General features: G+C 37.7%; 52 protein-coding genes, 1 tRNA gene and 1 pseudogene (1 of these 54 running past the window's edge). 46 read left to right on the forward strand and 8 right to left on the reverse strand.

From position 1 onward, the window contains the following. Positions 1-48: 48 nt before the first annotated feature. The 4 genes from LI954_RS13520 (at position 49) to LI954_RS13535 (ending at position 3,019) form a co-directional block, all read left to right on the forward strand. Positions 49-122 (forward strand) — tRNA-Asn (locus LI954_RS13520). Positions 123-487: 365 nt separating this feature from the next. After that, positions 488-1,717 (forward strand): glycosyltransferase family 4 protein, encoded by a 1,230-nt coding sequence (locus tag LI954_RS13525; RefSeq protein ID WP_229441894.1) that lies wholly within the window; start codon positions 488-490, stop codon positions 1,715-1,717. Between the two features lie 73 nt (positions 1,718-1,790). Continuing rightward, positions 1,791-2,654 carry an NAD(P)-dependent oxidoreductase gene (locus tag LI954_RS13530; RefSeq protein ID WP_229441895.1) on the forward strand — a complete coding sequence of 288 codons (864 nt, stop codon included), beginning with the start codon at positions 1,791-1,793 and terminating at the stop codon, positions 2,652-2,654. A 134-nt stretch (positions 2,655-2,788) separates the two neighbouring features. Further along, on the forward strand, positions 2,789-3,019 hold the full coding sequence (locus tag LI954_RS13535) for a YkuJ family protein (protein WP_202069095.1): 231 nt from the start codon (positions 2,789-2,791) through the stop codon (positions 3,017-3,019). A 195-nt stretch (positions 3,020-3,214) separates the two neighbouring features. On the opposite strand, the gene LI954_RS13540 is transcribed toward LI954_RS13535, so the two are convergent. Continuing rightward, entirely contained in the window at positions 3,215-4,279 is a 1,065-nt protein-coding gene (locus LI954_RS13540) for an NAD(P)H-dependent flavin oxidoreductase (RefSeq protein ID WP_229441896.1), read from the reverse strand. A gap of 267 nt (positions 4,280-4,546) precedes the next feature. Here LI954_RS13540 and LI954_RS13545 point away from each other — a divergent pair, with 267 nt between their 5' ends. The 25 genes from LI954_RS13545 to LI954_RS13665 all read left to right on the forward strand — a co-directional run bounded on the left by LI954_RS13545 (position 4,547) and on the right by LI954_RS13665 (position 29,030). Further along, positions 4,547-4,987: a MarR family winged helix-turn-helix transcriptional regulator gene (locus tag LI954_RS13545; protein ID WP_202069091.1), complete on the forward strand. Its 441-nt coding sequence runs from the start codon at positions 4,547-4,549 to the stop codon at positions 4,985-4,987. Positions 4,988-4,999: 12 nt separating this feature from the next. Further along, complete coding sequence (locus LI954_RS13550; protein ID WP_229444733.1) at positions 5,000-5,980, forward strand: beta-ketoacyl-ACP synthase III; 981 nt, start codon at positions 5,000-5,002, stop codon at positions 5,978-5,980. Between the two features lie 49 nt (positions 5,981-6,029). Beyond that, entirely contained in the window at positions 6,030-6,257 is a 228-nt protein-coding gene (locus tag LI954_RS13555; protein WP_202069087.1) for an acyl carrier protein, read from the forward strand. 219 nt (positions 6,258-6,476) lie between these two features. Then, positions 6,477-7,433: an enoyl-[acyl-carrier-protein] reductase FabK gene (fabK, locus tag LI954_RS13560; protein ID WP_202069085.1), complete on the forward strand. Its 957-nt coding sequence runs from the start codon at positions 6,477-6,479 to the stop codon at positions 7,431-7,433. Positions 7,434-7,571: 138 nt separating this feature from the next. Continuing rightward, entirely contained in the window at positions 7,572-8,501 is a 930-nt protein-coding gene (gene fabD, locus LI954_RS13565; protein WP_229444734.1) for an ACP S-malonyltransferase, read from the forward strand. Positions 8,502-8,505: 4 nt separating this feature from the next. Then, on the forward strand, positions 8,506-9,243 hold the full coding sequence (fabG, locus tag LI954_RS13570) for a 3-oxoacyl-[acyl-carrier-protein] reductase (RefSeq protein ID WP_229444735.1): 738 nt from the start codon (positions 8,506-8,508) through the stop codon (positions 9,241-9,243). 22 nt (positions 9,244-9,265) lie between these two features. Further along, the gene (fabF, locus tag LI954_RS13575) at positions 9,266-10,507 is read left to right on the forward strand and encodes a beta-ketoacyl-ACP synthase II (protein ID WP_202069080.1); all 1,242 of its coding nucleotides are present in this window, start codon (positions 9,266-9,268) and stop codon (positions 10,505-10,507) included. Then, on the forward strand, positions 10,507-11,001 hold the full coding sequence (gene accB / locus LI954_RS13580; RefSeq protein ID WP_202069079.1) for an acetyl-CoA carboxylase biotin carboxyl carrier protein: 495 nt from the start codon (positions 10,507-10,509) through the stop codon (positions 10,999-11,001). The genes fabF and accB overlap by 1 nt, the downstream gene beginning before the upstream one ends. Positions 11,002-11,036: 35 nt before the next feature. Beyond that, on the forward strand, positions 11,037-11,456 hold the full coding sequence (gene fabZ, locus LI954_RS13585) for a 3-hydroxyacyl-ACP dehydratase FabZ (RefSeq protein WP_202069078.1): 420 nt from the start codon (positions 11,037-11,039) through the stop codon (positions 11,454-11,456). Between the two features lie 6 nt (positions 11,457-11,462). Further along, positions 11,463-12,833, forward strand: coding sequence for an acetyl-CoA carboxylase biotin carboxylase subunit (locus LI954_RS13590; RefSeq protein WP_202069077.1), 1,371 nt, complete (start codon positions 11,463-11,465; stop codon positions 12,831-12,833). A gap of 14 nt (positions 12,834-12,847) precedes the next feature. Continuing rightward, positions 12,848-13,714 (forward strand): acetyl-CoA carboxylase, carboxyltransferase subunit beta, encoded by an 867-nt coding sequence (accD, locus tag LI954_RS13595; RefSeq protein ID WP_202069076.1) that lies wholly within the window; start codon positions 12,848-12,850, stop codon positions 13,712-13,714. Beyond that, positions 13,714-14,499, forward strand: coding sequence for an acetyl-CoA carboxylase carboxyl transferase subunit alpha (locus LI954_RS13600; RefSeq protein ID WP_229441901.1), 786 nt, complete (start codon positions 13,714-13,716; stop codon positions 14,497-14,499). The genes accD and LI954_RS13600 overlap by 1 nt, the downstream gene beginning before the upstream one ends. A gap of 229 nt (positions 14,500-14,728) precedes the next feature. After that, the gene (locus LI954_RS13605) at positions 14,729-15,571 is read left to right on the forward strand and encodes a transporter substrate-binding domain-containing protein (protein WP_202069072.1); all 843 of its coding nucleotides are present in this window, start codon (positions 14,729-14,731) and stop codon (positions 15,569-15,571) included. Positions 15,572-15,586: 15 nt separating this feature from the next. After that, complete coding sequence (locus LI954_RS13610; RefSeq protein WP_202069070.1) at positions 15,587-16,276, forward strand: amino acid ABC transporter permease; 690 nt, start codon at positions 15,587-15,589, stop codon at positions 16,274-16,276. An 11-nt stretch (positions 16,277-16,287) separates the two neighbouring features. Further along, positions 16,288-17,022 carry an amino acid ABC transporter ATP-binding protein gene (locus LI954_RS13615; RefSeq protein ID WP_202069069.1) on the forward strand — a complete coding sequence of 245 codons (735 nt, stop codon included), beginning with the start codon at positions 16,288-16,290 and terminating at the stop codon, positions 17,020-17,022. 711 nt (positions 17,023-17,733) lie between these two features. After that, on the forward strand, positions 17,734-18,261 hold the full coding sequence (locus tag LI954_RS13620) for a YqeG family HAD IIIA-type phosphatase (RefSeq protein WP_202069068.1): 528 nt from the start codon (positions 17,734-17,736) through the stop codon (positions 18,259-18,261). After that, on the forward strand, positions 18,258-19,367 hold the full coding sequence (yqeH, locus tag LI954_RS13625) for a ribosome biogenesis GTPase YqeH (RefSeq protein WP_202069067.1): 1,110 nt from the start codon (positions 18,258-18,260) through the stop codon (positions 19,365-19,367). Before LI954_RS13620 ends, yqeH begins: the two co-directional genes overlap by 4 nt. A 28-nt stretch (positions 19,368-19,395) precedes the next feature. Then, positions 19,396-19,707: a ribosome assembly RNA-binding protein YhbY gene (gene yhbY, locus LI954_RS13630; RefSeq protein ID WP_202069066.1), complete on the forward strand. Its 312-nt coding sequence runs from the start codon at positions 19,396-19,398 to the stop codon at positions 19,705-19,707. An 80-nt stretch (positions 19,708-19,787) separates the two neighbouring features. Continuing rightward, positions 19,788-20,435: a nicotinate-nucleotide adenylyltransferase gene (locus tag LI954_RS13635; protein ID WP_202069064.1), complete on the forward strand. Its 648-nt coding sequence runs from the start codon at positions 19,788-19,790 to the stop codon at positions 20,433-20,435. Beyond that, positions 20,425-21,015: a bis(5'-nucleosyl)-tetraphosphatase (symmetrical) YqeK gene (gene yqeK / locus LI954_RS13640; RefSeq protein ID WP_202069103.1), complete on the forward strand. Its 591-nt coding sequence runs from the start codon at positions 20,425-20,427 to the stop codon at positions 21,013-21,015. The genes LI954_RS13635 and yqeK overlap by 11 nt, the downstream gene beginning before the upstream one ends. Positions 21,016-21,042: 27 nt before the next feature. After that, entirely contained in the window at positions 21,043-21,381 is a 339-nt protein-coding gene (gene rsfS, locus LI954_RS13645; RefSeq protein WP_202069102.1) for a ribosome silencing factor, read from the forward strand. A gap of 1 nt (position 21,382) precedes the next feature. Next, positions 21,383-22,120, forward strand: a complete 738-nt coding sequence (locus LI954_RS13650; RefSeq protein WP_202069062.1) for a class I SAM-dependent DNA methyltransferase — start codon at positions 21,383-21,385, stop codon at positions 22,118-22,120. 79 nt (positions 22,121-22,199) lie between these two features. Beyond that, positions 22,200-23,375 (forward strand): nucleotidyltransferase, encoded by a 1,176-nt coding sequence (locus LI954_RS13655; protein ID WP_229444736.1) that lies wholly within the window; start codon positions 22,200-22,202, stop codon positions 23,373-23,375. A 77-nt stretch (positions 23,376-23,452) separates the two neighbouring features. After that, positions 23,453-24,172, forward strand: a complete 720-nt coding sequence (locus LI954_RS13660) for a YebC/PmpR family DNA-binding transcriptional regulator (protein ID WP_202069058.1) — start codon at positions 23,453-23,455, stop codon at positions 24,170-24,172. Positions 24,173-24,770: 598 nt separating this feature from the next. Beyond that, positions 24,771-29,030, forward strand: a complete 4,260-nt coding sequence (locus tag LI954_RS13665) for an LPXTG cell wall anchor domain-containing protein (protein ID WP_229444737.1) — start codon at positions 24,771-24,773, stop codon at positions 29,028-29,030. 117 nt (positions 29,031-29,147) lie between these two features. On the opposite strand, the gene LI954_RS13670 is transcribed toward LI954_RS13665, so the two are convergent. After that, on the reverse strand, positions 29,148-29,729 hold the full coding sequence (locus LI954_RS13670) for a YdcF family protein (RefSeq protein ID WP_202068791.1): 582 nt from the start codon (positions 29,727-29,729) through the stop codon (positions 29,148-29,150). 478 nt (positions 29,730-30,207) lie between these two features. On the opposite strand from LI954_RS13670, the gene LI954_RS13675 reads away from it, so the two are divergent. The 4 genes from LI954_RS13675 (at position 30,208) to rpmG (ending at position 37,067) form a co-directional block, all read left to right on the forward strand. Next, positions 30,208-31,722 carry a L,D-transpeptidase family protein gene (locus LI954_RS13675; protein ID WP_202068790.1) on the forward strand — a complete coding sequence of 505 codons (1,515 nt, stop codon included), beginning with the start codon at positions 30,208-30,210 and terminating at the stop codon, positions 31,720-31,722. Positions 31,723-32,305: 583 nt separating this feature from the next. Next, positions 32,306-34,243, forward strand: coding sequence for a threonine--tRNA ligase (gene thrS, locus LI954_RS13680; RefSeq protein ID WP_229444738.1), 1,938 nt, complete (start codon positions 32,306-32,308; stop codon positions 34,241-34,243). A gap of 403 nt (positions 34,244-34,646) precedes the next feature. Beyond that, on the forward strand, positions 34,647-36,791 hold the full coding sequence (locus tag LI954_RS13685) for a penicillin-binding transpeptidase domain-containing protein (protein ID WP_202068788.1): 2,145 nt from the start codon (positions 34,647-34,649) through the stop codon (positions 36,789-36,791). Between the two features lie 126 nt (positions 36,792-36,917). Continuing rightward, on the forward strand, positions 36,918-37,067 hold the full coding sequence (gene rpmG, locus LI954_RS13690; protein ID WP_202068787.1) for a 50S ribosomal protein L33: 150 nt from the start codon (positions 36,918-36,920) through the stop codon (positions 37,065-37,067). A gap of 94 nt (positions 37,068-37,161) precedes the next feature. On the opposite strand, the pseudogene LI954_RS16380 reads toward rpmG, so the two are convergent. The 5 genes and pseudogenes from LI954_RS16380 to LI954_RS13705 all read right to left on the reverse strand — a co-directional run. After that, positions 37,162-37,326 (reverse strand): annotated as a pseudogene (locus tag LI954_RS16380) (tyrosine-type recombinase/integrase); the annotation flags it as partial. A 485-nt stretch (positions 37,327-37,811) separates the two neighbouring features. Beyond that, positions 37,812-38,207, reverse strand: coding sequence for a hypothetical protein (locus LI954_RS13695; protein ID WP_229444739.1), 396 nt, complete (start codon positions 38,205-38,207; stop codon positions 37,812-37,814). Positions 38,208-38,500: 293 nt separating this feature from the next. Next, positions 38,501-38,629 (reverse strand): hypothetical protein, encoded by a 129-nt coding sequence (locus LI954_RS16150; RefSeq protein WP_267491503.1) that lies wholly within the window; start codon positions 38,627-38,629, stop codon positions 38,501-38,503. 553 nt (positions 38,630-39,182) lie between these two features. Next, the gene (locus tag LI954_RS13700; RefSeq protein ID WP_229444740.1) at positions 39,183-39,359 is read right to left on the reverse strand and encodes a plasmid recombination protein; all 177 of its coding nucleotides are present in this window, start codon (positions 39,357-39,359) and stop codon (positions 39,183-39,185) included. 267 nt (positions 39,360-39,626) lie between these two features. After that, on the reverse strand, positions 39,627-39,995 hold the full coding sequence (locus LI954_RS13705) for a hypothetical protein (protein WP_229444741.1): 369 nt from the start codon (positions 39,993-39,995) through the stop codon (positions 39,627-39,629). A 134-nt stretch (positions 39,996-40,129) separates the two neighbouring features. Here LI954_RS13705 and LI954_RS13710 point away from each other — a divergent pair, with 134 nt between their 5' ends. Then, positions 40,130-40,825 (forward strand): ABC transporter ATP-binding protein, encoded by a 696-nt coding sequence (locus LI954_RS13710; protein WP_229444742.1) that lies wholly within the window; start codon positions 40,130-40,132, stop codon positions 40,823-40,825. Then, a complete protein-coding gene (locus LI954_RS13715; protein ID WP_229444743.1) occupies positions 40,826-41,962 on the forward strand; it encodes a hypothetical protein in 1,137 nt (378 codons plus the stop codon). A 1,141-nt stretch (positions 41,963-43,103) separates the two neighbouring features. On the opposite strand, the gene LI954_RS13720 is transcribed toward LI954_RS13715, so the two are convergent. Next, complete coding sequence (locus tag LI954_RS13720; RefSeq protein WP_202068777.1) at positions 43,104-43,502, reverse strand: VOC family protein; 399 nt, start codon at positions 43,500-43,502, stop codon at positions 43,104-43,106. Between the two features lie 487 nt (positions 43,503-43,989). On the opposite strand from LI954_RS13720, the gene LI954_RS13725 reads away from it, so the two are divergent. The 11 genes from LI954_RS13725 to LI954_RS13775 all read left to right on the forward strand — a co-directional run. Continuing rightward, positions 43,990-45,651, forward strand: a complete 1,662-nt coding sequence (locus LI954_RS13725; RefSeq protein WP_229444744.1) for a MutS-related protein — start codon at positions 43,990-43,992, stop codon at positions 45,649-45,651. Between the two features lie 517 nt (positions 45,652-46,168). Then, positions 46,169-46,783 (forward strand): MarR family winged helix-turn-helix transcriptional regulator, encoded by a 615-nt coding sequence (locus LI954_RS13730; RefSeq protein ID WP_229441913.1) that lies wholly within the window; start codon positions 46,169-46,171, stop codon positions 46,781-46,783. A gap of 1,079 nt (positions 46,784-47,862) precedes the next feature. Next, positions 47,863-49,200 (forward strand): FAD-dependent oxidoreductase, encoded by a 1,338-nt coding sequence (locus LI954_RS13735; protein ID WP_229444745.1) that lies wholly within the window; start codon positions 47,863-47,865, stop codon positions 49,198-49,200. Then, entirely contained in the window at positions 49,190-50,668 is a 1,479-nt protein-coding gene (locus tag LI954_RS13740; protein ID WP_229444746.1) for a helix-turn-helix domain-containing protein, read from the forward strand. Before LI954_RS13735 ends, LI954_RS13740 begins: the two co-directional genes overlap by 11 nt. A gap of 476 nt (positions 50,669-51,144) precedes the next feature. Then, entirely contained in the window at positions 51,145-52,653 is a 1,509-nt protein-coding gene (gene glpK, locus LI954_RS13745) for a glycerol kinase GlpK (RefSeq protein WP_229444747.1), read from the forward strand. 15 nt (positions 52,654-52,668) lie between these two features. Then, positions 52,669-54,540 (forward strand): type 1 glycerol-3-phosphate oxidase, encoded by a 1,872-nt coding sequence (gene glpO / locus LI954_RS13750; protein ID WP_229444748.1) that lies wholly within the window; start codon positions 52,669-52,671, stop codon positions 54,538-54,540. Next, a complete protein-coding gene (locus LI954_RS13755) occupies positions 54,506-55,225 on the forward strand; it encodes an MIP/aquaporin family protein (RefSeq protein WP_229444749.1) in 720 nt (239 codons plus the stop codon). Before glpO ends, LI954_RS13755 begins: the two co-directional genes overlap by 35 nt. Positions 55,226-55,426: 201 nt before the next feature. After that, positions 55,427-56,206 (forward strand): DeoR/GlpR family DNA-binding transcription regulator, encoded by a 780-nt coding sequence (locus tag LI954_RS13760; protein ID WP_229444750.1) that lies wholly within the window; start codon positions 55,427-55,429, stop codon positions 56,204-56,206. 180 nt (positions 56,207-56,386) lie between these two features. Next, positions 56,387-57,082 (forward strand): deoxyribose-phosphate aldolase, encoded by a 696-nt coding sequence (deoC, locus tag LI954_RS13765; protein ID WP_229444751.1) that lies wholly within the window; start codon positions 56,387-56,389, stop codon positions 57,080-57,082. Further along, positions 57,079-57,525, forward strand: a complete 447-nt coding sequence (locus LI954_RS13770; protein ID WP_229444752.1) for a PTS sugar transporter subunit IIA — start codon at positions 57,079-57,081, stop codon at positions 57,523-57,525. Before deoC ends, LI954_RS13770 begins: the two co-directional genes overlap by 4 nt. A 130-nt stretch (positions 57,526-57,655) precedes the next feature. After that, positions 57,656-57,671 carry the 5' end (the start) of a PTS fructose transporter subunit IIC gene (locus LI954_RS13775; RefSeq protein ID WP_229444753.1) on the forward strand. Its footprint extends 1,364 nt past the window's final position, so the window shows 16 of its 1,380 coding nt (coding positions 1-16); it begins with the start codon at positions 57,656-57,658; the stop codon falls past the right edge of the window.

Raw genomic sequence — 57,671 nt, forward strand, 5'->3', positions numbered from 1 at the left:
TAGTGAAGGGTTTCCCTTTGTGAGAGTAGGACGCCGCCGCGCGATGATTCCGGCATAGCTCAGTTGGTAGTAGCGCATGACTGTTAATCATGATGTCGTAGGTTCGAGTCCTACTGCCGGAGTATAGCGAAAACCAATTAATTGGTTTTCGCTTTTTTTGTATTAGCAGACATGAGATGATAAAATCGTAGTAGTTAGTAGGGGTATCTTTTTGTTGGCAGCATTTAAACTTCTTTCTAACACTTATGTAAGTTTGTTGTTGTTATTTATTTGCAAGGGTGTATATTTCAACGTTTTTCCATATTTCAATAATGATATATACAATTTAAGACTTAAGTTTGACTAAACTCTTTTTGACTTGTGATATAATGTTTTTATTGTGATATGGAAAGACGATCCTGTCTGTAAGACTAACTCATCTTTTCCTGAAAAAAGATAGAGTTGTAAATAATTTGAAATAGATATGGAATTAATGGAGGGAAAAAAAGTGAAAGTTGGATTTTTCACCGATACCTATTTTCCCCAGATAAGCGGGGTAGCAACTTCAATAAGTACGTTGAAACTTGAATTGGAAAAAATGGGACATGAGGTTTATATTTTTACAACAACTGACCCGAATGCAGATGCATTTGAAGAAGATGTTATCAGGATGCCAAGTGTTCCCCTGGTCTCTTTTAAAGAACGTAGAATTGTTGTTAGAGGTATGTGGTATGCCTATTTAATTGCTAAAGAATTAGAGTTGGATTTAATTCATACCCATACAGAGTTTGGTGCCGGCTTATTGGGAAAAATGGTAGGTAAGAAATTGAAAGTACCCGTTATTCATACGTATCATACAATGTATGAAGAGTATCTTCATTATATTGCGAAGGGTAAAGTGCTGAAGCCGACACACGTCAAATATTTTTCAAGAGCATTCACGAATCATACGACTGGAGTAGTTTGCCCGAGTAAGAGGGTAATAAATAAACTGCAGGAATATGGTGTAAAATCACCGATGCGGATTATACCAACAGGAATAGATATAGAGAAATTTAAACGTCCTGATATAACAGCTGAGATGGTCGAAAATCTTAGAAAAGAGATTGGTCTAACAGAAGATCAGCTGATTCTGCTTTCTCTGAGCCGTATTTCTTATGAGAAGAATATTCAGACCATTTTAAAGGGAATGGATCAGATAATTGAAGAATTTCCTGAAGCAAGACTAGTAATCGTTGGAGATGGACCTTATGTTGAAGCGTTAAAAGAGCAGGCTCAAAGGTTGGGGATTAAAGACTATGTTATGTTCATTGGAGAGGTTCCCAATGATCGTGTAGCAATCTATTATAAAGCTGCTGATTATTTTGTCAGCGCCTCAACATCTGAAACACAGGGACTGACTTATACTGAGGCTATCGCTGCGGGTGTACCTTGTGTAGTGGAAGGCAATGATTATTTAAATGATTTGCTGGATCATCGTTCTTTGGGCATTACTTTTGAAAAGGATGAGGATTTTGCGTCGGCTTTTATTGATTATGTACATGAAAATGTACCTCATGAACAGGAAGTAGTTGAAAATAAGCTTTATGAGATTTCAGCTGATTATTTTGGTAAACGAATGATTGGGTTCTATAATGATACACTTAACTATTATGAGGAGCATTATGGTAATAAGAAAGAAAGTCTGGTCTCCATGGAAAAAATAAAAGGGAAATTTATTTCTCTAAGAAGGCAATAAAAATGTAAAAAACTCTGTTTGTAGGATATACTACAAATAGGGTTTTTATATTTTTATTGAGAGGGATGCAAGTATGAAAAAAATTGGATTTATCGGAATTGGTGTAATGGGCCATTCAATCGTAATGAATATGATGAAAAATAATTTAACAGTTTCTGTTTATAATCGTACAAAGAGTAAAACAGACGACCTGGTAAAAGAAGGAGCTGTTTGGAGAGATACCCCAAAAGACATAGTTGAAAACAGTGAGATTATTTTTACAATGGTTGGCTTTCCTTCGGATGTTGAGGATATCTATTTTAAAAAGGATGGGATATTTGATGCAGATGTGACAAATAAGATTCTTGTTGATTTAACTACCAGCACGCCGTCTTTAGCTGAGAAAATTGGAGCTGAAGCAGCTGAAAGGGGGGGATCTGCTTTGGATGCACCAGTTTCTGGAGGAGATCTTGGTGCTAAAAATGGAACATTAACAATTATGGTTGGCGGGTCGGAAGATGCATATAACGAAGTTGTTCCTGTTTTCAAAACGTTTGGAAAAACAGTTAATCTTCAAGGTTCATCTGGGAAAGGACAACATACCAAAATGGCGAATCAAATCATGATTGCCGGAACAATGACTGGAATGTCTGAGATGCTGGTTTATGCTGAAAAGTCTGGACTTAATCTGGATAAGGTAATTGAAACACTTGGCGGTGGGAGTGCATCGAACTGGTCAATGAACAATTATGCTCCCAGAATTTTAAAAGCAGATTATTCTCCTGGATTTTTTGTTAAGCATTTTATTAAAGATTTACGAATAGCCCTGGATGAGGCTGAAAAAATGAATTTGAAGCTTCCGGCAACAAAGCTTGCTGAAGAGCTGTACACTTGTTTGGCTGATAAAGGATTTGAAGATGACGGGACTCAGGCGCTTATAAAGCTTTGGTGGGATTAAAATGAACATTTAAAGAAAATTATTAAAGAACATCAAAAAAGTTAAAAAAAATGGCGAAAATCCATGCACAATAGCCAATGTTTTGTTACAATGATACAGGAATGAAACTTAGTTCGCCGAGGGAGGTCAAGTTTATGAAGCAGTCACAATTAGTAGCGATTATCAAAAGACTTGAAGCAATGACAGAAGCAGATGATAATGAAATACAAGTTCGCCGTTTTGAGCGTGAAGGCGTTGAAAAATGCTTAGTTAGTTTTGATAAAACGACGGATACTTTTGAACTGACAGAAACAGACAGTCAGCAAGTTTATCAATTTGACAATATTGATATTGTAGCTATGGAGATTTACGACTTAATCCAGTAATGAATAGCTGAAAATCTTTTAGTTGTATACAAAACTCATTGTTTAATAGGACAATTAAAATGAAATGCTTTCATCTGTCTTATCATTTATAGAGTAAAAAACAGCCATGAATGGAATGAACTGCTAAATGTTAGCTAAAAAATAACATTTAACAGTCTGTCCAACTGGCTGTTTTTGTTTGTTAGTAAGGAAGCTTTAACTGTTAAGTGTCAATTCTTTGAATATTTCATGAACTGTTGTCTGCTTTTGAATTTTGAAGGCATTTGTACCTGCAAAAACCAAAGCATTCTCTGGATTATTTGTCACAGCATTCAGCAGCGTTTCAGAGATACAGTAAGGAATTGTTTTACGATCACAGTGTTTAAAAGACAGGCAGTTTCGACATTTTTCTATAGGAATCTGTTTATTTTTGATTCGTTCAGTAAAAAGATTCTTAATAGCTCTTCCTGGCATACCCACCGGACTTTTAATAAGAGTGATATCTTCTTCTTTTGCATTGATGTATGCTTGTTTAAATGATTCGGGGGCATCACATTCTTCTGTAGCCACAAAACGGGTGGCCATTTGAACACCGGAGCAGCCTAAAGCGATATAATGGTCAATATCTGAACGGTCAAAAACCCCTCCTGCGAATATAACGGGAATCTGTTTTCCAAATTCATCGGCAAAAGAGTTGACAGTTGCAATGATTTTCTTTAATTCGTCATCCATGCCCTCAATATCCTCTTCAATAGTTTCTGCCTTGAATCCTAAATGACCACCTGCTTTTGGTCCCTCAACCACGATGAAATCTGCTGTTTTATTATATCTTTTTTTCCATAACCCCAACAATACTTTAGCTGCTTTGTTTGAAGAGACAATTGGTGCAATTTTTGTCTGACTGCCTGCCACCAGTTCGGGAAGATTAATTGGGAGTCCGGCGCCGGAAATGATAACATCTGCGCCAACTTCAACGCAGCGCTTAACATAACGATCATAGTGAAGGGTTGCTGCCATAATGTTAAATCCGATGATTCCTCCTTCAGCAATTTTTTTTGCTCTATCAAATTGAATTTTTATTGCTTCCATATTTGCCCGCATAGGCGATTTCTCAAATAATTCTTCTTGATAACCGATTTGTGCGGTAGACAGAATACCGATCCCGCCTTCTTTGGCAACAGTACCTGCTAGATTTGCCAGACTGATACCAATACCCATCCCGCCTTGAATGATGGGGACCTTTGCAATTAATTTATCCATTATTAATGGTTCTAAAATCATAGGTAAGCTCCTTTTTCTAAATGTAAATATAATTAATTTGATGATCAAACTAAAGTCACTATAGACAGTTCTTGATGAATTGTCAAATCTTTTCTGAAAATGAAAGATGAAATAGAGAGGATTGATTCAATTCGAACACTGATACCACAACTGTTTTTTCGAATAATGTAAAAAAAACATGAAAATACTTGCAATTAGTTTATGAATACGATATAGTTTGAACATCAAAACATTTGATAATCAAATTAATTACGGATGGTGTGCATGATGGAACCAGATTTAGAAACAATCAATGATTATCTTGTCAATGTTTTCAATGATATTTTGACTATCGAGGAATCAGAATTAAAAAAATCAAAATTCAAGGATTTATCAATCACTGAAATGCATACAATTGAAGCGATTGGCATGTATAAAAGGAAGACTTCATCAGAAGTAGCGAAAGAGCTTTCGATTACTGTAGGAACTTTAACTGTGGCTATCAATAATTTGGTGAAAAAAAATTATGTGGAGCGCATTCGCAGTGAAGATGATCGGCGAGTAGTGAAGTTAGGTTTGACCCAAAAGGGAAAACTGCTTTACCGAGTTCATCAGCATTTCCATCGTGAAATGGTCAAAAATATTTTAAGCGGAATGGATCAGAAGGAAGAACAAGCATTATTAAAAGCTTTGAAGAACCTTCATGATTTTTTACAAGAATATAAGTAGAGCGGGGAAAGAATGAATCAATACGGAAAAATAACCTATACAGGCAGCTATCTTCCAGAAAGAAACGTGACAAATGAGGAACTAAGTCAGTTTATGGATACTTCGGATGAATGGATTAGCAGTCGAACAGGGATTCGTTCCCGTCATGTCGTTACAAGCGAAAATACTTCAGATTTATGTATTAAAGCAGCGCAGGTTCTTTTGGATAAATCTCAAATTGATCCTGAAACAATCGATTTTATTATTGTCGCTACGATCACACCGGATTACCAGATGCCTTCTGTAGCCTGTCAGGTACAAGCGGGGATTAAGGCGGTTAACGCATTTGCTTTTGATATCAGTGCCGCCTGTTCAGGATTTATTTATTCACTGAGTATTGGAGAAAAAATGATTCGCGGCGGTTATAAGCGAGGAATCATTCTTGGAGGAGAGACATTGTCCAAGGCTTTGAACTGGGAAGATCGAACCAGTGCTGTTCTCTTTGGAGATGGTGCTGCCGGAGTTATTCTGGAGGCTGTGGAAAAACCGCATCTATTGGCTGAAAAACTTCAGTCAGATGGGCAACGAGGCAGCGCATTGACTTCTGGTTTTCAGTTTAATGAGAGTCCGTTTTACCAGTCAGAGGGAAATAAAAGAGAGCAAAGTAGCAGTTTCTTAAAAATGAACGGTCGTGAAATTTTTGATTTTACAATGAATGATGTGAGTAAGAACATTCAAAGCCTTGTAGATGAACATGACTTTGAAGCAGATTATTTTTTGCTTCATCAAGCAAATATTCGAATCATTGATAAACTAGCCAAGAAACTGAAGATTCCAAGAGAGAAATTTCTATCTAATATGGATAAATATGGGAATACTTCAGCAGCAAGCATTCCGATTTTATTGGATGAAGCAGTGAATAAGGGGATTATTAAACTAGATTCAACACAACAAGTGGTGTTAACAGGATTTGGCGGTGGGTTAACATGGGGCACAATGCTTCTGACACTGTAAAATCTGTTCACATATAAAATTAAACTTAAATTTTTGGAGGAATATACACATGGTATTTGAGAAAATTCAAGCAATTATTGTAGAAGAACTGGGAAAAGAACTGGAAGATGTTAAATTGGAAACAAATATCCAGGAGGAACTGGATGCTGACAGCTTGGACTTATTCCAAATTATTAATGAAATTGAAGATGCTTTTGATGTGAAGATTGAAACAGAAGATGGCATCGTGACAGTACAGGATTTAGTAACCTATGTAGAGAAACAAAAAAACAGTTAATTTAGAATAAAAGATTTTGTAACGAGATTAAGGCGAAAGTGTTGAATTTCCAAGAGTGGGCATTTATACAAAAAAGAAACAGATTTTTGTATAATATCACCTGCCTGTCGAAATTCGGCTTTCGTCTTGTGGTTTATTAAGGCCTAAACGTCAAGACTATTGATTGAAAACAGTTATTGTAGTTGAATCGTTTTAAAATGATGAAGGATGTATTAACAGATGAACACAAGAATATGTGAGTTGCTTGGCATAAAATATCCTGTTTTTCAGGGAGGAATGGCCTGGATCGCTAATGCATCACTGGCAGGTGCTGTTTCTGAATCTGGCGGATTGGGAATCATTGCTGGTGGAAATGCCCCTAAAGAAGTGGTAAAAAAAGAAATTAGAAAAATCAAGGCTATGACAAACAAGCCTTTTGCTGTAAATATAATGCTGTTGTCGCCGTTTGCTGAAGAGATTGTAGATTTAGTCTGTGAGGAAAAAGTTCCGATAGTAACGACAGGAGCAGGGAATCCAAGTAAATATATGAAGCGTTTTAAAGAGAATAGCATCAAAGTAATTCCGGTTGTTCCATCGGTTGCGTTGGGGCTCCGTATGGAGAAAATAGGTGCGGATGCCGTTATCGTAGAAGGAATGGAAGCTGGCGGACACATAGGAAAATTGACCACGATCAGTTTGGTTCCTCAAGTAGCGGATGCTTTATCCATTCCGGTTATTGCAGCTGGAGGTATTGGAGACGGCAGAGGGATGGCCGCTGTCTTCATGCTTGGAGCAGATGGGGTACAAATAGGGACTCGTTTCCTTGTGGCAAAGGAATGTACAGTTCACGAAAACTATAAACAAAAAATTATTCAAGCAAGAGATATCGATACAGTAGTCACTTGTCAGCACTTCGGTCATCCAGTTCGGGCGTTAAAGAATAAATTAACCAGAGAATATGATCAATTGGAGAAGCTGGAACTAAAACAAGAAAATCCAGATCTGAAAAAATTTGAAGAGTTGGGTCAGGGTGCTCTTTATAAAGCAGTGGTAGAAGGAGACATGGATTCTGGTTCAGTTATGGCTGGTCAGATAGCCGGCTTAGTAAAAAAAGAGGAAACAGCAGAGGAAATTATCTATTCTCTGATTGAAGAAACAACCGAGGTAATTAAGGGACAATATCAAAAATATTTGTAATCAGAATTTGGAAACAGCGGATAGGATTATTTTGGTTTTGTGTCGGAAACTGTTCGCATTAGTAATAGTTAGCAGAGGTAATTGCACACGAACTATTAATAAAAAGAGTTTATTTAGAATTATCAAAGGAGACAACACATGAAAACAGCTTTTGTATTCAGTGGTCAGGGTGCTCAATACACAGGAATGGGTAAGGAGCTCTACGATCAGGAAAAGGTTGTTCGAGATACTTTTTCTGAAGTTAGTGAAATTTTAAATTATGATATGGCTGAGCTTTGTTTTTCGCCAACGGATAGACTAAATGAAACAGAGTATACTCAACCGGCAATTTTAACGGTCAGCACGGCATTTTATCGTATTCTTTCAGAGTATGGTATTAAACCGGATGTTGTAGCAGGCTTAAGTTTGGGAGAATATAGTGCGCTGGTAGCCAGTGAGGCTGTTTCATTTAAAGAGGCAGTGGCGCTGGTAGCAAAAAGAGGTGCATTTATGACTAAAGCTGCTCCGCCCGGAACAGGGAAAATGGTAGCCGTAATGAATGCTGATAGAGCGTTAATTGAAGAGTGCTGTCGAAATGCAGAGAGTAAGGGAGTCGTTTCACCGGCAAATTACAATACACCACAGCAAATCGTTATTGGAGGAGAAACAGCTGCAGTCGATTATGCGGTTAATTTACTGCAAGAGCAGGGTGTAAAAAGAATGGTGCCGCTGAATGTAAGCGGACCGTTTCATACAGCACTGCTGAAACCAGCGTCTGAAAAGCTAGCAGAAGAATTGGCAAAGATAACGTTTCAGGAACCGAAGATCCCTGTCATCAGCAATACAACGGCTGATGTGATGGAGGGAAATCAAATTTGTGATCTTTTAACACTCCAGGTCATGAAAGCTGTTCGATTTGCAGACAGCATTGAAACAATGAAGCGCTTAGGTGTCACCAGAATTATTGAGGTTGGACCGGGAAAAACATTGACCGGGTTTGTGAAGAAAATTGATCGGAAGATCATTACTGGACGAGTGGAAAACAGTGTTACATTGGCAGAAACTTTAGAACTTTTAAAAGAGGGATAACTAAATGAATATACAAGGAAAGAATGTCTTTGTTACAGGAAGTACCAGAGGTTTGGGAAAAGCGATTGCACTTGCGTTTGCTGAAGCAGGTGCAAATATCGTTCTCAATGGGCGTAAGGAAATTTCTGAAGAGTTAATAAACGAAATAAAAGCTTATGGCGTGAATTGCATCGGAATTTCAGGAGATATTATTGATTTTGATACTGCCGGAAAGATGTTGGAAGAAGCAGAAAACAGTTTAGGTTCTGTGGATATTCTAGTTAATAATGCAGGCGTTACAAAGGATAAGCTGCTGTTGCGAATGTCCCCAGAAGATTTTGAACAGTGTATTCAGATTAATTTGAATGGGACATTTAATATGACGCAGCATGCTATTAAGCGAATGATGAAACGACGAAGCGGACGGATTATCAATATATCCAGTGTGGTTGGTCTGATTGGGAATGTTGGTCAGGCTAATTATGCTGCGAGTAAAGCCGGGATTATCGGCTTCAGCAAATCTGTTGCCCGTGAAGCCGCTGCAAGAGGGATTACCTGTAATGTGATTGCTCCTGGCTTCATTGAAACAGAGATGACGGATGTTCTTTCCGATAAAATCAAAGAACAGACAAAAAGTCAGATTCCGTTACAATGCTATGGTCAGGCAGAGGATGTAGCAAAAGCTGCTGTATTTTTAGCTGAAAGTCCCTACATTACCGGGCAGGTGCTAAATGTAGACGGCGGTTTAGTGATGCATGGATAAATCGGTTGGGAGGAATAGTTGAATGAACCGAGTAGTAATTACGGGTTATGGAGTAACTTCTCCAATAGGAAATAATCCTGAAACTTTTTTAAACAGTTTAAAAGAAGGAAAAAATGGAATTGGTCCGATAACAAAATTTAATGCGGAAGAAACGGGGATTTCTTTGGCGGCTGAGGTGAAGGATTTTCCGTTTGAAAAATATTTTGTCAAAAAAGATGGGAAACGGATGGATATGTTTTCTATTTATGGTATTTATGCTGCACTAGAGGCCATGGACATGAGCGGTCTGAATGCAGAGGAGATTGATGCTGATCGTTTTGGCGTGATGGTGGGATCTGGGATAGGCGGATTACAAACGATTCAGGATCAGGTGATTCGTATGCATGATAAAGGGTCGCAAAGAGTGAGCCCCCTATTTATCCCCATGTCAATTGCCAATATGGCAGCAGGAAATATTGCTTTGCGTATAGGAGCTAGAGGAATTTGTACAGCAGTTGTAACTGCATGTGCCAGCGCTACACATTCCATTGGAGAGGCATTTCGAAACATTAAGCATGGCTATTCAGATGTGATTCTAGCCGGCGGAACGGAAGCTTCTGTTACGGAAATCGGAATTTCCGGGTTTGCTTCGTTAACTGCATTATCTGAAGCAACGGATAAAGATCGGGCTTCTATTCCTTTTGATAAAGACCGTGATGGTTTTGTGATGGGAGAAGGAGCTGGAGTATTTATTGTTGAGTCTTTGGAACACGCGCAAAAACGGGGAGCAGCAATATTGGGTGAAATAGTCGGATATGGTGCCAACTGTGATGCTTATCATATGACTTCTCCTACACCTGATGGGAGCGGTGCAGCCAAGGCAATGATTCTGGCAATGACCGAAGCAGGGATTACTCCTGAACAGATTGGTTATATTAATGCTCATGGTACAAGTACGCCATCTAATGACGGTGCCGAGGCAAAAGCGATTAGGCTGGCGATGGGAGCAGCAGCTGATGACATACGGGTCAGCAGTACAAAGAGTATGACGGGACATTTATTGGGAGCCGCCGGTGGAATTGAAGGGATTGCAACGCTTAATGCACTGCAGCATCAGTTCATTCCTCCAACAATTGGATTGAAGGAACAGGATGAGGAAGTGACAATCAATGTAGTTGCTAATGAAGCTCAGCCGCATGCATTTGATTATGCACTAAGCAATTCACTTGGTTTTGGGGGACATAACGCAGTCATTTGTCTGAAACGTTGGGAGGAACAGTACTGATGGATATTAGTGAAGTAAAAGAGCTTTTAGCAAAATTTGATCAGTCCAGTTTGACTGAATTTGATTTAAGAGAAGGTTCATTTGAATTATATATGAATAAAAATACAATCTCACAAAAAAGAATTCAGCCGCAGGAAGAGCATTCCAATGCTGCAATAGAAATGAACAGCGAACTTTTAACTGTTAAAAACGAAGAAACAAAAGCTGCTGCTGTAGAAAATAAAGCGGTACTGTCTAAATCAGAAAATGCTGCAGAGGAAGAAATTACCTCTCCTCTTGTAGGGATTGTTTATTTACAGCCTGCTCCTGACAAGGAAGCTTTTAAGAAGGTTGGTGACGCAGTCAAAAAGGGTGATGTAGTCTGCATTATTGAAGCAATGAAATTGATGAATGAAATCACTTCTACTGTAGATGGAACGATTGCTGAGATTTTAGTTGGAAATGAAGAGGTTGTAGAGTTTGGACAGCCATTATTCAAAGTAACCGAAGTTTAATTTTAGTTTGATTGAAAAGAAGGAGCTTGTATAAGATGAATGTTCAGGAAATCATGGAGATCATTCCGCATCGATATCCTTTTCTATTGTTGGATCGAGTGGAAGAGATAACAGTTGGAGAGAAAATAGTTGCAAAAAAAAATGTCACAATCAATGAGCCCTTCTTTCAGGGTCATTTCCCATCAGAACCTGTGATGCCGGGCGTTCTGATTGTTGAAGCTCTGGCACAGGCTGGTGCAGTGGCGTTATTGTCAAAACCGGAATTTAAAGGAAAGACTGCTTATTTTGGTGCAATGGACAAAGTTCGTTTTAGAAAAAAAGTGGTACCCGGCGATACGTTATCTCTTGAAGTGGAAATTTTGAAAATAAGATCTGCAGCAGGAACTGGTCTGGGGATAGCTAAAGTAAATGGAAAAAAAGTAGCAGAAGCAGAACTAACTTTTATGATTGGATAGATGATGATGTTTTCAAAAATATTAATAGCTAATCGCGGTGAAATTGCGGTCCGGATTATTCGTGCATGCAGAGAACTAGGTATTCATACTGTAGCGGTTTATTCTGAAGCAGATCGGGAAGCTTTGCATACCCAATTGGCAGATGAAGCGATTTGTATTGGACCTGCAAAAGCGGGAGACTCATATTTAAAGGTTCAGCATGTACTGAGTGCAGCGATTGTGACAAACGCAGAAGCCATTCATCCAGGTTTTGGATTCCTCTCAGAAAACAGCCAGTTTGCTGCAATGTGTGAAGAATGCAATCTTACATTTATTGGACCAAAAGCAGAAACAATAGATGCAATGGGAAATAAAATCAATGCACGGAAATTAATGATCGAAGCAGAGGTACCTGTCATTCCTGGAAGTCCTGGTGTGATTGATACGGTTGAAGAGGCATTGTCTGTTGCTGAGAAGATCGGCTATCCGGTGATGCTTAAAGCAGCAGCTGGAGGTGGGGGGAAAGGAATCCGTAAGGTCCTTTCTCAGGATGAATTGCCGAGTCACTTTACCTCCGCTCAGCAGGAAGCGAAAGCAGCTTTTAACAATGGGGATATGTATATCGAAAAGATTATTTATCCGGCTCGACATATTGAAGTTCAGATTCTGGGCGATCAGTATGGAAATATTATTCATCTTGGCGAACGAGATTGTTCGCTACAGAGAAATAATCAAAAGGTATTGGAAGAGTCACCCTCCGTTGCTATTTCAGATGAAAAAAGGGCTTATTTAGGCGAAATTGCGGTAAGGGCTGCAAAAGCAGTTAATTATCAAAATGCCGGAACCATTGAATTTCTGATGGATGAAACCGGAAACTTTTATTTTATGGAAATGAATACTCGTATTCAGGTAGAACATCCGGTTACTGAAATGGTTACAGGATTTGACCTGGTTAAAGCACAGATTAAAATTGCTGCCGGCGAGGAGTTATCTATTACTCAAAATGATGTAAGGATAACCGGACATGCAATTGAATGCCGAATAAATGCTGAAAATCCTGCGTTCGATTTTGCACCGTCCCCTGGGACAATAAGTAATTTGCTGCTGCCTAGCGGAGGAATGGGCCTGCGTGTTGACAGCGCTATGTATACAGGTTATAAGATTCCCCCTTATTATGATTCTATGATTGCGAAAGTGATTGTTCATGGAGAAAACCGCATGGATGCTTTTATGAAAATGCAGCGTGCGTTAAGTGAAATAGTAACAGAAGGTCTGACAACCAATGCAGAGTTCCAGCTGGATCTGATTACTCATGAGAAAGTATTGGCTGGGGAGTATGATACAAGCTTTTTACAGGAAATCTTTTTACCTTCATGGGAACCTGAAACTGAACAATAAGAAGGGATAAAATCATGGCTTTATTTAAAAAGAAAGAGTACATTCGGATTAACCCGAACCGTGAATCACATTCTGATAATAAAAAGCCGGCTGTTCCAGATAATATGTGGGCTAAGTGTCCGTGCTGCAAACAAACACTTTATACAAAAGATATGGGGCCTGAAAAGGTCTGTCTACACTGCGGCTACAGTTTTAGAATTGGTGCGTGGGAGAGAATGGCGGTTACCGTAGATAAAAAAAGTTTTCATGAATGGGATAATGATATTAAGACAAAAGATCCCTTGAGTTTTCCTAACTATCATGAAAAGATTAAGTCTATGCAGGAGAAAACCAATTTAAACGAGGCAGTTTTAACGGGTAGGGCACAAATTCAGGGAAATGAGACAGCAATTGCCGTGATGGATGCGAATTTCATTATGGGTAGTATGGGGACAGTTGTTGGTGAGAAAATCACTCGTCTGTTTGAACGGGCAGCAAAAGAAAAGCTTCCAGTTGTGATCTTCACAGCATCCGGAGGTGCTCGTATGCAGGAAGGGATTATGTCGTTGATGCAGATGGCAAAAATATCTGCAGCAGTTAAGCGCCACAGCAAACAAGGTCTTCTTTATATTACGGTTTTGACTGATCCAACGACTGGAGGAGTAACCGCCAGTTTTGCCATGGAGGGCGACGTTATTTTGGCTGAGCCTCAAAGCCTGATTGGTTTTGCCGGACGCAGAGTGATTGAACAGACGATTCGTCAGGAACTGCCGGAAGATTTTCAAAAGGCAGAATTTTTATTAAAGCACGGTTTTGCTGATAAGATTATTCCCAGAAATCAAATGAGAGAAGTACTGGGAAGCATACTGAAGATGCACACGATGGAGGGATGGATATCATAATGAAAAGAACAGCAAATGATATCGTTACTTTAGCCCGATCTCAGGATCGTTTTACTTCATTGGAATATATCGATGCAATTTTTGATCAGTTTATCGAATTTCACGGCGACCGCTACTTTGGAGATGACCAGGCAGTTGTCGGCGGTGTTGCATTGCTTGCCGGAAAGCCGGTTACTGTTGTTGGTATTCAAAAAGGCAGAAACCTGCCGGAAAATATTGATAGAAATTTTGGTGCTCCTCACCCTGAGGGATATCGAAAGGCATTACGCCTAATGAAGCAGGCAGAAAAATTCAATCGTCCGGTAATTACTTTTATTAATACCGCCGGGGCTTACTGCGGCATTGAGGCAGAAGAACGCGGTGAAGGAGAAGCAATTGCCCGGAATCTTTTGGAAATGTCTGATCTGACAGTTCCAATCATTTCAATTATCATCGGGGAAGGCGGCAGCGGAGGCGCTTTGGCATTGGCTGTGGCCGATGAGGTTTGGATGCTGGAGCATACAATTTATGCGATACTCTCTCCAGAAGGCTTTGCATCAATTCTTTGGAAAGATGGGAGCCGTGCCAAAGAGGCTGCTGAGTTGATGAAGATAACAGCAGCAGAACTGAAAGAATTGACAGTCATTGACAAAATAATTCCTGAAGAAATGAATGGAGAACTGCTGGGACAATCCAAAATTAATCGAATGCTGCAGAAAGCCCTGATAAGTAAGTTAACAGAGCTTTGTAAGCTGACGAAAGAAGAGCTGACAGAGAATCGTTACCAGCGTTTTCGGAACTTTTGATTTCAAAAAGCAGGAATTAAAGTATATGTCAGAAGTGAATAGCTATGAAAGGGAACCGGGAGACTTAGATGACCGGTTCTCTTTTTTTGTATAAAATTGTGCATATAGTATCGTTATAGCTATTAAAATGAATAATTTTTCAAAAAAAGTGTTAAAATGGATGAAATTTCATTTTTGTTGTGGTATGATAAACCCACTTAATCATTTAACTTTAGGAGGAGTATTCAGTATGAAAAAATTGAAAGCAGTCATTATTGCCGCTTTGTCAGTGTTTGTATTAGCAGGTTGTGGAGGGAATGGGGAGACTAAAGATACCGGAAGCAGCAGTGCCAACTCAGAAAGTGCACTGGAGAAAATTAAAGAGAAGGGGACATTAGTGGTCGGAACATCGGCAGACTTTGCCCCTTTTGAATTTAAAACACTGGTCGACGGTAAAGATACGATCGTCGGCTCAGATATTGATATGGTTAAAGCGATTGGAGAAAAACTTGGCGTGGAAGTTGAATTTATGGATATGCAGTTTGATGCAGTTCTCGTTGCTTTGCAGCAGAATAAAGTTGATATTGCAGTTTCAGGTATTTCAGCAACAGAGGAACGGAAAAAAACATTTGATTTCTCCACTCCATATTACAATCCGCCTCAAAAAATTGTGATCAATAAGAACAATAAAGATATATTTACAAGCATTGACTCACTGAATGGGAAAAAAGTAGGTGCACAGAAAGGCTCAATTCAAGAAGGCGTTGTGGAAGCTCAGCTTCCTGATACACAGAAAGTTTCTATTCCGCGCGTACCAAATCTAATTGTCGAGTTAAACCAAGGTTCAATAGATGCTTTGGTACTGGAAGAAACAATTGCTGAATCTTATATTAATCAGAATCCTGATTTAATGATGGCGGATATCGAACTGACTTCCAATGAAGATGAAGCATTTGCCATTGCATTTTCTAAAGGTCAGGATGATCTGAAAAAAGAAATTGATGTGATTTTAGAAAAAATGATTGCGGATGGTTCTATTGATCAATATGTTAAGGCTGCGATGGAACTATCTGATAAAAGCAGTGAAGAATAAATTGGAGGAAGAGAAATGAATTTTTCATTTTTAGAAACCTATGTTCAATATTTTATATCCGGGGCAGCGGTAACGATTATAATCTCGCTGGTAACTGTCTTTTTTGGGACAATGCTGGGGGTATTAATTGCTTTGTTGAAACTATCCAAAGCAGCACCGCTACGTTGGCTGGCGAATATTTACATTGAAATTTTTCGCGGTACTCCGATGCTGATTCAAGTATTGATTGGTTTCGGTCTGCTGCAGAATCTGTTTCCTTCTTTTAATATGCCGATTGGGATTCTGACAATTGACTTTGGTCGTCTGGTTCCAGGAATGATTGTTCTGTCTCTAAATTCCGGTGCGTATGTAGCTGAAATTGTCCGTGGAGGAATTAATGCAGTGAACTATGGACAGACAGAAGCAGCACATTCTTTGGGGCTGCGCCCAATTCAGACGATGAGGTATGTTATTTTACCACAGGCTTTACGGAATATTCTTCCTGCTTTGGGAAATGAATTTATTATTCTAATTAAAGATTCTTCTTTACTGTCCATTATTGGTATTAATGAGCTCTTAAGCAGTGCACAAACAGTTATTTCCAGTACCTATATTCCACTGGAGCCCTATTATATTGCAGCAGCAATCTATTTTGTCATGACATTCCTGACATCAAGAGCACTGGCTGCTTTCGAGAAAAAATTAGGAAAAGGCTATCATCGTTAGGAGGGATTTTTGTGGAAAAGGCTGTAATTACTGTTAAAGATCTCCATAAAAATTTTGGAGAGGTTTCAGTTCTGAAAGGGATTGATTATCAGGTGCTTCAAGGAGAAGTAACTGTGATTATCGGTCCCTCCGGTTCAGGTAAAAGTACATTTCTGCGTTGCCTGAATCTTTTGGAAGTTCCTACTTCCGGACAAATATTTTTTGAAGGAACAGATATTACAGATAAGAAGAATGATATATTTAAAATGAGAGAAAAGATGGGTATGGTATTCCAGCAGTTCAATCTTTTCCCAAATATGACTGTACTTGAGAATCTGACACTGTCTCCAATCAAGGTGAAAAAATTGTCTAAGGAGGAGGCTGAAGAAACGGCACAAAAGCTGTTAAAAAAAGTCGGTTTGGAAGAGAAAGCCAATGATTATCCTCAATCTTTGTCAGGAGGTCAGCAACAGAGAATTGCCATTGCCAGAGCATTGGCGATGGAACCGGATATTATGCTCTTCGATGAACCTACTTCCGCTTTAGATCCTGAAATGGTTGGCGAAGTTTTGAATGTGATGAACGATCTGGTGAAAGAAGGAATGACCATGGTGATCGTCACACATGAAATGGGATTTGCCAGAGAAGTGGGAGATACTGTTCTATTTATGGATGAAGGAAAAATTATAGAAAAAGGAACACCTGAAGCTGTTTTCGAGTATCCTGAAAACAGTCGAACGAAAGATTTTCTTGGAAAAGTTTTATAGAGCGATGGCAACGAGGGTGGAACAAAAGCGATCAGCTCCGAGAATTAAGAAGGAATATCCGAAAATTGTAAAGGAACACGATTCATAGAATGAATAGCTGTGAATGGATACACTACGCTGCATTTCGAGCACCTCAACTTCTACGTAGGAAACATACGAGAGTTGACAGGCTTCACTAGGATTGCTTTAGCAGAGTAGCTGAAGTCCTGTTACCCACTCGGTGAAGGACCTTGAGGTTCTCATATTTTCAGGATCGTTCGGCTTAATTACGAATGAGCTGCTCCTGCGGTTACTCGTCGTAAAAAGAATTTTTGCTTTTGTACGGCCGTTTATTCGAGGGTAGATACGAAGAGAGAGTGGAACTTTATTTCTGTCCCTCTCTCTTTTATTTGCAGTTTCTGATAGACAGATAATAGTTTTGTAAAATTTGAATAGGGTGTGGAAGGGTTGCTTTTTTCGGTTAATCTTTCCGAATGGCTTCATTTTATTTATTTTAGTCTGTCTTTCTAAAGAATTTCAAGCTTTGTCGAGCAACCTCAGCGGCATTTATAGAATTTTTTAGTGAAATGCAGTATAATACTACAGAAGAGGTCGGGGCAAAAGTCATGCAGCTTCATATCAGAAGCAGATTTTGTCCCGCTATTTGTTCGCTTCCGGCGAAATTGCTGATGAAGAGCAAGAATTATTGTATAGATAGTGAGAGGAGTCCACATGTTTTCAAAATTTAAACCTACTTGGATGGTTGATGCCATTTATAAAATTACACCTGAACAGCTGCGGAAGCTAGGTGTTAAAGCTGTTTTGACAGATTTAGATAATACACTGATTGCCTGGAATAATCCTGATGGGACAGAAGAACTGCTGGTATGGATCGAAGAGATGAGAAATGCCGGATTTCCAGTCGTTGTTATATCTAATAACAAAGCCAGCAGAATTAAGCGTGCTGTTGAAAATTTTGAATTAGCCTATGTTTCCAGAGCGTTGAAGCCTTTAACAAAAGGCTTTAAGGAAGCGGAAGAGATGCTGAATTTAAAACCTGAAGAGCTTGTCATGGTTGGTGATCAGATCATGACTGATATCAGAGGTGCAAACGCTGCAGGAGTCCGCAGTATTTTAGTTCGTCCAATTGTGGACACGGATGGGTGGAACACCAGAATTAATCGTTTTTTTGAGCGATTGATTATGAAGCAGCTGACAAAGAAAAATCCTGATATGGTATGGAAAGGCGGACTCGAATGAACGAAGTAATTCATTGTATCGGCTGTGGAGCTGTTATTCAGACAGAGCATCCGAATGAACTGGGGTACACTCCGAAAGCAGCTCTTGATAAGGGGCTGGAAACTGGTGATGTCTATTGTCAGCGCTGTTTTCGATTGAGACACTATAATGATATTCAGGATGTTCATTTAACCGATGATGATTTCCTGCGTCTGCTGAACGAACTGGGACGCAAAGATGCACTGATTGTTAATGTAGTAGATATATTTGATTTTAATGGTTCGCTGATTCCCGGACTGCACCGATTTATTGGGGATAATCCTGTTTTACTGGTGGGGAATAAAAAAGATATTCTGCCTAAGTCGTTGAAAAAAGGAAAAATGATTCAGTGGATGAAAGAGCGGGCTCACGAGCAGGGCTTGCGTCCGGTTGACGTACTGCTGACCAGTGCAAAAAAAGCGCATGAAATGGATGAGCTTCTTGCTGTGATTGAAAAGTATCGTGAAGGTCGAGATGTGTATGTTGTTGGTGTAACTAACGTTGGAAAGTCAACCTTGATCAATCAGATCATCAAAAATACAGCAGGTGTCAAGGATGTTATTACCACTTCTCAGTTTCCAGGGACGACATTGGACAAAATAGAGATACCTTTGGCTGACGGTCATTTTTTGATAGATACACCCGGAATTATCCATCGTCATCAAATGGCTCATTATCTTGGAAAGAAAGACTTGAAGCTTATTGCGCCGCAGAAGGAGATCAAACCAAAAATCTATCAGCTGAATCAGGAGCAGACGTTATTTTTAGGCGGGCTGGCCCGCTTTGATTTTATTCAGGGAAATCGTAGTTCGTTCATTGCCTATGCTTCAAATGACCTGACTATTCATCGTACAAAGCTGGCTAATGCTGACAGCTTTTATGAAAAACATTTAGGCGGGCTGCTCCAGCCGCCAAGACCGGACGAAGTCGCAGAATTTCCGGAGCTGGTGCGTTTTGAATTTTCGATTAAAGAAAAAACAGATATCGTCTTTGCCGGTTTAGGCTGGATTACGGTCCAATCAGCAGCCGTAGTGGCGGGTTGGGCGCCAAAAGGTGTGGAAGTATTAAAGAGAAAAGCGTTGATTTAAAATATCAACAATGGAAAGAAGGATTTTTGTGGAATTAAGAGGAAAACAGAAACGTTATTTACGTAGCCAGGCACACCATCTGCAGCCGATTTTTCAAATTGGCAAAGGCGGATTGAATGAAGAAGTTATTATTCAGATCAATGAGGCTTTGGAAAAACGTGAATTGATTAAAGTCAGCTTATTGCAGAATACAGATGAAGTGGCAGAAAATGTGGCTGAAATACTGGAAAAGAAGATTCATTGTAATGTTGTTCAGGTGATTGGACGTGTATTGGTTGTATTCAAGCCATCGTCTAAAGAAAAATATCAGAAATATTCTAAAGAAGTTAAATCAATTTAGGATGTGTCTGGAAAGTACTCGCCACTAGAGTTTTCAGACAGGGCCTAGCAAAGTAGCAAAGTTATTGGAGGAATCAATCGATGAAGGCAGCTGCCCGTGCGATAAGAGGAACTCAACCAATTGTTAAGGAAAAATTGAAGCTTTTTCAAAGAAGAAAACAAGTGGGAATTCTTGGCGGAAATTTCAATCCGGTTCATAATGTCCATTTAATGATGGCAGAGCAGGTCTACCAACAGTTAGGCTTGGATAAAGTGTATTTGATGCCTTCCTATTTACCTCCCCATGTGGATGAGAAAATGACTATAGACAGCAGTCACCGTCTGGCCATGCTGGAGCTGGCTGTTGAAGGAAACAGTCATTTGGCAGTAGAACCAATTGAAATAATTCGAAAAGGTAAAAGTTATACATACGATACCATGAAAGCGTTAATTCAAAATAATCCCGATACGGATTACTATTTTATTGTTGGCGGAGACATGGTAAACTATTTACCAACCTGGTATAAGATTGATGAATTGATTTTGATGATGAATTTTGTTGGAACACGGCGTCCTAATTATGATGTGGAAACACCTTATCCGATTATTTGGGTAGATACACCTCAAATGGATGTCAGTTCAAGTATGATAAGAGAAAAAATAGCTCAGGGATGTACTGTACGCTATCTTCTTCCTGATAATGTGATAAACTATATCTACGAGAAGGGATTGTATGTTGATGGAATTTAGTGGAAGATATACTCCTTTTAAACGGGAAGAGCTGATGCAGAAAGTGCAGATGCAGATGAGTGAACGGCGGTTTCAGCATGTTTTAGGTGTTGAAGAAGCAGCTGTTGCACTGGCGTCAAAGTACAATTGTTCTCAGGAAAAGGCGAGTATTGCAGCATTAGTCCATGATTATGCAAAAGAACGTCCGGATGATGAATTTCAATTGATTATTGAAAGAGACGGCTATAATCCTGAGCTGTTGAATTATGGAAATGCAATTTGGCATGGACTTGTAGGTGCAGATATGATTCAAAGAGAGCTGGGAATAGATGATGAAGAAATTTTAACAGCTGTTCGCTTGCATACAACCGGTGCAGAAGAAATGAGTCTGCTGGCTAAGATCATCTATATTGCCGATTATATTGAGCCGAACAGAACATTTCCTGGTGTTCAGGAAGCCAGAGAGATTGCATTGATAAGTTTGGACGATGCAGTTGCTTATGAAACGAAGCACACACTGCTTCATTTAGTTGAGCAGGAACAGAAAATTTACCCAAAGACGATTGAAACATATAATCAGTGGGTTGTGAACAGAAAATAGGAGGGAACAATCATAGATAGTCAGAGGATTTTAGAAATTGCTGTTAAAGCAGCGGATTCAAAAAGAGCGGAAGAGATTGTCGGCTTGGAAGTAAAAGACATTTCATTGCTGGCAGATTACTTTATGATTTGTCAGGCAAACAGTGAGCGGCAAATCAACGCAATTGTTGAAGAAATCATCGAAAAAGAAGAAGAGGCTGGAACTGAAGTTAAACGCATTGAAGGAAAAGACGGTGGGAAATGGGTACTGATCGATCTTGGAGATGTGATCGTTCATGTATTTCAAACTTCTGAACGAACTTTTTATAATCTGGAAAAACTTTGGTCAGATGCACCATTGGTAAATACAGAGCAGTGGGTAAGCTAACATGACCTACAAAACCTTTGCTTTTGTTTATGATGAAGTAATGGATGAAGCATTGTATGAACAATGGCTGGCTTTTTCAATGAGGCATTTACCAAAACAGACAAAACGTATTTTGGAACTGGCTTGTGGTACTGGACGTTTGGCGGTTGATTTTGCTGAAGCCGGGTTTGAAGTTACTGCTTTGGATCTGTCAGAGGAAATGCTGGCAATTGCCAGCAAAAGATCTAATGAAAAAGACATGGACATTCAATTTGTACAGGGAGACATGTTGGAGCTTTCGGAAGTTGGTCAGTATGAAGCAATTACTTGTTTTTCAGATTCTCTTTGTTATATGGAAAGTCGAAGAGATGTTCAACAAGTATTTGATGAGGTCTATCAGGCGTTGGAAGATCAGGGAACCTTTATTTTTGATGTTCACTCCATTTATCAGATGGATGAAATTTTTCCTGATTACAGTTATCATTATCAAACAGAAGAGTTTGCTTTTCTTTGGGATAGTTATCCGGGAGAAAAAGAGCACAGCATTGAACACTTTCTGACTTTTTTTGTGAAGCAGGAAGAAGGAAAAGAAGTCTTTATTCGAAGAGATGAGCTGCATCAGGAGCGGACCTATTCACTGGATAATTATTTGATGATGCTGGAAAGCAGCGGTTTTTCAGAAATTCAGGTTTATGGGGATTTTACTGATGAGGAACCAAAGGAAACAACGACTCGATGGTTTTTCGTTTGTCAGAAATAAACAGATAATAAAGCTGGGAAGCAGCGGGCGAAAAGCCGCCTTCTCAGCTTTTTAACTTATTGGTGAGGGAGGTTTGTCAATGAAAGCTTGTGGAATAATTGTTGAATATAATCCATTTCATAATGGACATGCTTATCATATTGAAAAAGCCAGAGAAGCTTCTAAGGCAGAAGTGATTGTTGCAGTTATGAGCGGCAATTTTCTTCAAAGAGGAGAACCGGCAATTATAGACAAGTGGATGCGTACAGCTGAAGCCTTAAAGAATGGTGCTGATTTGGTTGTAGAGCTTCCATTTTACTGGGCAGTTCAATCGGCAGATTATTTTGCTCGTGGCGGTGTAAAACTGCTTCAGGCATTAAACTGTGAGTCTTTATGTTTCGGAACGGATAGTCCATCGGAGAGTGATTATCAGAGTTTTGGAGAATTTACAGCAGCGAATCAGCAGTTAATTGAGCAAAAATACAAAGAAATAAATCAGCAGCATTTGAGTTATTCACGACAGATGACACAAGTTTTTCAAGAATTGTATCCATCACTGCATTTGGATTTTTCTTCTCCAAACCATATATTGGGTTTGAGTTATGCAAAAGAGAATGCTCAGTATGAGCATCCGATGTCATTGCTGCCTATCAAAAGAAATGTGTCAAAATATAATGAAGAAAAGATTCATCAGGAATTTGCTAGTGCGACTGCTGTTAGAAATGGCGCATTTAAAGGGCAATGGGGAGCTTTGAAAATGGTTATTCCTGACCAGACACTAATAGATTTGACACAGAAAAAATTAGTATCATGGGAAGATTATTGGCCGCTTTTGAAGTATCGTCTGATTAGTTCGTCCTATGAGGAGCTGCAGCAGATTTATCAGATGACGGAAGGAATCGAGTATCGTTTAAAAGAGAAAGCATTGAAAGCCGAGACATTCCATCAATTTATAGAATCTGTTAAAACGAAACGCTATACATGGACACGACTTCAACGACTGGCAGTCTATATCCTAACGAATATTTCTGCTGAAGAAATCTATCAAGGATGGAACAACAGCTATCTAAATATTCTGGGAATGACTGAAAAAGGTCAGAGCTATCTAAAAATACAAAAAAAGAAGAGCAAATTGCCAATCCTGACTAAACAAATGAAGAATACAGAAAAATATTTTAAAATAGGGGTTAAATGCGACAGAATTTATCAGTTGGGGAATAATGGGATTGCTGAACAAAATAGCGGACGATTTCCCATTCGAATAAAAAATGCTTAACAAAACTTGTTCTGGCAAGTATAATAAGAAAGGCTGCAAAGCAAACAATAAGAATAAGACGAAAGCGAAGTGAGAATATGGGCCGTAAATGGGCAAATATAAAAGAGAAAAAAGCTGCTAAAGATGCAAACAACAGCCGAGTTTATGCAAAATTTGGAATAGAGATTTATGTTGCAGCGAAATCAGGTGATCCTGATCCCCATGCAAATCAAAAGCTGCGGTTTGTAATCGATCGAGCTAAAACATACAATGTACCAAAACATATTATTGACCGCGCAATTGAAAAGGCAAAAGGTTCAGGTGATGAACAGTATTCTGAACTGCGGTATGAAGGATTCGGCCCAAATGGTTCAATGGTGATTGTTGATGCGTTGACAAATAATGTAAATCGTACGGCAGCAGATGTACGGGCAGCATTTGGGAAAAACGGAGGGAATATGGGTGTCAGCGGCGCAGTTTCCTACATGTTTGACAATACGGCGATTATTGGATTTGAAGGCAATGATGCAGATGATATTCTTGAGTTTCTGATGGAAAAAGATATTGACGTACGCGATGTAGTTCAGGAAGATGAACAAATCATTGTTTATGGTGAGCCGGAAGATTTGCATGCTATTCAGGAAGCATTGAAAGAAAAAGGAATTGAAGAGTTTTCTGTCACTGAATTGGAAATGGTTCCTCAAAATGAAGTAACTTTAACAGGTGATGATTTAGAGAAATTTGAAAAAATGATTGATGTCTTGGATGACTTGGAAGATGTTCAAAAGGTTCACCATAACGTGGACTTAGGAGAATAAAAATTATGAAACCCTATTGTCGGTTCAATTAACGAACCCGACAGTAGGTTTTTTTTATTTGAATGAAAAATAAAAAACCCTCCGCATCACACACTAATACGAAGGGAAACACAAAATGAAATCTAAGATTGAATTCATAATAACATGAAATGAATGTTTTCTCAATAATTTAGCATAATATATAAAAAAATGAGAAAACACGAAGCTTAATCCAACTGAACTGGCAAAAACCTCAAATTTTTTAAAAAAAGGAAAATAATTTACTTTAATTGATTGGGATGGAAAGAGTATAGTTATGAGCTCAAAATATCAAAGACGGGCTTAGAAAAAGCAGTTAAAAACTAGAGAATAAACAAAGAGAACTGTTATAAAATACTTTTTAGATTAAATGAAACATATCATATTAATCTGTTGTCTTCTTTATGTCAAGTATATTGTCTTTTCAAAAAATTAGAAAAATCTCTAAAAGTATGGTAATTATAACGCCAATATGTATTGTATAATTAATTTTATGTAAATACAAATATCTTTTAAATCAACTATTTTATAGATTTGATCTAAAAATTTTTTTAAAAAAAAGAAGGGAATGAAATACAAAATGAATAATTCGTTAAAAAAGGGCTCATTTAAGTTTTTATTGTATTCAAATACGATTCTCATGGGGGCAGTAACTCCCATTCGTTCGTTGTCTGTTTTTGCTGAGCAGATTACATCTTCAGCAGAAGTTGCAGTTCAACGAAATTATGCGAATACACTGGTTGAATATCAGGATGCAAGAAATGAGTATGAAACAGCTAAAGTAACATATGATCAGGCTCTTGCAGATTACAATGGATTGAAGGATACAGCAGATGCTACATATGCTGTGGCACAGCAATTGAAAACTGAATTAGAGACATTGAAAGCAGAGTATCAAGATCAAGCAGCCGTTTTTGAAACTGCAGCTCAAAATTATAATGCTGTAAGAGAAATTTATGAAACAAACAAAGCCGAGTATGAAGCAACAGTAACTGATTACCATACAGCAAAAGCTGATTATGAAGCTGAACAGCTTATTTACCAAGAGATGAAATCTACTTTTATTGATAAACAAAATGAGTATTTTGCATCGCTTTCTGATTATGAAACGTTAAATGATGATGCTGAAACAAAAAAGATTGCGTATGAATCACTACGCATGGAATATGAAAGCAAGCGTACTGAATATGAAGAGTCTGCTAAGGCTTATGAAGAGGTTCAGGCTGCTTATAATGATGCGAAACTTGCTTACAATACTCAGTTGACAGATTACAATGAGGGGAAATTTTCTTATGAAACACTACTGAATGAATATACTAATAAGAAGGACGGTTATGATGTCTCAGCAACAGTTTTTAATCAGGCTGCAGAGATGTATGCGGGGGTAAAAGCAGAGTTAGAGGCTGCTAAAATAGCTTATGTTGGAGAAAAAGCACAATATGATCAGGAGCTCAGCAAATATAATATTCTGTTAGAGGAGTACAATACAAAGAAAGATGAATATTTAACTAAAAAGACGGCATATGAAACGCGTTTGGCTGAATTAACTGCTTTAATCAGCGGTTATGAAAAGCAACTTACTGCATATAATCAGATTAAGGATGACTATTTAACGACTAAACAGACCTATGAAGCTTCAAAAATAAATTATGAAACATTGTCTGCTCAATTAGCTGAATTAGCTAGTCAATACGAAAATGAGCGAACGGCTTATGAAGTTGAAAAAACAGCTTTTGAAGAAAAGACAGTTGTTTATCAGACTGCTAAAACAGCCTATGATCAGCAAAGGGCATTTTATGATACACAACTCGAAGCTTATGAAAATGAGCTGAAAGCTTACAACGAGAAACGAATTGCAGCAGAAGAACTTCTTGCTCAATATGAAGAAGGAACGGCAGAGTATCAATCTGCTTTAGAAGCATACAATGAAAATAATAATCGCTATAATGAAATTAATATAAAGTATCAGGAAGTTAAAGCTCAGGCTGATCAATTAAGTGTTGAATTCAAAGAAGCACAAACAGTTTATCAAACAGCGTCTGTTGATTATCAAACAACTACTACTTCCTATCAAGCAGTTAAACAACAGTATGATACTTTAGCAGCTCAACTGGAGCAGGCCAAAGGTGACTATCAGGAGTTGGAAAGAGATTATCAGTTTTTAAGCAGTAAATATGCTGAAGGAATGGCGGTTTATACAGAAACAGAAACAGCTTATCAAAAAACTTTGACAGAATCAGATGAAGTAAGAGCTGAATATATGGAGTTAAATAATTCTTATGATCTTGTTTTAGCAGAATTTATCAACGGTTCAGCAATTTATGAAGTGACGGAAGAAAAGTATATTGCTGCAAAAGCTTTCTATGATGCTGTCAATCAGCAATATGAAGCAGCCCGATCAGAATACGACCGTTTATTGTTAGAGCAGCAGTCTCTTAAGGATGAACTGACTCAACTTCAAACAGAACTTTCTCAGCTGGAAGCAATTTATAACAGTCTTGGTATTTTAATGGTCACTGTTCAAACTCAATACAGCGAATTGGAAGCGCAATATAATGAAGCAAAAGCTGCGTATCAGGAAGTAACTGCGCAGTTGACAGCTTTGGAGCCAGAATATACCGCTGTATCTGCAGCCTATGTATCTGCTCAGGAAGCCATCGCAGATGCTGCAGCTGTTTATCAGCTTCGTGAAAATGAGTACACAGCTTTAGCAGCTTCATATGTTGAATTGAACGAAAAATATAATCAAGCCTATGCTCTTTACCAAACTGCTTTAGGTAAACTTAGCAATGCTCAGAATGAGAAAGTATTCCATGAAGCAGAGTATGGAGTAGTACAGGGAGAGTATGATGATTTACAGATGGAGTTCTCTGCGTTGGAAATTAAGTATAATGAAGTGAATCAGGCATATACAAATGCTTTTGAAGCTCATAATACAGCTCAAAGCGCTTATATTGAAGCAAAAGATAAATTACTGGAACTTACAGACAAATTTACAGAGGCAAATACAAAATATCAAGCTATGTTAGTAAAATATACAACTGCAAAAGAGGAATATGATGAAGTACAGAGATTATATGATCTAGTTGAAAGTGCGTATCAAGTTGCATTAAGTGCTGAACAAAAAATTAGTACTGCTGTGACAAATATGAACTCTGTAATGAATAATTTTCCTTCCATTACACAGGAAAATTTTGTCAATATTGCAGCTGAGATTGAGGTATGGCAAGTTGATTATGCAAATGCAAAAGTTGAATTAACTGAGGCTTTAGACTCTTGGTCAGATATTCAAGCATACCAGACTGCAAGCGATGACTATAACAATAAGTTAGGAAATTCATCAAGTCCTGTTTATACTCCGGAGTCGTTTAGTGATGAGCTGGCTGACTATATTAATGAGGCTGGCACAGCGATGACAAATAATATTAAGAATGCTGAAATCTATCAACAATATTATCAGGCATATGCTGATTATCAAGAGGCGTTTACAAAATATACAGAAGGATGGGGAGAAAAAAATCCTTATAATAATGATTTAGATGATTGGGTGGCAGTAATCAATGTTCCAGTCAGTCAGAATTATAGTTTAATTGGCTTAACTGATGAAATATTGTTGGAGATGGAAGATACTCCGGAAAATCGTCAGTTGCTTATAGATACTTACGAGACTTTTTCAAATGATCAAGTGACGGAATTTGAAAAACTTGCAGACTATTTGAGGGATGTTTCAGCTGAATGGCAATTGGCCAAAATAGCGTTGGCTGATGCTATTGAAGTATTTAATAATGCAACTCAAAACAGTGTAATAATGGGTGAGGAGACTGATCCGCTTCCAACGAACGCCACTAATATCCTAAAAAGAGTAAGATCAACAATAGAAAATAATTTGGATGAATTTGGAGACTATGCTACTATTTCGAAAAAAACTTCTATATACGTATGGATTCATTCACTTGGAAATTTTCTTGCCTATACAAGGTATTTAAGCGGTCAAGATGTAGAAGATCCAATTTCAGAAATTCCTCCTATGGTAATTGAAACACTTGGAGCAGAACCAGGACCTTTGGCATTGATACCGGTTGAACCCACTGAGGAGGAACTTCCAGAACTGCTTGCTGCACCAATAGAACCAGAAGTACTCAATGAGCCAGAAGCAGTTTCACCTGTTGCAGAATACGAGATTCCTGCAATTGAAGCACCGTCATTGGTTTCAGAAATGATAATTAATGATAACCTCACTGGCATTACTCAGACAACTCTTACAGAAGCTCGTGCTTCCGCACCAACTGATTCTGTTGTTGAGCCAGGTGTATCTCAACCAGTAACGGATGTGGAATGGGACAGTGAAGAAGCAGTGGCTTCTATCACTCCGGAAGCTCCTTCCGAACTAAATGATTTGGAGGAGGTAACAGCTCCTGAACCTATAGAGGTACCTGAAGTGATTGAAGAAGTACCTGCTGTAGAAGAGCCGATCATTCCAGAAGTCACAGCTCCGGAAATAGTAGAAGAAGCTGCGGCTCCAGTGGAACAGCCAGTCGAGATTACTGAACCAACAGAACCAACAGTGATCGAAGCACCCCTGTCAGGAGAAGTACCGTCTGTACCTATTACTTTGACTGCACCTGTGGAAAAAGCACAGCCTGTTTATACAAATACTACAAATACTGTAAGTATTGCAGCTGAGCCTGAAAATCAACTTTCAACCACTCGTTCTAAAAGAAGGTTACCAAATACAGGAACAGAAGACTCTACAGCCGGACAAAGTGCCGGAATGCTTATGACCGGCTTGGCTGGTTCCCTTATGTTCTGGAAGAGAAGAAAAAGAAGGCATGTGAAATAAAGTAATCGATTATTCAAAGTGATCCTTTCTAAAATAAATAGGTGTGGTTTTGACGGTAATTACCAAAATCACACTTATTTTTTAATTCATTCTGTTGTCTGTCTCTGAGTAAGGTTGTTACCAGTCAAAAAGGACTGCATAGCTAAGTGCAATAATCTCCCGGGCATACATTCTCGCTGTAACAGAGGATTCAGATTTGGCAGGTAATCCGCTTAGTTCCTCAATTCCTAAGCGGTTTGCCAGGAGTTTAGAGCGATAGATATGGAAATCACTAGTTACAATTACGGTTTTTCCCAAGTCTCTTTTTTCCAGCGCATTGGTAATATTCTCTTTTGTTCGGGTGGATTGATCTTCGCGAATGATTCTTGATGAGCTGACACCGTTGGCAATCAGATAGCCTGCCATAACATTTGCCTCGGAATCTGGTTCATCGGAACCTTGTCCGCCGCAAACGATGATAACCGCCTGAGGATTTTCGTCAATATAGCTGATTGCTGTATTTAGGCGTTCTTTCAGCACTGTGCTGGGATAAGCAGTTTCTTTACTCTGACCTCGTACTTGTGCTCCCAGAATAAGGATTGTATCCGGCTCAGCTGCTGGTATTTCTTTTGTGCCCTTTAAAATCAGAAAAAATATGGAGCCAATATATATGCTGCACAAAATAACAATAACTGCTAGTACCTTTTTTAATTTTTTCATTCATTCCCCTCTTTTCTGCTAGTCATTATACCCCGTTACTTTGGCAGGCAGGGTAGGCTTTGTTAATCATTGAATTAAATAATTTGACTTTTGTAATGATAGTCTGACGTTATTAAGTGTAAACGAGAAAGTACGAAAAGGTCTTGTTTTCACTGCACTTTAAATAATTTTTAAACTCATTAATTAATTCTTGAGGTTCGATGGGAAATACTCTCTTTTCTCAGGCAAATTAATAGAAATCACTTGTTGAATCCTATATGATTAAAGATATATATAATGAATTAAAAAAAATAAAAGTGATAAATTGATGTATTTTCCAAATTTATTCATAAAATAACTGAATAAAGTCTACGATCCTTCGAGATTATATGGTAGAATAGAAAAATGTATAGTTCTAGAGATAATTGATTTACCAAGAGTGAAATAACTGGGAATTTTGACCATAAAATCAAATGATAAAAAAAGGAAGTTTGTTAAAATGAATGAAAAAAATATCACTACTACTCGTTCGGAAAGAAATAAACAAAATAAGCCAGTTAAAGAGACAAAGCAGGCTGATCCGGATAAACCGATAAAAAAAGGAACAGCTAAAAATAAGACAATAGCTATCCCTCTTGTTACTGCTGTAACTTTATTTACGCTGGTTTTAGTGGTAGGATATGTATTTTTTCAGTCTCACTTTTTACCAACTGCAGAAGCAAATGGTGTGAAAATAGGCTGGTTAAATGTAAGTGCTGCTGAGGAAAAATTGAAAAGTTTGAATACTGATGCCGGAGATATCGTGATTGAGACTGCTGATGGACAAAAACAGACAATCCAAATTCCTGAAAAATATGCGGTTACAAAAGAATATTTGAATGAAAATATTGGAAGCCAGTCAATTGAACTGCCTTTGAATGAGTCATTTAAGACAGAACTGGAAGCTAAACTGAACGAGTTGACATTTGCTGAAGGAACGCCAAGCAAAGATGCACGAATTGAGCGTTTGGATACTGGATTCCAAATTGTTCCTGAAGAAAATGGAACGGTCATTGATAAAGAGAGTCTTATGAATAAAATAATTTCTGACGTAGAGAAAAATACCGGCAACTATATTTATAATGTAGCTGATTTTTATCAGAAACCGGCTGTACTGCAGGACAATGAAGACTTGAAGAAGCAATTAACTGCTCTCACGCAAAAAGAGAATAAGAAAATAACTGTTGCTGTCAGCGATAAAACAGTAGAGATTCCGAAAGAAACATTGCAAAGCTTCATCAATGATGAAGGTCAAGTTGATACAGGTGTTGTTGAAATCTGGTTAAATCAGATCAGTTTGGAGTATTCTGCTGTCAGTCAGCCAATCACATTTACCAATGTTCATGGTGAAACGAGACAATATAAAAATAATGGCAGCTATGGCTGGTCATTGAATGTTGCTGAAACGATCCCTTTAGTTGTTCAGGCATTAGATAGTGCTAATTTGGAAGAAACAGTTACTGCTGTGATTGACGGAGATGTTAATCAGTCATCGGTTGTTAATCAGACATATATAGAAATTGATCTAAATAATCAGATGATGTATTATTTTGAAAATGGCGTAAAAACTTTGGAGACTCCTGTTATTACTGGACGCTATCATAAAGGAACTGCAACTGTACCGGGTTTCCACACGATTCTTTACAAGGATACAAATACAAGCCTTAAAGGTCAGATGCTGGATGGTTCAAGTTATGATGTTCCTGTAAGCTATTGGATGCCGTTACTGAGCTATGGCGGAGTTGTTACACAAATTGGTATACACGATGCAGATTATAAATTGGAACATTTTGGAAATAAAGAAGCTTACAAAACAACCTTGGGAAGTAATGGCTGTATTAATACACCGGGAAATGTAATGGCTCCATTATTTGCCGCTTCTTATCCGGGAATGCCTGTTATTATTTACGGTACTATCTATGATGATGCTCCAGGTGAATTCGACAAGCCGGTTGATTATGGTACACCGGTTTAAAAATAACGAAAATAGTTAAGAGCTTTTGAGGTTTTCAGCTTCAGAAGCTCTTTTTAGTTAATTTTTTGTATTCTTGGAAGACTTTTGTTGGGCAGAAATCGTTGAATAAAAAGCTTCTGAAAAGAAGACTAATTTTTATTCTCACGAAGGGCTTGCTTTTTTATTTGAGAAGTGATTAAATGGGTACATAACATGATTGAAGAAAAAGACAACTGAACTTGAGATGCAGTCTTACAGAGAGGAAAAACACAGCTGAAAGTTTTCCGGATATGCGCAGGGGATGACCACTTTTGAAACCTTTGTTGAAGCAGAGGCGGTTGTACCGTTACCACATTTAAGGAACAGGGTTTTTTACTTTGTTTAAAATTAGGTGGAACCACGAAATATTCGTCCTAGTATCTAACATAGATACTGGGGCTTTTTTATTTAGTGACGGGACGAAGAAATTGGAGAAGCATTCTGAATCAAGTTTTTCTTAATTATCCTGATAGCTGATATAATATGAAATGTATAAAATCAGTAAATTTAAAAGGATCATTAAGCAGAAAAAAATTCAATCAGCGATGAAGGAGGAATATCTACCATGTTAATCAAAATCACTTTTCCAGATGGTGCAGTCAAAGAGTTTGAGGCTGGTATCACTACACTGGATATTGCTAAAGGAATAAGCAGCAGTCTGGCTAAAAAAGCGTTAGCCGGAAAATTTAATGGAGAACTGATCGATTTGGAGCGGCCGATTGAAGAAGATGGGGTCATTGAAATTGTTACTCCAGATCACGAAGAGGCTCTAGGAATTTTGCGTCATTCAACTGCTCACCTGATGGCCAATGCTCTGCGCCGCCTGTTTCCATCCATTAAATTTGGAGTGGGTCCTGCTATTGAATCAGGATTTTACTATGATACTGATAACGGGGAAAGTCCTGTGACAGCCGAAGATTTGCCGGCTATTGAAGCTGAAATGATGAAAATTGTCAAAGAGAATAACCCCATCGTCCGTAAAGTAGTTACAAAAGAAGAAGCACTTGATTTGTTTGCTGATGATCCGTATAAAGTTGAGCTGATCAGTGAGCTTTCGGCTGATGAAGTGATTACGGTCTATGATCAAGGAGATTTTGTAGATCTATGTCGAGGAGTTCATGTTCCGTCAACAGGTCGGATTCAGGTCTTTAAACTGTTGTCTGTAGCTGGTGCATATTGGCGCGGAAACTCTGACAATCAGATGATGCAGAGAATATATGGTACAGCATTCTTTGACAAAAAAGATTTAAAAGAATTTATCAAAATGCGTGAGGAAGCGAAAGAACGTGACCACCGAAAGCTTGGGAAAGAGTTGGAGTTGTTCATGATTTCTCAGGAAGTAGGCTCCGGTCTGCCATTCTGGTTACCTAAAGGTGCAACAATCCGCCGTACAATTGAACGCTACATTACAGATAAAGAAATTAGTCTAGGCTATCAGCATGTCTATACACCAATTATGGCTGATGTGAATTTGTATAAAACTTCAGGCCACTGGGATCATTATCATGAAGATATGTTCCCGCCAATGGATATGGGAGATGGAGAAATGCTTGTTTTGCGTCCAATGAACTGCCCGCACCATATGATGGTCTACAAAAATGATATTCATAGTTACCGTGAATTGCCGATTCGTATTGCAGAGCTTGGAATGATGCACCGTTATGAAAAATCAGGAGCACTTTCCGGGCTGCAGAGGGTGCGGGAAATGACACTGAATGATGGTCATACTTTTGTTCGACCGGATCAAATTAAAGAAGAATTCAAACGGACACTTGAATTAATGGTGGCAGTTTATGAAGACTTCAATATTACTGATTATCGCTTCCGTCTAAGTTATCGTGATCCGAATAATACTGATAAATATTTCGATGACGATGCAATGTGGGAGAAAGCTCAGACTATGTTGAAAGCAGCAATGGATGAAATGGAGCTGGAATATTTTGAAGCAGACGGAGAAGCAGCATTCTATGGTCCGAAGCTGGATGTTCAGGTAAAAACAGCTTTGGGAATGGAAGAAACACTTTCGACTATTCAATTGGACTTCCTGCTTCCTGAACGGTTTGATCTGACATATGTTGGGGAAGACGGAGAAAATACACATCGTCCAGTTGTCATTCACCGTGGGATCGTTTCAACAATGGAACGTTTTGTTGCTTACCTGACAGAAGTTTATAAGGGAGCTTTCCCAACTTGGCTGGCACCTATCCAGGCGACAATCATTCCTGTCTCTGTAGAAGCTCATTCAGAGTATGCTTATGACTTGAAAGAACGCTTGCAGGCTGAAGGCTTGCGGGTTGAGGTTGATGATCGCAATGAGAAAATGGGATATAAAATTCGTGCCTCTCAAACACAAAAAATCCCTTATCAAGTAGTTATTGGTGATAAAGAAGTAGAGGATGCGACTGTTAATATTCGTCGTTACGGAAGTAAAGAGACAACTGTGGAAGACACAAATATTTTTGTTGAAAGTATGGCAGCTGAAGTGAAAAACTTTAGCAGATAGACTGAGGGTGTGATCGCTCTTTGCTTGTCTCGGGCTGCCAGTTCTGCTTACGCAGTAATAAGTTAGCAGGATGGTATACAACGCTCTGATGAGGATAAATTTGTCAGAATTTATTCTATATCACTAGTGTTGCATGAAACGTTGAATGTTTCATGCAACACTAGTGATTTTTGATATATTTAATATAATTTGTGTAATTTAAACGAGCCTTATAAAATACTTTTCTCAGCACTTGATCAAGTTTCAACAGGAAAGATGAAGTTGTTTATTTCTCATAATAATAATTGATTTTCAGAAGAAATTTTTAAATATTTGCTTACGATGCTTATTACCACTATTAATTTTAGATATTTTTGGTTAGAATAAGAAAGCAGGACTTTTTGAGTATTGAAAGGAAACTACTATGAAAAATATGAATTTCTTAGATAAATGGAAAAAGAATCAGGAAGAACCAAGTACATATAAAGCAAGGAAATCACATATCCCCTTTCGATTGAACTTTCTATTTTTTATTATTTTTGGTTTGTTTGTTTCATTGATTGTTCGTTTGGGCTATCTTCAAATTGTTGAAGGAGCAGATTATGAGGAGCGAATCAGTCAGATTTCCAATCTTGAAGTGGAGAGCGCATCTCCCAGAGGGGAAATTTATGATGTGAATGGAACTGCTTTGGTAAGCAATAAATCAAATTTGGCAATTACGTATACACGAGGGAAGAATGTTCAGGCAGAGGATATTTTGGAAATTGCCAATCGTGTTAATGAGTTGATCAATGTTCCAGCAGAGGAACTGACAGAAAGAGATAAAAAGGACTACTGGCTTGCAAATAGTGAAAATCTAAAAGCAGCACAGGATCGTTTGACGGATAAGGATAAAACTGACGAGAAGGGTAATACCATTACAAATGAAAGTACCCTGTATTCTCTGACTGTAGATAAAGTAACAGAGGAAGAAATCAATTTTGATGAGTATACGCTTCAAGCAGCAACGATATTCAAAAAAATGAACTCTGTTCTTGAATTGAACACAACCTTTATTAAGAATGACGGAGTTACAGAAGACGAAATCGCAGTAATTGGAGAACATGTGGCTCAAATTCCCGGCGTATCCACAGGCATGGACTGGACAAGAGAATATCCTCAGGGTGATTTGTTGAGAACGATATTAGGAACTGTCTCCACTGAGAAATCCGGTTTGCCGGCAGAAGAAGTGGAAGAGTACCTGGCAAAGGGATATGCTCGAAATGATCGTGTGGGCACCAGCTATTTGGAAAAACAATATGAATCTGTTCTTCAGGGGACGAAATCGAAGTCTCAGCTGGTTGTTGACAATAATGGCAAAGTCACCAGTCAGACACTTGTTTCTGAAGGAGAGAAGGGACAAAATCTGAAGCTGACGATTGATTCAAAATTTCAAACCAAAGTGGAAGAGGTTGTTAAAGCACAGTATGAACAATTGCTGCAAACTGGAAAGGCACCTTATTCTGATGGAGTCTATGTTGCAGTGACTAATCCTAAAACAGGGGCAGTTCTGGCAATGGTGGGTTATAATCGTGATCTCATTACGAATGCATTAACTCCAGATCCTCTGTCAATAATTAACAAAGCTTTTGAACCGGGATCAGTTGTCAAAGGGGCTACTATTTCAGCCGGTTATGAAGCGGGTATTATCAATGGTAACGAATCGTTCATTGATGAGCCGTTTCAAATTGGGGGAAGTAATCTGAAATCATCTAACTTTAACCCGGTATTGGGCAATAGGATAGAGGTAACCGCAGAGCAGGCTCTGGAGTATTCATCCAACGTTTATATGATGCAGCTGGTTCTTAGAATGTTGGGAACAGAATATAGTTATAATATGACTGTTCCATATACAGAAGGAGATTCACGAGTATTTGATATTTTGAGAACAACCTATGCTGAATATGGAATGGGCGTCTCAACAGGTATTGATTTGCCTGGGGAATCTACGGGACTTGTACCAAGTAATTTTGATGATCCTGATTATGCACCTAGTGCAGGTAATTTACTGGATTTGTCTTTTGGTCAGTATGATAACTATACTGCATTGCAGCTGGCTCAGTATGTAGGGACGATTGCGAATGACGGAAAACGGATGAAGGCTCATATTGTTGACGGTATTTATGATAATAATTCTGATGGCACTATCGGAGAGCTTGTAGAAAAGATTGAGCCTGAAGTGTTGAATGAAGTGAATATATCAGCTGAGCAGATGGATTTGATTCAAAGAGGATTCCATCAGGTTGTGTATGGAACCAGCGGATTCACTACAGGGAGATATATGGCTGAAGCAGCACTTGAAATGGGAGCGAAAACAGGGACTGCAGAGGCTTTTTATAGAGATGAAGATGGGACAGTACACAGCGACTTAATCAATAGTAATGTTGTTGCCTATGCTCCTTATGATGATCCTGAAATTGCCATCAGCGTAATTTTGCCGCGACTAAACAATGATACTGAAAATTACAAGGCAAATCAGTATGTTGTTAACGCAATTGTTAATGCGTATGCTGAAATGTATAAACAATGATTTTGTAAAGGAGTTTCACTTTACAAAATCTGTAAAAAGGCTGGTAATTGAAAAGTAAACATGATATGATATTTGAGGCTAAGAATTATCTTAGATATCAATGAATCAAGTATAGGAGGGAAAGAAATGCGCGTAAACATCACATTAGAATGTACTTCTTGTAAAGAACGCAACTACCTTACAAGCAAAAATAAACGTAACACTCCAGATCGTTTGGAGAAACAAAAATACTGCCCGCGTGAAAGAAAAGTTACTTTACACCGCGAGACTAAGTAAGAAATTTATTTGTGAGCTAGAACTCTTGTGCGATAAGGGTTCTAGCTTTTTTATTTTGCTTATAAATTATATTTAACTACGTGGCTAACTACAATCAAAAGTTCATATACTGTGTATGCCGTTCAATTGCAGTGCTTAGTTTCTTCTCAGATACATGCGTATATGTGTTCATGGTGATTGCAATATCGATATGTTCAAGTATTTCTTGAACTTCTTTTGAATCAGATCCGGAGTCATACATGAGACTTGCAAAAGTATGTCTGAATCCATGGCAACCTGATTAATTTTATCTGGGGAGGAGCAGTGGCTGGGCTTGCTGCCAGAGCACGGGGAAAAGACAAAGAAAAACGGCAATCGAAATCTTTCAACAGCTTTTCGATTGCCATTTTTCTTTTTTGATTATTTTAGGACTACTTTTGTCACAACACCCCTTTATTTTGTTCATATAAAATTTAGAACTATAAAAAATAGGCTATGTGACAGCAAATAGAGAGTATAAACTAAAACAATCATATTATTTAGATTCAATTTTTTGAATTTATTGAAGTGAATCTTTTGAATGGTTATAAAAAGCATTAGCAATATAATAAAAGGGACTGCATTTTTTTTTATATCAAACAATACATTCAGAAATGGAGAAAGCGTAGATATCTGTACTCTTGGTAAAGCAGGATACAGAAAGATTGCTAAATAAATATGAAAATAAAGATGGTCTCTTTTCTCTGTCATAATAACGCCCCCTGTCTAATAGACTAATCTGTGCTGTTCTTCAACACTATTATGCTTAGTAGATACAGTTCGTATATATCTATTACTGTATTTGTCGTATAGATCATATTGAGCTGTATACGATACATTTCTACGGAAAACATTATATCTTCTGCTAACAGTTACTCCCCACTGACTAACTGCAAAATTAACTGTATGTGAATAATACCATCCAGAAGTCACTCGATAATTAGTCGTTCGATGATTTTTAGCAATATAACCTCCAGTTCTTAAAGAAATTTCTGGTCCAGAAAATGCAGACAATTCTGGCGTAGAATATTCTGCAGCCAAAGCTGTTCCCGCCGGTGCTAGGGATGTCAAAATAACTCCTAAACTAAAACAAGTTACCATTTTCACAAAATGCTTTTTCATAATAAAACCCCCCTTAATTCTATATTTTTGTTTCCAAATTAAAGCTAGCATGAGTTTCTCTATTAGTCAATATATCGTTGTTACTTCATGTTATTGATAATTACGTTAAACGCTTTCATATAGTGTTCAAAATTTGAAAAATATTAATAAAAATAAGAAAGTTCATTCTTTTTGAAAATTTTTAATTATTTGTATTTTAGTCGAATTGTTACGGTTGTTAAAAATCAGTATTTATTGTGGAATAGTTGTAAAAAATAGAGAGCCCGTTTTACTTAAAGAGTAGCGGACAATTATCATCTCGTAGCGCCTATTTTTGACCTTGAAACCATTGATAAATATTCTGATGTATTTACTAATAAAATCCCATTATCTGATTCAATCTGGCTATTATCTACTTTTATTTTTAATGCCAGCTTATTCACTGAAAGTATCTCCCCTCTAATCTTCCTTGGTGGAATTTCTTCAACGGGTGCAGGTGTTTCAGCTTGTTCATTTTGTTTTTCATTCTTCGTACAACTTACCCTAAATCCCCAAATAACCAAAATTAATAATACAAAAAATTTTTTTTAATGATACCAACTCTTCTATCATTGCTTTTGATCTGGAAATAAAAGTTATCACAGGGTACATCTTTTGGTAAAGGACATTCATGTCTTTTAGCGATATTAGTTTTTAAATAGAAAAGAACCGTGAACAGCGCCGTAGCTTATGAGAAATTTTCTTTGTCATTTTGAATGCCATCAGTAAAATACTTGTTGATAGTCCATGACAGATGATTAGTAAATTTTATTTTTGCTAGTATAAAATACTGTTTAATTTGATGATATCTAGCGACCGAAATACCGCGAAACTAAATAAGTTTATTATTTATCGGCTCAATCCCTTTCCGCACATAGGATTGATTACATAACAACTTATTTAACTACGATTAATGGTTCATATATTGAGTATGACGTTCAATGACTCACTTTTTTGTTATCTTGTTATGATAATCGGTATCTTTTTATGAGCGGTTAATTCATAGTTATTGGCACTTTTGGATGCATCAATTTCTTTGTTATTGTGAGGGGACATTTTCCGATCGTTATGATTTTGTATTCCCTGAAGAGTTCCGTCTTTACGTTTTTCTTTTTGAATACTAACGTAAGTCATAAAATTTTTTCCTCCCCTGTTCGATTCATCCACCTTGCCATAAACGGGAGCGATGTCCAAGTAAAGAGTAATGCGCTTTATTAACGTAAAGAATATACTTTGCTGAGGAGGGCTATTTCTACAGTTGTAAAAATGACCCACCTATTTTTTTAATAAAAACCCGATCTATTCAGCATGAAAATCCTTCTATCACCAAAAATAACTTAGTTAGTTTTGGTGTGGATTAAATTGCTAACGATTCTCTATCTTCAGAAAATTTTGTCTCTTTTACCATACTCTATAATTTTGAGCAAATTTGTGTTCTAAGGTGAGCCAATTAGAATTGCTGGTCGTTCCTAGGTGAGTCCATCCACTTGCAGCATATCCATTCTGAACATTAATAGTTCCGTAGATATACCCATGTAGGTTAGGAGCCCAATTCCCTGTTAATCTAGTTTGATACTGATGGAAATATCTCAATACTGTAGTAACATATGCTCTAGTTTTTGGGTTGACAGACTGACTGCCAATTTCTGTTTGCAGCTCTATTAAAGCATCATTCTGAATAACTTCTTCAGCATTAACTGATGAAACAAACAACAAACTGCTTCCCAACAAAATTGTTACAATAAAGCCATAAATAAGATTCTTTTTCATTTTTTAAACCTCCAACTATATGTTTTTTTGTTAATTCATGATAACATATTATTATCAATAATAAAAGTTTTGTTAATTTAATTTAATATTACATTTAAAATGAATGGAATTTCTAATTTTAAGGAGGAACAGTTTTGGAAGAATTAATAACAATTAGTAATCTTCATGTAAAGATAAAAAAAGAAATGATAATAAGCAACTTATCTCTGAGTTTGAAAAAAAACTCCATAAATTGTGTTGTAGCTCCAAATGGAATGGGAAAAACAACTCTTTTTAAATCATTAGTTAATATTATTCCAATTGAATCAGGTGAAATAAAGATAAATTCGGAGACTTTGAAAAATAGAAGAAAGTTCAACAAAAATATATTTTTTTTAGAAACTTTGGATCAATTATTCTCTAACTTAACAGTCTATGAAAACATGTTGTTCATAGCAAAATTATGGGAATATAAATCTGATTTAGAAAATATTATTGATTTGGTCGGTGTAGAAAGTTATAAAAATAAAAAAATAAAGCATCTTTCTTTAGGCATGAAGCAAAAAGCTTTAATAGCTGTCGCTATTTCTAGTGGAGCGAGGTTCATTATTTTTGATGAACCAATAAATGGGTTAGACATTGAAAATATCGAAAATATAGCTACTATTTTCTTAACTCTAAAGAGTGCAGGGAAAACTATATTATTGTCCTCTCATAACATTTTTGAAATAAGTAAACTATGTGACAATATTTACTTCTTAAATAATGGTGTTCTGAAAACAGCTCCTTTAGATTATGAATTGTTAAAAGAAGAATACAATGAATTATATGTAACTAAAAGGAGAGACTAAATGTTAAAATTTGAACTAATAAAAATATATAGAGAGAAAACAATATACATATTGTTTTCCATGTTGTTATTTGTTATATGTGTGCCATTATTTTTAGGGAATGCTCAATTTGATTATTTAAAATATTATGAAAACAACTACAATGCAAATTTAACAACTCTCGAAAATATAAAGAATGATCCTACAGCAGCAGAAACAGTTGAGGATATAAAGGAAGTAAACGGCTATTTAAAAGAGCTTGTTGAATCCATGAAAAAAAAGGATACTAAGAACATATTAAAAAATGAACTCAATTTTGAAAAGAAAAATCTAGAAGATATGGAAGCAGGTAAACTGCATGCAGGTTCATTAATTGATAAAAAAATTACGGTTGCTATACTTGAGTATCTAAAAAATAATGATATGGATAAAAAAAGTGACGATACAAAAAAATTAGAAGGAATACAGTATCTAAATCTGATAGTATCTACACCGCAATTAATGCTAATTATACTGATTTTAATTTGTTTCCATGTAGCATATGTATTTAATTTAGACTACAGAAAAAATAATTTTATACTATATTGTATATCTCCTAATTCGTATTTAAAAACGTATTTTACCAAATTTTTAGCAAATATAATATCTAGTTTTGTTAACGTAACAGGATCATTTTTAATTATTCTGACTATTCTATCTATAAAAAATGGAATAGGAGAATTGAACTACCCTGTTCCAACTATACAAAATAATACAGATATAAAGCTTATATCTACAGGGGAGTTTGTATTCAAAGCAGTACTTTTTCTATTTCTATTTTTGGTATTTATTAATTTATTCGGATTGTTGTTATCAATCTTATCGGATAATTTAATACTAAATATATCTGTTTTGATATTTCCGTTAATTTTTGGTCAATATGAAGTAATAAATGCTTTTGTAAGCGATAAGTTTAAACATTTTATCCTACTGAGTTACATTGATATAGCTCATATTCTATCAGGCGGAAGCAGCATGAAGCCTCTTACTAGCCCAATGCTAACGTATGAGAACGGAATGATAGTATTGATAATAAATATTGTCGTATTTTTATTTGTCGCTATAGGCATTTTACTAATTCCTTCACGAAAATTAATGGTTAGAAAATTAATGAAATAAGTGGATTCACTAGAAAATGGAAGAGATTCGTCGCAAAATACTTGGGAAATACCAGTCACAGCTAGTACGACAGGTAACGATCTCAAGGTCAATGAAAGGGGATAGGCTGTTGGGGGATTCCAACAGTCATAGACCGAGTAACCCAACAAGTGATTGCACAAGTACTAACTTCAATTTTTGAAATAAGGTTTCATCTAAACAGCTGTGGATGTATATTTGGAAACAATGGAAAACGCCCAAAAACAGACGAAAGAGTTTAATCAAACTGGGAATGGATAAAAATTAGGCTTATAGAATTAGCTATTCAAGAAAAGCAGCAGAAAGAATAGCCAATTCATGGGTGGTGTTGTGTACAACAATCACTAATTGTAGACTGGAACGCTTCGGTTTATTGCCAGTAGTCACACAGTATCAAAAAGTATATGTGATATAAAGTTGAACCACCGTATACGAGAGCCGTGTGTCAGACTGTTTAACAAATACTTCAACATAAAAAATCTATTTTCGATTTTACTCAATCATAGTTCCAAATGACATCAGAATAACAAAAAATAAAAGCTTCAGGATCATTGGGTTGCCAACAACCTTACGATTTCTGAAACTTTCTTTATATTTATCAATCGTTTGAAGTTGTAAACGAGACCAAGTAGAATTGTCTCTGAGTCAACAGAATTCAGTTCTTTAAGTAAACAGGAAAATGTCTGTATTACTTTTTTATCCCTGTACGGTTATATGGCTGCTGTCCAGGATTTTGTTTTAATACTCCATGATGCCATCTAAGATAAGCAAAGTCATTCAACGAGAGCATCGACAGCTCGAACTGGATTTTCACTATCAATGATTTCATCAAATGAGAATAACTGAAACCTTATTTGTTCTCTTGAGCAGCTTTGAACAGTGCTCATTTGAGTAAACTCCCCTAGTTATCCCAATTATAACATCAACGGAGTTACTTGTTAGATAGTCTGACGTGTGGCGATTTGTCGATTAATGATTAGCCTTCTATTCGATCGTTTTAAATGTAAAAGTACTTTGCAATTTTTAGAAGTATATTTTTTTGTGTCTGTACAATTAAAACAACGTAGGATAAAATGAATCATCCCACGTTGTTGTTCTTCTTGATACTAAAAGACAGTATTCATCACATCGCCATCCACGACGGCTCCAATGTATTTCCGTCTGGATCCTGTACTTCCAGTCCATACATTTGTTCTTCTGGAATGCCCATGTCTACTCGATAGAAATCACCACCGTTTGCTTTTGCTGTTTCGCCAAATTTTTTCACAGCTTCTGCACTTTCTAAACTAAATGCAGTCAGAACACTGCTGGTAGTTTTTGTATCTGCAATTTTTTTACCATTGATAAACTTACTGTAAAAATCATGGTTAAGAAGCATAATCCAAAAATTATCATCCCAAACCATAGCACTCGCTTCTTCTGTTGAGAAATCTTTATTTTGTGTGAATCCCAATTTTTGATAGAATTCAGTGGAGCGTTGTACATCAGTTACAGGAAAATTCACAAAAACCATTGTTGCCATAAAAAACCTCCGCTTTTCATTTTGGGCAGTTCAAAATATATTCTAAAAAATGCTCTGAAAACCTAACAGCAATGCAGTTTTCATCTGCTTTGACACTTCATCCTCGTGTCAAAGAACAGCTGTTATCTAAGGCAGTGAAACGAACAATTTACAGTGAGCATCATTAAGCTAAGCCTGTTGTTCTGACGCACTTTTTTACTGTACTTTTTTCTTCAGCACGATCGATGTTGAAGGCTAGCTGTCAAGTGCACTGATTATTCAGTACAGAGTTTTCATAGATTATTTTGAGTTACCTTTATTTTGTTTATTAGGAGAAAAGAATCTCATTATGGTACTTTTTTGTCAAGAATAAGGTTCTGAATGAATAAGGATAATTGCAAATATCATTTAATTATCAGTAAAACATGCTTTTTCGGTTATGTATAACCCGATTTCACGAAAATAATGAATAGTGGTACACTTAAAAGGAATTGAAAGGAATGGTTAAATGGATAAGCGTGTATTGTTAGGGATTGGCGCTATTCTGGCTGTTGTACTCTTGATTATAATGATCGAGCTTTTTTCACAGCATAAACTTAAACTGAGAATTAGATATCAGTGGGGGAAAAAGCCGGCTTGGAGCCGTTTGGATAATGAATACAGCCTAAAAGAAGCATGGCATTCTGCTCAAACCTATCAAAAAGCGGACAGCATAGTAGATGATATTACTTGGAATGATTTAGATATGTTGGAAGTCTTTGAAGCAGTTAATGCAACCTATTCCAGTGTGGGGTCAGAAGCATTGTATCAGCAGCTTAGAAGCTTTGATTTTAACAGTCAGTCGGCTGAAAAAATGGAACAGCTGATCACTTTTTATCAAAACAATCCTGAGATGCGTGAGAAAATACAATTTAAATTTGCGCAGCTGGGAAAGAAAGATAATAATTTTGTGAAACATTATTTATCAACAACAGAAGGGAAGGAATTGCCTCATTTTTATCTATATATGTTGTTAGGGCTGCTGCCCTTCACAGGTCTTCTCTTCTTGAGTTTTGGACAAGTTTTTGGTGCGGCTGTTTCACTTGGCAGTATCTGCTTTAATACTGTTTATTATTTAATCAAAAAGGAACGGATGGAAATGGAACTGAGCAGTCTCCGTTACTTTGTTCGTACACTTGGGATAGCCAAAGATTTAAGCAAGCTGGAAACACCCGTTCAAAAAAAGCTGAAAGAAAATCTCAGTCCGCTGAAAAAGATTTTGTTCGTTGGCTTCTCTTTTAGAGTAAAATCCAATTCCGAAGCTGAAATTATCTTTGACTATGTCAATATGGCTTTAATGCTGCCGTTTATTTCCTATAATTTTGTATTGAAGCGATTGGCCAGACATCGTTCAGAAGCAATAATGTTATGGGATATTCTTGGAAAAATGGAAATGGCATATGCTGTACTGAACTTCCGTTTATTTATGCCTGCAGTCTGTCAGCCTGAATTTGCCAGAGGAGGTATAACTGCGACGAACAATTACCATTCTTTATTATATGTCAATGCAGTTGCCAATCCTATTGATTGGGAGCATAATACGCTAGTTACCGGTTCTAATGCTTCTGGAAAATCAACGTATGTAAAAAGTATTGCAATTAACTGCATTTTAGCCCAGACAATACAAACTGTAACGGCAGACAGCTTTAAGATGGAGAGAGGACATGTTTTAACATCAATAGCGATTGAAGACAATATATTTGAAGGCGACAGCTATTTTGTAGCAGAAATCAAATCAATCAAACGAGTGTTGGATCAGGTTGAACATGGAGAACGTAATTACTGTTTCATTGATGAAATACTCAAAGGCACCAATACGATTGAACGGATTGCTGCTTCAGCCAGCATTATTAACTGGCTGAAGCAATACCCTTCTCTGGCCTTTGTGGCGACCCATGATATAGAGCTGACCGAAATCTTAAAGCATTCCTGTGAAAATGTACATTTTGAAGAACGTGTGGAAGAAGAGGGAATTACATTTGATTACGAATTAAAAGCAGGACCGGCAACAACACGAAATGCTTTGCAGCTGCTGCAGGTTATGAATTATCCTGATGAGATAGTAACAGCAGCCAAAGAAGAAGCTCAGTTTTTTGATGATTACAGGACCTGGAAGATTTTGAACAGCTGAATATTTCTAAAGAATTTGTGGTGAGTAAGAAAATGATTGAGCCTCTTCAAAACTTGAACGGGGAATGTTTATTTCGTAAGAGTTACCTTTGCTGCTAAGCTGGGTGAACCGTTATGATTTATCAAAAATGCCGGAAAGGATTCAATGTAGACTGCTATTATTCTGTCATGGAACGAAAGATGCAAAAATTGATTACGAAGATACAGATGATCTTGAAACCAATGGTTCCGGATAAGAGTACGCTGAAAATACTCAGTTTCTGATTGGTGAAGATGAAGGACATCTGGGTTAAGGAAATCTAATGAATCAGGTCGCAGATGTTTTTGAAGAAGAATTACAAACAAAATAGAGTTTTCAAGTTACAAAGTGAGGCAAGTCTAAAAGGGCGGCCTCTTTTTATATTCTATTGAGTTAACCAAGTAAAAGTTTAAGAAAAAGATAAGGTACTTGTTTAATAAATCAGGTACCTGTATAATGATAGTTTGTAAGGTACCTTGATATTCGAATGGAGGAATGTATGATGAAAAATTTTTTTGATGATCAACTAATAAAAGACTATTTTAATTTCGAGAGAACGATGCATCAGTATTATACCTGGAAGCGAAGAGAAAAAGATGGGGATGGAATTTCAGTTAAAGAGCAGCGAAGACTGTTAAGCTTGTTGACGATACAGCCGCAAATGAATAAGAGAGAAGTTGGTTTTCTTCTTGGAATGCATCCAAAATGGCTGAATCAGCTTTTACAGCATTTGAGTGAAAAAGGCAAGGTTATAGTAGAGGTATCTAAAAAAGATTCAACAGCTGCTGAGATTACACTGACTGAAGCTGGGAGAAAAGAAGTTGCGAAAATGGATGAAGAAAAGAAAACATCCGTATTTGATATCTTGTCGGATGAAGAAAAAAGTCAGTTCCAATCAATAATCGGAAAAATTACAAGAGAACTTGATGAAGAGCTTCCGGAAGATGCGAAGAAGTTTTTTAAGCATAATGGATATGGTCGAAGAGGATTCGGAGGGAAAGGCAGAAAGGGCAGATTCCATCATTTTGATTGTCAACATGATGGCAGACCAAAAGAGCATCCTGTACACGGACCTGAGTTTGAAGGTTTTGGATTATTTGAAGATAGAGCTTGAAGAAAAGAAGCGAGTAAGCAGGATATTCAATTGAGCAATAATGTGTCAAGATAGCTGTAGTGCAGGATATGCGATTTACAGAGACTTGGAAATAATTACTACTTAACTGAAGAGCTCTGGCAAAGCAGCTCATTTCCTAATTTGTACAAAAAAGTCATGCGTCTTAGTTTTTATTTGCTCAGCTCTAAAATTTAGGATTGAAGGAGATTCAATTCAGCAGAAAACAAAAAATGGTATGAGTAGCTTGAGATCCACCCACACCATTCGCTTTTTCAAAGAGTAAGTAAACTTTATTACCTAATTTCATAGAAATATTCTACTGATGCTAGATATTTTCCTGAAAATTAGGTACAATAAAGATCGCTAGTACTTCGGTACTCGCAAAGGGCAACTTGGATAGATAGTGGCAGCTCTCTATTCAAGGCTTCATCGTCTGGTTGGCGCCAGGGGATGAAGTGCCTTTTTATTTTGTTGTTTAAAATGACCAGATCAGGTTACAGAAATCAGGATTAGGGTTGAGTATTTTCATTGGGTCGTGCTGGTGAAAACAGTTCCCGCCTGTCTGGCTTCATTCCCTGCTGCTGTAAAGAAACTCCTTCAATACAACTAGCAGGATAGAAAAAAACGGTATCAGAGCTGCTGCTCCAATACCGTCAATAGTTCACAACAAATATACATAGTTTCCGATACCTGAAATTTGGGAAAGGAGAAAAGTAAACTTCTAAAGAAAGATTTCAGGCAAAACAAAAAAACTAGTATGAAAAGCTGAAGACTACTGGCATTTGTATCGGCAGTGGCAGCTGTCTGTACAAGGCTTAAACTATCTGGTTGGCGCCAAATAGATAAGTGCCGTCTTTTATTTATATCAAGTTAAATATTTCTATCCTACGTCTTATAGTATACCTAAATAATTTGTCCTTCGCAATAAAAAAATAAAGGTTCGATTAATTTATTTGATAAATACAAATGAAAAAGAACAATTTGGAAGAAAAAACAGCTATTGTTGTTTCTTTCTTATAGTCCATTTCAGTCTGCTATGTTATCCTGATAGAAAGCGCTTTACTTTCTGGGAGGGATAATTGAAATTGAAAGTAGTTATTATAGGGGCTTCATTTGCTGGAATAGCTGCAGCCTTTGGAGTACGAAAAAAATTTAAAAGAGCAGATATATATATTATTGATCAGCAATCAGAAATAGGCTATTTACCCGGAGGATTAAATTTATTTGCCTATCATCAAATCGCCAGTTTAAAGGAAGCACGATTTATTACTGAAAGTGAATTGCAAAAAGAGAATATTCAGTTGATGCTTCAATCAAAAGTGATTAAGCTGCATACGAAAAATTATGCTTTAACTTATATTAAAAAGGGACAGGAGTATTTATTTTCATATGACAAATTGATTCTGGCTACAGGGTCCAGTCAATGGTCAGAAAAGATATCCGGCAGCAGTTCTAAAAAAGTCCTAAAATACAAATTCTTTGAAGACAGTTGTCATTCTTTGCCAATGTTGGAAAGCAGCCGGAAAGTATCTATAATAGGCGGTGGTCAGATTGGTATTGAAGCAATCGACAGTCTGTTGAAAATGGGTAAAGAAGTTTGTGTGTTTGAAAGTATGGATTATCTGTTGTTCAAATATTTCGATAAAGAAATGATTCAGCCTGTTTACAAAGAGATGTTGAAAAGAGGTGTACTGTTTCATTTCAATGAGCCTATAGATAAAATTGAGAGCCTTGAAAATGGACTGAGCATACATACAAATAAGGAAGAATACTTCAGTGATGTTGCTGTTTTTGCAATGAACGTTCGCCCTGATTTATCCTATCTTGATTCTAAAATAAAAAGACACATCGATGGAACTGTTTTGGTTGATGAGTACCTGAGGACCTCTCAAAAGGATGTTTTTGCCGCAGGAGATTGTATTCAAATCGCTCATTCAGTGTTGGGGGAATCATTTTATATTCCACTGGTAAATAATGCCGTTCGAACAGGGCTGGCTGTTTCGCAGAATTTATTAGTTCCGACAGCGGAATTTATCGGCTCAATTCGAACCATTGGAACGCGAGCTGTTGGATATTATATAGCTAGTACAGGTTTGACCGAAGAAGAAAGTCTGTTTTATCCGCAAGAAGTAGGTTCTGTTCACATAAAACAAAGAAGCAGTCTTTTTTCAGGTGAAGAAATTTCAGGGAAGCTCATTTTTGAAAGAGCCACGCATAGATTATTAGGTGCACAGCTAGTTTCAAAGGACAATATTCTCGAAAAAATCAATACTTTGGCATTGAGTATTCAAGTCGGACAATGTTTGGAGGAAGTGTATCAGAAAGAATATTTTTTCCATCCGTTTTATTCAAGTCCTTTAGACATTACAAATCTATTGGGAATAAAAGGAGTATGGGAGGAGCAGAATGAGAGTTGAATCATTACTTGATAAAAAGAAAGCTCGGGAGATTCGGCTGTTAAAGAAAGTAGTGCTGGAAGGCGGGCAAATTTCGGATGCAGCATTAATCAAGTATCTCAATATTTCCAAGGCATCGCTGGAAAATGACTTAAAGGCATTGAATTGTGGACTGAAAGTTTATGGGAATGATTGTTGTCTTTTTTATGATGGGCAGCAGATCAAGGTAGAACTGGCAGCCCATTTTAGTATGGCACGTGTAATTAATGACTATCTTCAGCAGTCACTTAAATTTCAGTTGATTGATTATTTGTTTATTCACCGGGAGTTTACAATTATCCAGTTAACAAATAAATTTATGATAAGCGAGTCCTCTCTTTTTAGAAAGATAAGAGAACTGAATGTTGTGTTAAAAGAATTTGATATTCAGATAAAGAACGGTCATTTAAAAGGAGAAGAACTTCAAATCCGCTATTTTTATTTTCAAATTTACTGGTTCCTTACCCCTTATGAAAAGCATTTAAAAGCAACTATAAACGCTCAGAATGAACGAATGATCGATTCACTTGAAAAAGGGCTGACCATAACGCTGGATCAGGATAGTCGGTTGAAGCTCAGTCTTTGGCTGACAATCAGCAAGAGGAGGCTTACAGTACCTGGAAAAATTTATCGGTTATTAAAAGAAAAATCATCAAGCTATGAAACTGATCCGATGTTTCAACAGCTGCGATCTTTTATTTTACGCTATTTCAGCCGTTACCCGCTTGAAATAGATAATGAAGAAAGTATGCTGCATTTTATATTTTTAACGAGTATGTTTGTTCTTTCGGAAGAGGATATTGAAAGGTACGGACAAATCAGAGGCAGGCGGACACCTACTTCATTGGCGGATACATTCATGTTGGAACATGCGGTTCTCTATTATCGACCTCAAAAATTTTTCCCGACACTTGAAAGAAAGATTTTTTACTATTTTTCTCAAATTCACAGCCGACTTTATTTTTTTAAAGGAGAATTGGAAATTTTTGACAAAGACAATATTTGGGAAAAAGAAGAAAAACTCTCAGGACACCATTTAATGAATTTTTCAAAAATATTACTGTCTGAAAGCTTGGATGTTTTAGGTTTGGCTTATGAAGAGAACAACAGTCTTTATGAATGGTCGCTGGTAAAGTATGTGAGTCTGCTTGCAATTATTGATTTTGAGATGATGAATGAGCTTCAAATTGGCATTGATTTGAAAATGGATCCATTATATCGTGATGCAATGACTCAGGTTTTAATCTTGAGCTTAAAAAATGTAAGCGGGGTAAGGATTGAGGAATACCGGATAAAAAAGAATTATGATTTAATTATTACTAACAGAATGGGGAGAGAAGCTTACTCATCCGGTCAGCACCTCTATGTTCTTTCAGAGCTGGGATCAGCCTATGATATTGAAAAAATCAAGAAAAAAATCAGGCAGTTATATCAAAAAAGTAATAGATAACTTGAGGTCGGAACAAAAACGATCAGCTCCGAAAATTATTAAGGAACACTATTCATAGAATGAATGGCTGAGAATTGATACACTGCGCTTCGATTACATCAACTTCCGCGTATGAAACATACGAGAGTTGACAGGCTTCACTAGGATTGCTTTAGCAGAGTAGATGAAGTCCTGTTACATACTCGGTGAAGGACTTGAATATCCTCATATTTTCAGGATCGTTCAGCTTAATTCCGAAGGAGCTGCTCCTGCGGTTACTCGTCGCAAAAAGAATTTTTGCTTTTGTACCGCCGTTTATTCGAGGTTAGATACGAAGAACGTTTGGAACTTTATTTCTGTCCCACTCTCTTTTGAATCTGGGGGAATCAAAAACTATCAACAATTTTTAAAATTAAAAAAAATATGACATTTTTAATGGAGCATTTTCTTTTATGATAGAAAAGGAAAGCGATTTCAATAAAACAGGAGGAAGCAGCATGACAGAGAAAAAATATATTATGGCAATTGATCAGGGAACAACGAGTTCGAGAGCAATTATTTTTGATAAGGCCGGCAATAAAGTCGGCAGTTCCCAAAAAGAGTTCACACAGCATTTTCCTAAAGCCGGTTGGGTGGAGCACAATGCAAATGAAATATGGAATTCAGTACAGTCAGTTATTGCAGGGGCACTGATTGAATCCGAAGTCAAACCAACAGATATCGTTGGAATCGGAATTACCAATCAGCGTGAAACGACCGTTGTCTGGGATAAAGAGACAGGTTTGCCGATTTATAATGCGATAGTCTGGCAGTCACGGCAGTCTTCGCCGATTGCTGATCAGCTGAAACAGGATGGACATGGAGAGATGATTCACAAGAAAACCGGTTTGATTATTGACGCCTACTTCTCTGCCACAAAAGTCCGCTGGATTTTGGATCATGTTGACGGCGCACAGGAACGGGCTGAAAAAGGAGAATTACTGTTTGGAACAATTGATACTTGGCTGGTGTGGAAATTAACCGGTGGTGAAACCCATGTAACGGATTATTCAAATGCAAGCAGAACGATGCTTTTCAATATTCATGAACTGGATTGGGACGAGGATATATTGAAGCTGTTGAATATTCCAAAAGCGATGCTTCCAAAAGCTGTATCAAATTCAGAAGTGTATGGGCTGACAAAGACCTATCATTTCTATGGAAGTGAGATTCCTATTTCAGGCATGGCAGGAGATCAGCAGGCTGCTTTATTCGGACAAATGGCATTTGAGCCGGGAATGGTTAAAAATACGTATGGTACAGGTTCATTTATAGTAATGAATACCGGAGAAAAACCGCAGTTGTCAGATAATAATTTATTAACTACCATCGGCTATGGAATCAATGGAAAAGTTTATTACGCATTGGAAGGAAGTATTTTCGTTGCAGGTTCAGCTGTTCAATGGTTGAGAGACGGATTGAAGATGATTCAGACTGCAGCAGAATCTGAAGCCGTAGCAGAAGCTTCTTTCAATCATAATGAGGTTTATGTAGTTCCGGCATTTACCGGTCTGGGGGCGCCTTACTGGGATTCTGATGCACGAGGGGCAGTTTTTGGTTTAACAAGAGGAACAACAAGGGAAGATTTTGTGAAAGCGACATTGCAGGCTGTGGCTTATCAGGTGAGAGATATCATTGACACGATGAAAAACGATACTGGTATTGATATACCTGTTTTAAAAGTAGATGGCGGCGCAGCCAATAATGATTTGCTTATGCAGTTTCAGGCGGATATTATGAATACTTCTGTTCAAAGAGCCCAAAATTTGGAAACAACTGCTTTGGGTGCAGCGTTTCTTGCAGGACTTGCTGTAGGCTTCTGGAAAGATTTGGATGAGCTGAAAGCATTCCATGAAGAAGGGCAGGTCTTTGAAGTGAAAATGGCTGAAGAAGAACGTGAAGACTTATATGAAGGCTGGAAACAGGCTGTAAAAGCAACACAAATGTTCAAACATAAACCAAAATAGGAAGAAGGGTGCAGGATGTCATTTTCAGCAGCCAAGAGAAAACAATATATCGAGAAAATGAAAGAAGAAATACTTGATTTACTGATTATTGGCGGCGGCATCACGGGAGCCGGTGTTGCTTTACAGGCCAGTGCTTCCGGAATGAAAACGGGACTGATTGAGATGCAGGATTTTGCTGAAGGCACATCTTCAAGATCTACAAAACTGGTGCATGGCGGTATCCGCTATCTGAAAAATTTTGATGTTGAGGTTGTTGCTGATACAGTTCAGGAACGAGCGGTTGTTCAGGCAATTGCTCCCCATATTCCCAAGCCTGATTTAATGCTCCTGCCAATTTATGATGAACCAAAAGCAACCTTCAACATGTTTTCTGTAAAGGTGGCAATGGATCTTTATGATCGGTTGGCAGGTATTCTTGGCACAAAATATGAGAACTATACATTGACAAAAGAAGAGGTGCTTGAAAGAGAACCGCAGTTGAAAAAAGAAGGATTGCTTGGAGGCGGAGTTTATCTGGATTTTCGAAACAATGATGCCCGCCTGGTTATTGAAAATATCAAGCGTGCAGCACAGGATGGCGGTTATCTGGCAAGCCGAGTTAAAGCAGTTGGTTTTTCTTTTGACAGTAATGGAAAGATTAGCGGTGTGAAGGCGGAAGATCTGCTGACGGGAGATCAGTTTGAAATAAAGGCAAAAGTTGTAATTAATGCGTCCGGACCATGGGCTGATAAAGTTCGGGGACTGGATACTGAAACGGAAATTATTCCTCAGCTTCGTCCAACGAAAGGGGTCCATCTTGTCGTTGACAGCAGTCGACTCCATGTTCCGCAGCCGACCTATTTTGATACCGGTAAAAATGACGGCAGAATGGTCTTTGTTGTTCCCAGAGAACAGAAAACGTATTTTGGCACAACAGATACAGACTATACTGGGGATTATGAGCATCCGGAAGTAACCCAGGCGGATGTTGATTATTTATTGGAAGTGGTTAATTCACGCTATCCTGAGGTAAACCTGACGATCACGGACATTGAAGCCAGCTGGGCGGGCTTAAGACCTTTGATTTCAGGAAACGGCGGATCAGATTATAATGGCGGGAATAATGGAAAGATTTCAGATGAGAGTTTTAACCAGTTAATCTCAACAGTCGAAAAGTTTCAAAAGAAGGAAATCGGACGATTGGAGGTAGAAAGTGTACTGAAACATCTGGAAGATTCATTATCGGAAAGTGAGAATAATCCGTCTGCTGTTTCCAGAGGCAGTTTGCTGGAACGATCCGAAGAAGGTCTGCTGACGTTATCAGGGGGGAAAATAACGGATTACAGAAAAATGGCTGAAGGAGCGATGAGAGAAATTCAGCATATTCTAAAAGAAGAATATGGCAGCGTTTTCAAGTTGGTTGATTCTAAGAACTACCCTGTTTCAGGCGGAGAAATTTCATCGGCAAATGTCGAGGAAGAACTAAAACAACTGGCAGCTAAAGGTACAGCTAAAGGATTAAGTGAGGAAGAAGCTTCATACCTGGCTCATTTATATGGATCAAATGTTGTCTGGCTGTTTGACCGCATCGATGAAATAGAACCTGCTGAATACCTGACATTGGCAGAAACATTGGGCTTATACTATGCACTTGAAGAAGAAATGACGCTGACGCCGGAAGATTATCTGGTTCGCAGAACAAACCATCTTCTGTTCATGAGAGATTCGCTGGATCAGGTGAAAGAAGGAGTTGTTACAGCGATGGCCGGTTATTATCACTGGACAGGTGCAGAGACAAAGGAGTATCAGGAAAAATTGAATAAAACGATTGCTAAATCTGATTTGGCTGAGCTGAAAGGCAGGGGACATCAAAATGGACACATTCAACATGACACAAATATTCAGTGAATTTTTGGGAACACTTATTTTAGTACTTTTAGGTGACGGTGTATGTGCAGCCGTCAATTTGAAAAAAAGTAAAGCGGAAGCTTCCGGTTGGGTTGTCATTGCTTTGGGCTGGGGAGCAGCTGTAACAATAGCTGTTTATATCTCAGGATTTATGGGACCGGCGCATTTGAATCCGGCAGTAACCATTGCAATGGCTGTAGTAGGAAATTTTGAATGGGGAGCGGTCATTCCATTTGCTATTGCTCAAGTGGCTGGTGCTTTGACTGGCGCAATTTTAGTTTGGCTGGCTTATTTGCCGCACTGGAAAGAGACAGAAGATAAGGGTGCTGTTTTAGGGACGTTTGCTACAGGGCCGGCAATTCGTAATTATCCGGCAAATGTAGTGACTGAAGCTATCGGTACAATTGTTCTGATCCTTGGGCTGCTTGCATTTTCTCAACACACATTCGCTGACGGAGTGAATCCATTTGTCGTTGGGATTCTAATCGTATCCATTGGACTTTCACTTGGAGGTCCTACGGGTTATGCTATTAACCCTGCAAGAGATTTGGGACCGCGTATTGCTCATCAAATACTGCCGATTGCAGCAAAAGGAGAATCAGATTGGGGATACTCATGGGTTCCAATTATTGGTCCGATTCTTGGAGCTGTGGTTGCCGGTGGAATCTGGATGGTCATGATCTAGCCTGCATTATAATCGAGTATAAGGGTTGGAACGGAATCTGTTTCTGTTCTGACCTTTATTTGTTTTTACCGGAAAATGAGTTTGAAGATCCATGAACTGTTATGAGTAAAAGATTTAAAGTTGTTCAGCTTTCTTTTCAGACAAACTCATGCTACTATTTTAAGTGACAGTAAATAAAAGAAAATAACAGGATGTGAAGACTTGGAAGAAAATAAATTTTTATATGCAGAGGAACGAAAGGCTGAGATATTACGATTGCTTGAAGAACAGGAACGGCTTCAGGTAATGGACTTGGTGGAATTGTTTCAGGTTTCGGGCAGTACCATTCGAACGGATATGCGTGAACTTGAAAAAGAGCATTTATTGACAAGGACTCATGGAGGAGCGATTCGCAATCCGCAAAGAAGTTTTGAAGATAAGCCCAAAGTCAGAGAACTGACGGATGAAAAAAGGCAGATTGCTCGTAAAGCAGCTAGTTTGCTGAACGAGGGCGATTCTCTGGTTATTGACACTGGGACTTCCTGTCTGGCTTTTGCAGAAGCTCTGGTACACAGCCAGATTAAGGGTCTAAGAATTCTTACGTATGATTTGCAGATTGCTTCCATGCTCAGTGAGGAAACAGAACATGAGATTTGTTTTATCGGTGGGATTATTCGAAATGGATTTCAGTATACCTCCGGAGAAATGGTGATAGAAACATTACGGACATTTTTGGTTGATAAAGCAATTATTGGGACAACATCATTTTCTATAGAGAAAGGCTATTCTACGCCAAATGTAGGTACAGCCGAACTCAAAAAGATTTTGTTTTCCATCGCAAGACAGAAACTGCTACTTTGTGAATCCAGCAAAATTGGGAAAGAAAGTTTCAAACTATTTGCCGGAACTGCTGATGTGGATATCTTTATTACAGATAAAGGAGTCAAAGAAACAGAGCAGCATTCCATGAGTGCTAAAGGATTGACGGTTTTAACTGCCTGAAAAAAGAATGAAGTGAATGAAAAGAGCAGAAATATCATCAAAAAGTGATGGTATTTCCTGCTCTTATTTCTTTATTTTGAAAGTAATTGAAAACATTTTGCTTTCGTTTTCCTTTGTTTGTTGACAAAACGAAAGTTTGTGATAAAATGAAATCGTATTCAAGTAAGAGGAGGAAATGAAATGGCAGTCAATTTATCAGTGAAAGAATTAGCAAATTTGGTTGATCACACCTTATTAAAGGCAGATGCACAGCGTGCAGAGTTTAAAAAACTTTGTCAGGAGGCAAATGATTATGGTTTCAAAATGGTGGCAATTAACTCATCTCCTGTTCAGCATTGCGCAGAACTTTTAAAGGAAAGTCCTGTTCATGTTGGTGCAGCGATTGGATTTCCTTTGGGGCAGGCGACGATTGAGACAAAAGTCTTTGAAGTGGCTAATGCAATTAGTAATGGTGCAGATGAAATTGATTATGTAATTAATATAGGCGAGTTAAAAGATGGAAATTTGGCTTACATCCGTCAGGAAATGGAAGAGATCGTTTCGTTGTGTCGGGAAAAAGGAATATTGAGCAAAGTGATTCTTGAAAACTGCTATTTATCTGATGAAGAAAAGGTTGCTGTTTGTAAAATTGCGAAAGAAGTACTGCCGGATTTTGTAAAGACTTCTACCGGATTTGGTACAGGCGGCGCAACACTGGCTGATGTGAGATTGATGAAAGAGGTAGTGGGTGATAAGGTGAAAGTTAAGGCTGCCGGAGGCATTCGTGATTTGGAGACAGCTTTGGCAATGGTTGAAGCAGGGGCGGAAAGACTGGGAACGAGTTCAGGAATTCCAATTGTTGAAGCGTATAAAGAATTCATGGAGGAAAAAGGATGAGTTTAAAAGAGCTTATGTCTGAAAAACTGATTGTCTCAGAATTGCAGAGTAAAAACAAGGAAGAAGGGATTAAAGAGCTGGCTGAAAAAATGGCTGCATGCGGAAGAGTCACAGATCTGCCTGTCTATCTGAATGCTGTAATGAAGAGGGAAGAGGAAGCAACAACTGGTATAGGATTTGGCGTAGGCATCCCACATGGAAAGTCGGCAGCAGTTGCAGAGCCAAGTCTGGCATTTGGTCGAAGCAAAGAGGGAATTGTTTATGATTCCATGGATGGAAATCCAGTGCATTTATTATTTTTAATTGCAGTCCCGGAAAATTCTGATAACGAACACCTGAGGATTTTAAGCCAGTTGTCCAGAAAGCTGATGCATCAGGAGATTAGAGAGCAGTTGATGAACGCTGTTAGTAATGAAGAAATCTATTCGATTATTGACATGTAGAAATTTCACTCTGCCAAGGAGTTTTCAAATAAAAAATTCCGTGGTAAACAGTAACAGCTATTATTCTCTAATGACGCAAGGAATCAACACTGAAATGGTTGGATGCAGGAAAGATTAAGGAGGAAATAGAATGAAAATAGTTGCAA

The sequence above is a fragment of the Enterococcus sp. CWB-B31 genome (assembly GCF_020567645.1).
In the GTDB taxonomy this organism is placed as follows: domain Bacteria; phylum Bacillota; class Bacilli; order Lactobacillales; family Enterococcaceae; genus Enterococcus_L.

What these genes read in the sequence shown, in the direction of transcription:
- LI954_RS13530 (WP_229441895.1), top strand. Translation starts at nt 1,791, where the DNA reads ATGAAAAAAATTGGATTTATCGGAATTGGTGTAATGGGCCATTCAATC.
- LI954_RS13535 (WP_202069095.1), top strand. Translation starts at nt 2,789, where the DNA reads ATGAAGCAGTCACAATTAGTAGCGATTATCAAAAGACTTGAAGCAATG.
- LI954_RS13540 (WP_229441896.1), bottom strand. Translation starts at nt 4,279, where the DNA reads ATGATTTTAGAACCATTAATAATGGATAAATTAATTGCAAAGGTCCCC.
- LI954_RS13545 (WP_202069091.1), top strand. Translation starts at nt 4,547, where the DNA reads ATGGAACCAGATTTAGAAACAATCAATGATTATCTTGTCAATGTTTTC.
- LI954_RS13550 (WP_229444733.1), top strand. Translation starts at nt 5,000, where the DNA reads ATGAATCAATACGGAAAAATAACCTATACAGGCAGCTATCTTCCAGAA.
- LI954_RS13555 (WP_202069087.1), top strand. Translation starts at nt 6,030, where the DNA reads ATGGTATTTGAGAAAATTCAAGCAATTATTGTAGAAGAACTGGGAAAA.
- fabK (WP_202069085.1), top strand. Translation starts at nt 6,477, where the DNA reads ATGAACACAAGAATATGTGAGTTGCTTGGCATAAAATATCCTGTTTTT.
- fabD (WP_229444734.1), top strand. Translation starts at nt 7,572, where the DNA reads ATGAAAACAGCTTTTGTATTCAGTGGTCAGGGTGCTCAATACACAGGA.
- fabG (WP_229444735.1), top strand. Translation starts at nt 8,506, where the DNA reads ATGAATATACAAGGAAAGAATGTCTTTGTTACAGGAAGTACCAGAGGT.
- fabF (WP_202069080.1), top strand. Translation starts at nt 9,266, where the DNA reads ATGAACCGAGTAGTAATTACGGGTTATGGAGTAACTTCTCCAATAGGA.
- accB (WP_202069079.1), top strand. Translation starts at nt 10,507, where the DNA reads ATGGATATTAGTGAAGTAAAAGAGCTTTTAGCAAAATTTGATCAGTCC.
- fabZ (WP_202069078.1), top strand. Translation starts at nt 11,037, where the DNA reads ATGAATGTTCAGGAAATCATGGAGATCATTCCGCATCGATATCCTTTT.
- LI954_RS13590 (WP_202069077.1), top strand. Translation starts at nt 11,463, where the DNA reads ATGTTTTCAAAAATATTAATAGCTAATCGCGGTGAAATTGCGGTCCGG.
- accD (WP_202069076.1), top strand. Translation starts at nt 12,848, where the DNA reads ATGGCTTTATTTAAAAAGAAAGAGTACATTCGGATTAACCCGAACCGT.
- LI954_RS13600 (WP_229441901.1), top strand. Translation starts at nt 13,714, where the DNA reads ATGAAAAGAACAGCAAATGATATCGTTACTTTAGCCCGATCTCAGGAT.
- LI954_RS13605 (WP_202069072.1), top strand. Translation starts at nt 14,729, where the DNA reads ATGAAAAAATTGAAAGCAGTCATTATTGCCGCTTTGTCAGTGTTTGTA.
- LI954_RS13610 (WP_202069070.1), top strand. Translation starts at nt 15,587, where the DNA reads ATGAATTTTTCATTTTTAGAAACCTATGTTCAATATTTTATATCCGGG.
- LI954_RS13620 (WP_202069068.1), top strand. Translation starts at nt 17,734, where the DNA reads ATGTTTTCAAAATTTAAACCTACTTGGATGGTTGATGCCATTTATAAA.
- yqeH (WP_202069067.1), top strand. Translation starts at nt 18,258, where the DNA reads ATGAACGAAGTAATTCATTGTATCGGCTGTGGAGCTGTTATTCAGACA.
- LI954_RS13635 (WP_202069064.1), top strand. Translation starts at nt 19,788, where the DNA reads ATGAAGGCAGCTGCCCGTGCGATAAGAGGAACTCAACCAATTGTTAAG.
- yqeK (WP_202069103.1), top strand. Translation starts at nt 20,425, where the DNA reads ATGGAATTTAGTGGAAGATATACTCCTTTTAAACGGGAAGAGCTGATG.
- LI954_RS13650 (WP_202069062.1), top strand. Translation starts at nt 21,383, where the DNA reads ATGACCTACAAAACCTTTGCTTTTGTTTATGATGAAGTAATGGATGAA.
- LI954_RS13655 (WP_229444736.1), top strand. Translation starts at nt 22,200, where the DNA reads ATGAAAGCTTGTGGAATAATTGTTGAATATAATCCATTTCATAATGGA.
- LI954_RS13660 (WP_202069058.1), top strand. Translation starts at nt 23,453, where the DNA reads ATGGGCCGTAAATGGGCAAATATAAAAGAGAAAAAAGCTGCTAAAGAT.
- LI954_RS13665 (WP_229444737.1), top strand. Translation starts at nt 24,771, where the DNA reads ATGAATAATTCGTTAAAAAAGGGCTCATTTAAGTTTTTATTGTATTCA.
- LI954_RS13670 (WP_202068791.1), bottom strand. Translation starts at nt 29,729, where the DNA reads ATGAAAAAATTAAAAAAGGTACTAGCAGTTATTGTTATTTTGTGCAGC.
- LI954_RS13675 (WP_202068790.1), top strand. Translation starts at nt 30,208, where the DNA reads ATGAATGAAAAAAATATCACTACTACTCGTTCGGAAAGAAATAAACAA.
- thrS (WP_229444738.1), top strand. Translation starts at nt 32,306, where the DNA reads ATGTTAATCAAAATCACTTTTCCAGATGGTGCAGTCAAAGAGTTTGAG.
- LI954_RS13685 (WP_202068788.1), top strand. Translation starts at nt 34,647, where the DNA reads ATGAAAAATATGAATTTCTTAGATAAATGGAAAAAGAATCAGGAAGAA.
- rpmG (WP_202068787.1), top strand. Translation starts at nt 36,918, where the DNA reads ATGCGCGTAAACATCACATTAGAATGTACTTCTTGTAAAGAACGCAAC.
- LI954_RS13695 (WP_229444739.1), bottom strand. Translation starts at nt 38,207, where the DNA reads ATGAAAAAGCATTTTGTGAAAATGGTAACTTGTTTTAGTTTAGGAGTT.
- LI954_RS13700 (WP_229444740.1), bottom strand. Translation starts at nt 39,359, where the DNA reads ATGACTTACGTTAGTATTCAAAAAGAAAAACGTAAAGACGGAACTCTT.
- LI954_RS13705 (WP_229444741.1), bottom strand. Translation starts at nt 39,995, where the DNA reads ATGAAAAAGAATCTTATTTATGGCTTTATTGTAACAATTTTGTTGGGA.
- LI954_RS13715 (WP_229444743.1), top strand. Translation starts at nt 40,826, where the DNA reads ATGTTAAAATTTGAACTAATAAAAATATATAGAGAGAAAACAATATAC.
- LI954_RS13720 (WP_202068777.1), bottom strand. Translation starts at nt 43,502, where the DNA reads ATGGCAACAATGGTTTTTGTGAATTTTCCTGTAACTGATGTACAACGC.
- LI954_RS13725 (WP_229444744.1), top strand. Translation starts at nt 43,990, where the DNA reads ATGGATAAGCGTGTATTGTTAGGGATTGGCGCTATTCTGGCTGTTGTA.
- LI954_RS13730 (WP_229441913.1), top strand. Translation starts at nt 46,169, where the DNA reads ATGATGAAAAATTTTTTTGATGATCAACTAATAAAAGACTATTTTAAT.
- LI954_RS13740 (WP_229444746.1), top strand. Translation starts at nt 49,190, where the DNA reads ATGAGAGTTGAATCATTACTTGATAAAAAGAAAGCTCGGGAGATTCGG.
- glpK (WP_229444747.1), top strand. Translation starts at nt 51,145, where the DNA reads ATGACAGAGAAAAAATATATTATGGCAATTGATCAGGGAACAACGAGT.
- glpO (WP_229444748.1), top strand. Translation starts at nt 52,669, where the DNA reads ATGTCATTTTCAGCAGCCAAGAGAAAACAATATATCGAGAAAATGAAA.
- LI954_RS13755 (WP_229444749.1), top strand. Translation starts at nt 54,506, where the DNA reads ATGGACACATTCAACATGACACAAATATTCAGTGAATTTTTGGGAACA.
- deoC (WP_229444751.1), top strand. Translation starts at nt 56,387, where the DNA reads ATGGCAGTCAATTTATCAGTGAAAGAATTAGCAAATTTGGTTGATCAC.
- LI954_RS13770 (WP_229444752.1), top strand. Translation starts at nt 57,079, where the DNA reads ATGAGTTTAAAAGAGCTTATGTCTGAAAAACTGATTGTCTCAGAATTG.